This is a genomic window from Paenibacillus sp. JT22N7 (assembly GCF_059383875.1).
Genome location: NZ_JBXENY010000001.1, coordinates 576,028 through 633,698, shown reverse-complemented (window position 1 = coordinate 633,698; position 57,671 = coordinate 576,028). Strand labels below are relative to the sequence as shown.

Below are 57,671 nucleotides of genomic sequence, written 5' to 3'. Positions count from 1 at the left end.
AGCCGTCCATATGCTTCTGTATACGGTATGAGCAATATTCGACCTTTGCCTCGCCCTGTTCATCGGTATAGTCTCTGGCCATACGCACCAAAGCCAATCGCGGGGAATCCTTGTAAAGTTCTCCCTCTTGCCGAAATGAGAAATATATATCGCCGATCCATAGCCCGCTGCGCTCTTCATCATAATAATCGTTATAGGGCTCAACAAGCGGGAGAGTCAATATCTCGCGTATATGCTGCGGATCAATGAGATGACGGGCATATTCATAGGTCGATACAGCTTGCAGCAAATAAACCCAATTTTGCTGGCATAGCTGCTGGATCGCGGCCGGTGAATCATCATCGATAACCGTCCAATCTACAATCTCGTCCGTTACTTTGCGATATTTGCCCGATAACTGCCATTGCATAGGGTGTGAATGAGCTGCAGAGCCTGATTGCGCAGCAACTGGTTCTATTTTCAGCAAAGCCCCGTACTCCTCGCCATCCTGAAAATAAACGCTTCGAAAATGTCCCGAATCCGCTTCATTGCCATACGCAGTTGCACGAAAAAACTGATCGCCCAGCCAAAACTCATAGCTTGAGCTAGCAGCTTCAGGCTCTCCGAGGAAGCAAAGAGAATCCGCAGTTACCTGCTGCATATAAAGCGGCCGGAGCTGTGTATCTGCGAATAAAAAAGGAATTTGCGGTTGTTCACGAATCGGCTTGATTCGATCTTCATATAGGATAGGCTTGTCTTCTTCCAAAAGACGCAGCATTTCCTCTCGCCAGACGAACGGCTCTTCATCCTCATCTATAATAATTTCCGGAACAAAAAGCTCGGTCATGTCGAAGCCCTGCCATACACCGAAGTCGTCCCAATCTACTATGTATCGTTCAAAGGCCGATGTCCCCTGAATGCGTACTCTATATTGATCGCTCGTCATCATCAGCTCCGCCTGCATATGGCCCTCAACGATGAGATCGCCGTGATTATAATCACCCCAAAACATTTTTTCCACCTGCAAATCGCCAGCAATATGGATCTCCTGTCCACCAACAACCATATGGCTGGCGCGCATATCGCCAAGAACGATCAGTCCGGTAGCCCCGTCTGTATTTGTATTGCCAATATAGCGATCCACAATCAAATTTCCTTCAACGAGAATGAGCATAGCATTAAGGTCGAGCAGAAGCTCGCTAAGCCGCAAATCCCCTTTATAATACCAAACGTCCTCTGCTTCAAATTCGCCATCCTTTTGTTCATTGCGCAAGTAATACCAGCTCTCGCGAGGCAATTTCAGCTTAATTTCACTAAAGCTAAGCCTCTGAAACACGGCACCGGCTTCCATCATTATTCTCCTCCTTTAAAAATAGTTGAAAAACGCGGTTCTTTTTGCTCTATTTTGCTGCAAGGCCATTTAAAAAGAGCCTTTTCCTGCTATTATTTTTACGTATTTCCCGCGCCATGGTTCTCCTTTTTCCCCCTTTTCCACTCTTTTCAACCTATTATTCGGCACCATCCGCTGCCCATTGTCATAATGGCTTTTTAAAATGGCTTGTTAAAATGCGAAAAGGAGCTCCCGGATTAACCGGAAGCTCCTGTACATGCTGCAATCAAGTATTATAAGAAACTTCGAATCTTATAATTTAACGACGTTAGCCGCTTGTGCACCGCGATTGCCTTCAGTGATGTCGAACTCTACCTCTTGGCCTTCGTCAAGCGATTTGAAGCCTTCGCTTTGGATAGCGGAGAAATGAACGAATACATCCTCGCCGCCTTCGACCGAGATAAAGCCATAGCCTTTCTCTGCGTTAAACCATTTAACTGTTCCTTTCAAATGAACAACCTCCTAAAAAAATAAACCGCTGTTTAATCAGCGTATACCCTATATTATACAGTCTTAAACTGGAAAATGCAATTAAACCCTTATTTTCAAAAATAAATCTGATCCAGGAATAAAAGGAAGTTTCGCTGGCATAAGCTCCGCCTGTCCGCCCCGCTCTGCGACAGCCTTTAGCAGCTCATCCATGTGCGGGTAAGCATTCCAGCTTAGCGACAACAGCGGGTAAATCCGCACCTGTCCGCCCGGCTTGCACAGTCGCATCATTTCCAAAACAGCCTGCTTATGGAAATTGAAATCAAACTGCTCCGCATACAAAAACAAAAAATGGCTGCATAACACAAGCGAGAAGGTTCCTTGTTCAAAAGGAAGCTCTGGCAGCTGCCCAAAACGATAACGGGCTTGCCCGTCAACAGATCGCAAATGGCTTGCAAACAGCTCAAGCGAACGCTCTCGTCCCGCGCGATGATTCGCAGGGTCCTTATAATAGCTCCAGTCGAATGCCTCCTGCAAAGCGATCAGCTTGTTTGTGGAAACTTCAATTTCTTCTGCAGATTGTGCAATCCACGACTCCACATCTCCGGCATAACGCGGATCAACAGCATGGGCTTCATACCCTCGGGCACACGCCTCAGCGGTAAAAGAAGCGCCTCCGGCAGCAATGTCCAGTAGAGGCCCCGCGCCCAAATCATCTTCTTCCAGTCCGAACATGTGTACATACTCATCAAAACCCCGGCAGGTAATAGCAACGCCTACCTGCTCATACTTCAATTGCTTCATCTTCTCAACTCTCCTCGTCTCAGCTATACTCTTCTCGCGATTACGCTCCTATCTCTATAGAAGCTTCGCCTCATAAATGCTTCTTTCCCGCATTATAGCTGATATTATAACACCGTCCCTTATTGCTTTCCACCCCCTAGATAGCTAAAATAGTAAGAATACGGTGTAAGCCGTAACGAAAGGTAAGGTGACCTACAACATGTTCAAGAAATACGAGATATTCAAAACTGACAAGTACAATATGCTGACGGTAGAAGTACAGGGGAAAACCCTCGTCGTACGAGATATTTCCGATCAATGGGGCGAAGAATGCTTTACGTTCGTAAGCCGTCCTGAAATGATGCATTGGGCCGAAAATCGCTTCCGTGCTGACCAGTATGTTGGCCGCGAGGAAGAGCGGGAGAACATCATCCGTGCTTTCAAGGAAGTGTAAGCAGGAAAATTCAACCTTAACAGCGAAAACTAACGAGGCCATGTTGTGCTTGCGGCTACAGGGGGTGTACGTTTCGAGATGGATTTAATGACTAATATCATCTTTATTGTCGCATCCTTTGCACTAGGATGGATAGTCCTTGCAAAACGCGATTCTCTCGCTCCCAATTTGCGCCGCGGGCTGGCACTTGCTTCTATTGTTTTAATTGCATTCTCGTTTTTCCTCATTGTATTCAGCCTGTTTCAGATGGGAAGCTCATAAGCGCTGGCGGCAGCTGACAAGCCATACATCAAGGAGCAGCCGCCAACGCATCAAATACAAGAGCAGCCGCTTGCCACATCTAAGAGTTTAGAAAGTTCTTGTATTTCAACATAACAAGGCAGCCTCCGGTACATACTAGGTACAAATTTATGCCCGGAGGCGAACGCAACTATGAAATGGCTACCCGTCCTTGTCTCTCTAAGCCTGACAGCCGGTATTAGTGGCGCTGAGGGAATGATTCAGCCCGCCTATTCCAAAACTGCACCACATGCTACTTCATCTACCATTATACCAAGGAGGAATTCGATGAATCACGTACCTAAGCGTTCCGAAACGAAAGTAGAAGCCCGTTGGAAGCTCGAAGACCTGTTTGCAGATCAAGCTGCTTGGGATAAGGAGTTTGCCGCTGCCAAAAGCCTGATTGGCAAAATCAGCGCTTTCCAAGGCACATTGGCAGACCCGGCCCAGCTGAAAGCCTGCTTCGAGCAGGAGGATGAATTGTCGCTGCATGTGGAGCGTCTATACGTATATGCCAATATGAAGCATCATGAGGATACGGCAGAGCCGACCTATCAGGCCTTGTCCGACAAATCCAAGAAGCTGAGCGTGGAAACAGGAGAAGCCCTCTCTTTCATTACGCCAGAGGTACTTTCCTTAAGCGACGAGGCGCTGGATCAATTGATCGCAAATCCGGAGCTGGCCACTTTCCGTCATACACTTGAAGAAATGCGCCGCCAGAAAGCCCATGTTCTTTCGAAAAATGAAGAGGCGCTGCTAGCGCAAGTAGGCAATATGAGCTCGGCTCCCGGCACGATTTTCAGCTTGCTTAACAATGCTGATTTGAAGTTCCCGAAAGTGAAGGACGAGAACGGCGAAGAGGTTGAATTGACGCAGGGCCGTTACATCCAGTTCCTTGAGAGCAAAAACCGCGACGTGCGCAAAGAAGCTTTCCAAGCGATGTACGATACATACGGAAAGCTCAAAAACACAATCGGGGCCACGCTGAATGCCAATGTAACGAAAAATATTTTTTACTCCCGTGCCCGCAAGCACGATTCCGTTCTCGCCATGTCGCTCTATGGGGATAACATTCCCGAGACGGTATACACAAACCTGGTTGACACGATTCACAAGCATTTGCCGCTGATGCATCGCTATATGAACCTGCGCAAAAAGCTGCTCGGCGTCGACAAGCTTCATATGTATGATCTGTTCGCTCCGCTTGTAGAGGAATTCGATATGAACATTACGTATGAGGACGCGAAAAAAACAGTCAAAGAAAGCTTGAAGCCGCTCGGCGACGATTATTTGAACGTGCTGCAGCATGGCTTTGACGACGGCTGGATTGACGTGTACGAGAATGAAGGCAAGCGCAGCGGCGCTTACAGCTGGGGAGCGTTCGGCACGCATCCATATGTGCTGCTCAATCACAAGGACAACTTGAACAGCATGTTTACGCTGACGCATGAGATGGGCCACGCTCTGCATTCGTATTATTCTGATACGACCCAGAACTACCGCGATGCGCAATATACGATTTTCCTCGCGGAAGTGGCTTCCACGCTGAACGAAGCGCTGCTGATGGACTACTTGCTTGACAAGTCAACCGATCCGAAGGAAAAAATGTACCTGCTTACTTACTATGCGGATCAATTCCGGACGACGGTGTTCCGTCAAACGATGTTTGCCGAATTCGAGAAAATCATTCACGAAAGAAGCGAGCAAGGCGAATCGCTGACACCGCAGGATTTGAGCAAAATTTACTACGACCTCAATGTGCTGTATTATGGCGACGATATGGCCGTAGATGAAGATATTGCGATGGAATGGGCACGTATTCCCCATTTCTACAACAGCTTCTATGTGTATAAATACGCGACTGGCTTCTCGGCCGCAACGAGCTTCTCCAAGCAAATTTTGGAGGAAGGCGCGCCAGCAGTCGAGCGTTATCTCGGCTTCCTGAAGAGCGGCGGCAGCGACTTCTCAATCAATATTTTGAAAAAAGCTGGCGTCGACATGTCCTCGCCAGAGCCGATTGAGCAAGCGATGAGCGTGTTCGAAAGCCTCATCGGCCAAATGGAAGAGCTAACTAAAAAATAAATTTGCGTCTCCTCTTTGCCTGCCTTGTTTTCTGAGCTAAGGGGATAACCGCTAAAATCAAAAATAACACCTTCTACTCCCGTATCAAGGAGAGAAGGTGTTATTTTATTTTGCAACTAAAGCCACCAGAGGCCCAGTGTTAAGCCAACTACACCTGCAAGCAAGGATGACAGCATATTAACCCGGTCATTGTTCATAAAATCAAACCCGCGTGTCCGCTCGGTCTTTACGCCGCAGTGCGTGCGGCGCTCCGTCTCGCTGCCGCAGCTTGTGCAGCGGTACATCGCCTGCCAGGTGGCGCCGAGCCAAGAGTCGGCAAAGCATCCGGCAAAGCCAGCTATCGCCGCCGCCGCAATAAGCGCTACAGCTGAGGCTAGGCTGAGGCCGCCGCCTGCAAGCCCCGCGTTCCCAGCCTGCAAATCGGCTGCAGACGCTGGATGAAACCATGCCAGCATGATGGCGGCTACGACGCCGATGCAGGCAGCACCAGCGAGCGCCGCGAGTGAACCGAGCCGCGTCACAGCGCCGCTCGTGCCGGGAGCGACGACTTTGCCGCTCGTCACCGAACGCGGTGGACGCTTGCTCAGCGCACCGATCTCCGTCGCCCATGTGTCGGCATTTACGGCCGCCATGACTCCAATATAGGCGAGCAGCCAGCCATCGCCGGATGCTGGAAACAGCGCATGGCCGAAGCACAGCAGCAGGCCTACTCCGCCATTCGCCCACACTTGTCCAGCGTCGCGACGTCCTGTTTTTTCATATCCCGCTTCCGCCTTCGCTTTCGCTCGGGAGTGCTTTTTCCATTTCGACCACAGGGTTGAGGTAACAAAAAACGCAATAAGACAGGCGAACCATACTGGTTCGCCCCATGTCACAAAGCCTGTTCCCATTGCCATTGCCGATAAAGCGCCCGATAGCGAAAGAGAGCGGAAACGATAGGCGACGAACGCAATTAAGCCGCTTCCAACAAGGCCGCCAAGCAGCCTGAGCCACCATTCATCGATCCAGCCTACCATTTTCTCGCTCCTCCCCAGTTCTATCTCTCAGTCCTGCCATTGCCTGCCGCCAGCGATTCGGGAAATTCGTGCAAATCATCAGCTCCCGGTCCAGCTCCGCGATTTTGCGAATAGCCTGTTCCTCGTTTATCGTCCAGGCCATCACCTGAATGCCCGCTCCCTTAAGCAGCTTCACTCGCTCCTTATTCAGCCTCGAATAATCAATCGAAAGCAAGGTCGACCCCGTCTGGCTCAGCTCCAGAGGCAGCGTCTGGCGCCAGCCGTCAATAATCAAGCCGGTACGAATACGTCCTTCCGTCAGCTTGAACAGCTTATTCAGCGCTCCGGCATAGAAAGAGGTCAGCACCACTTCATTTTCCACACCGAATTGGCGTACGCTTGCAAGCACTTGCTCCTCAAGCGCAGGATAACGAATGCCATTCGTCTTGAGCTCAATGTTCACGTTGCAGCGCCCGGCTGTTAATGCCAGCACTTGATCAAGCGTCGGTACTCCCTCATCTTTGAACAAGGGCGAAAACCAGCTGCCCGCATCAAGCGCGCCAAGCTCGGCAGCCGTCCAGTTGCGGACTTCGCCTTTGCCATTCGTTGTACGCCTTAGCTTATAATCATGAATAACGACCGGAATATGATCCTTCGATAGCTGCACATCAATTTCAATCCAAAACACATCAGGCTCTTCCATCGCCAGCTTCACCGCTGCAAGGGTGTTCTCAGGCGCACGCCCTGACCACCCGCGGTGGGCTACGCATACATTTCTTGGCTCTGCCATGCGCTCCTCCTCGCTGCTCTTTATTTAGAGACGAGAGCGCCATCCTCTCGGAGCTTCACGCCAAAGGACAGGCTCGTCAGGCGCGTTAGCAGCGCTGCTGCATTTTCCGAATCCATGAGCACTGGCTGTGCTTTGTCCGAGGACATCGGGTAAAACTTCAGGTCACAGTCCCCTTTTTTCGTACAAATCGCATCCAGCACACCTGTCTCTGCAGTCGCTCCCTTCGGGTAAGCGCTAAAAATAAAGTTCCCTAAACTGTATGCAATCCACTTGCCTTTATACGTCTCAAAACCTTGCAGCACATGCGGATGGCTGCCGATAATTAGATCGGCTCCCGAATCTATGTATTCGCGTGCAAAATCCCGCTGGTATTGCAGCGGCGTATCTTTGCGCTCTTCTCCCCAGTGAACCATCACGACGACCAGATCGGCCTGCTCCTTCGCTTTCTTAATCGCCGCCTTCGCTCTCGTCGTATCGTAGGTTTCTGCTACGCCAGCAACATTTTTGTCTGCTTTCCAAGATACTTCCGGCACGACTCTGCTCAGTCCAATGTACGCTACTTTAATGCCGCGCACCTCTTTAATGACAGGCGCAAACGCATCCGTATCATTTTTGCCGGCTCCCATATGGGAAATTCCTGTCTCATCGAGATGCTTCATCGTATTTAATAAGCCTTCGACGCCTTGATCCAGCGTATGGTTGTTCGCCAGGCTAACAACATCAAAGCCGGCATCCCGAAAAGCAGGAAGCGCATCTGGAGAACCTTTGAACACATACGTCTTGTCTACTGCCGGTACACCGCTATCCGTCACGGGATACTCCAAATTGGCTGCCATAATATCCGGCTCGCTTAAATAAAGCAGCGATTGCTTATATGGATAGTCGTATCCATTGAGCTTCATCATGTCGCCGACCGAAGCCGCCAGCAAAATATCGCCAACAAAGCTCAGCTTCACCGTATCCTCGTCGCCAGCTTGAGTCGATGGCTGCTGCCCGGAACCGTCATCGCCGCCTGTTCCATCGACTGCTTCATGACCTTCCTCCTCAGGCTGCTTGGCTGGCGTTGCCGCTGCCTCGCCTTGGCCGTTAGCCTCATCGGCTGTAGGAGCAGGATCATTCGTTGCTGCCGTTTCTACAGATGGAGAAGGCGAACTGCTGCCTGCGCCCGTTTCCGCGTTTTGCGGCTCCTGATCACCAGCGGTACCCGCGGAGGCGGCATCTGCTGCCTGAGGTTTATTTTCACCATTAAATAAGGACCCAGCATCAAACCAATTTTGCGTATTAAGCCATAAGCCAATAACGACTGCAATAAGTCCAAGCATAAATCCGTTGAAAATGATGAGGCGTCTTAATCTTCTTTTTCGCCTGACTTTTTGCTGTTGTCGCGATTCTGATCTAGATCTATTCATGACAGGATGCTCCTTTATGAATAAAGTTTCCTGTCTATTATAGCAAGCTTGTTATAAATATGCGAAATAACTAGAAGGGAAGCTGCTTCATTCACTATGCATCTAGGAAGAGGAAAGCGCAGCTGATGCAATTTCCTTGCCTTGTCTAATACAATCCGGCAAACCTACGCCGTCGAAAGCCGCTCCTGTAATATGAATGCCCGGCACTTGCTGTGCCATTCGCTCACGCAGGCGCTTCGTCTGGTCCAGATGGCCAACCGGATATTGCGGCATAGAGCGCGGCAGCCGTGTAATTTCCGTAAATAAAGGAGCTGCTGTAATATTCATCGTCTTCTTCACATCTTCTCTTACAGCGGCCATAAGCTGGTCATCCGGCAAAAAAGGCGTTATCTGATCGCCTGCCCGGCCTACATAACAGCGAAGCAGCACTTTGTCTCCCGGACTCGTATGCAGCCATTTCGTCGAGGTCCAAGTGCATGCTGTAATCCGCAAGCCTTCCGAACGCGGAATAACGAACCCCGAACCTTTGAAGGTTACACCAAGGCTCGCTTTGTCAAAAGCCATGACGACGTTTGCGACCGAAACGTAATCGATCGCCCGCAGCTCCGCGCAATCGACCAGCGGCTCCAGCATCTCCGCTGCCTGAAACGCAGGCGCCGTCATAATTACTTTGTCGGCTGGCAGCCGTTCCCCGTTTGCCAGCTCGATGGTGTAGCGGGACCCCGACTGTTCCCCGTCCGCCGTGCCAGCGAAACCTGCCGCTTCACCACCCGCAGCGCTATCATGAATTCCGATAACCGCCTGGCCCAATTTGCGCTCCATGCTTGGCAAAGCTCGGTCCAGCGCATTTACCAAAGTAGACAGCCCGCCCTTAAAGGTAAGAAACACGCTACTTCTAGCTCCTTCTGGCAGCAGGCTCATATCGGGAGCCTTCGCCAGCTTTTTGTTGCTCCGCATTCCCCGTATCAAGCTGCCATGCTTGCGTTCAGCAGCTGCGAACTGCGGGAATGTCGCTTGAATGCTCAGCTTGTTAAGGTCGCCAGCGTAAATGCCCGCCAGCAGCGGCTCTGCAATGCGCTGCACAACCTGCGTCCCCAGCCGTCGGCCTAGGAAGCCGCCCAGCGATTCGTCGCCAGCTGCAGTCCGAGCTGGCTTGATGAAATCAAGCAGCGCCCGCAGCTTGCCGCCCCAAGAGAGCAAGCCTGTCCGAGCGAATGGCATAATTTCCGTCGGAATGCCGAGCACGAGTCCCTGCGGCATCGCATGAAGCTTATTTTTAAACAAAATATAGGATTGCTTGCCCTTGGGATTCGTTCCCGTCAGCTCGGACTCTATGCCTAGCTCTTTCGCCAGCTCAATAATCGCCAGCTTGCGGCTAAGGAAAGAATCCGGGCCGCGTTCGATGACGAAACCGTCACGTTGCAGCGTATTGATTTTGCCGCCCAATACCTCGGCGCTATCGACAAGCGTAATATGAATCTCTTTACGCTGCCGCTCCGCTTCCCGCTGCAAATAAAAAGCGGAGCTCAGCCCGCTGATCCCCCCGCCAATAATGACAATTCGATCAGCTTCTCCGATTCTCCGCATCTCATTCATCCTTTCTTACCAACCTCTACGTTGCTTCTATTACAGACTCCGCCAGCGTCTCCATATAGAGTGGGTCGCGATTTAACATTTTAATTCGTTCAAGGGTGATGCCCATATTTTTCGCTGTCGTCTTCGCTTCGATATCGAGGTCGAACAGCACCTCAAGATGATCCGACACAAAGCCGATTGGCGCGGCCAATACAGCCTTTACTCCTTGCTCCGCAAGCTCGGCAAGCGTCTCCAATATGTCAGGTCCCAGCCACGGCTCTCTCGTCCGGCCTGCGCTTTGCCAAGTAAACTGCCATCCATCATCCGCAATGCCAGCCTGCTTCGCAACCGCTCTTGACGTCTCCAGCAGCTGCTCCTCGTAAGGATCACCAAGCTCGCGAATTTTCTCCGGCAAGCTGTGCGCGCTGAAGAGCACCTTTACACTCGGCTCTCCGCCCGATGATGCGCTTAACCGCGCAAGCCCATCCGTTACCCGTTCCGTCAACGCCTGCAGCAGCTTCGGATGCAGATGATATTGCTTCACAAACGTCATCTCCACGCCAAGCTCGCTAGCCTTCTCCTGCGCACGCTTGATGTAGCTGCCTACGCTCATCGCCGAATAATGCGGGGCCAATACGATGCCGACTGCCTGCTTAATCCCGTCGCGAGCCATTTCCTCTACGCCATCTTCGATATAAGGACGGGCATGCTTAAGCCCCTGATAACAAGCATAACGGCCTGGGGCGAGCTGCTCCAGCTTATCCGCAAGGCCGGCTACCTGTCCGTTCGTATTTTCACGAAGCGGGAATACGCCGCCGACAATCGCCTCATACCTGCCATACAAATCCGTTAATTGCTCCGGCGTTGGAGGGTGGCCACGGCGAATATGCGTATAATACGCTTCTACATCATCAAGGCTTTCCGGCGTTCCATATGACATAACGAGAACTCCGATTTTGCTGTTTTCAGCTTCCGACATGGCTCGTTTCCTTCCCTTCACGCGCTGCAATGTATTTTTTCGAATATGAATGTATGTAAGCCGTTAGCTCTTGAAGCTTCTCAAGCGATGCCTCAGGAAATAATCCGTGTCCCAAATTAAAAATAAATCCTGGCTCTTCCAGTCCCTGCTCAATAATTTCTGCCGCATACGATTCAAGTACGCTCATTGGAGCAGTCAGCAGGACAGGATCGAGATTGCCCTGAACCGCGAAGCCGTGATTCAAACGGCGGCGTCCTTCGGGAATCGAAACTCTCCAGTCAAGACCGATTACATCAGCTTGCACCTTGTGCAGCTCCGGCAGCAGCTCGCCTGAGCTTACGCCTGGGAAATAAATTTTCGGATGCGGCAAATCCGACAGCTCGCTGAATATCCGCTCGATCGTCGGCAGTACAAACTTGCGGAAATCTGCGGGCGCAAGCGCACCGACCCAGCTATCAAACAATTGGAAAGCCTTCCCGCCATTCTCGATATGCGCACGCAAATAAGCGATAACCATATCGCCCAGCTTGTCCATCAGCTTATGCCATACTTCCGGCTCGCCGTACATCATCGCCTTTGTGCGCAAGTAGTTTTTGGACGGTCTGCCTTCAATCAAATAGCTGGCAATCGTAAACGGCGCTCCTGCAAATGTAATAAGCGGGACATCAAGCTCCCGATCTAAAATACGGATCGTTTCCAGCACATGGCCGAGATCGCCTTCTACATCGATTGGCTTCAGCCGGTCTACATCCGCCGCGCAGCGAATCGGGTTATCAATCACGGGACCCACGTTCGCCACAATATCAAAATCAATACCGATTGAAGCAACCGGATTCATAATATCCGAATATAAAATAGCGGCATCCACGCCGAGCTTGCGCACCGGCATCATCGTCACTTCCGCAGCCAGATCCGGCTGCTTGCAAATTTCGAGCAGCGAATATTTCTCTTTTATTTTTCGATATTCAGGATCGTATCTTCCAGCTTGGCGCATATACCAGACGGGCACCTGATCCAGCTGTTCTTTGCGGCAGGCCCGAATGAAACGGTCATTATAGCTCATGTTCGCCGTTCCTCTTTTCTATATAATTTTCTATTAACTCCATTATGCCCGTTTTTGCAGGGGCTAACAACCGCAAGTCCCTGACTTCCTATGACAATGTTATGACACTCTCTTTAGGCATTCTCTTCATTATAACCTGATTCAAGGCGAATTTCGTGCTTTTCTGAAATATAAGCATTAATAAGTTTCACATTTATAAACAGGCTTATATTTCTCGGACTGAAACGCGCCGCGCTGCCAAAAGACGGCGACAGCCGTTTCACCTTGACAAAATGTTCTTCGTATTTCTGTCTGGCGGGCAGCTTGTGCTATACTAAAAAACATGGAACAGTGGAAAAAAAATCTCATCGTACTCTGGTTCGGACAATTTCTCGTAATGGCTGGAATGACCATGATCATTCCTTTTATGTCGTTTTATTTGCAGTTTGAGCTGGGCTTAACCGATCCGCATCAAATTGCTGTATGGGCTGGTGTTATTTTCGCCGGCAACTTTGTCACCCAATTTATTTTCCAGCCGATTTGGGGAAAATACGCCGATCGCTACGGACGCAAGCTGATGCTGCTCCGCTCTGGCATCGGCATGGCAATTGTCATTGTGCTGATGGGCTTTGCGACGACACCGTGGCATCTGCTGCTGCTGCGCATGCTGAACGGAACGATTTCCGGCTTTAATCCCGCGGCTGTGGCGCTGATTTCTGCCAGCACGCCCAAGGATCGCATGGGCTATGCGATGGGAACGCTCCAATCGGGCGGCATTGCCGGAACGATATTAGGCCCTTTTATCGGCGGGCTGCTGGCTGACGCTGTCGGCTACCGTCCGATTTTTTATTTGACAGGCTCCCTATTGTTCGCTGCGTCCATGCTGGCGTTGTTCGTCGTGAAGGAGACGTTCGACTTGCAGAAGGCAGCAGCTAAAGTGCAAATTTCCGTCATTGAAGGCTTCAAGCGGCTGCGCGGCATTCATGAGCTGACGGCGCTGTATGCGGTCACCTTCCTCATTCAATTCGCGATGATGAGCTCGATGACGCTGCTGCCGCTGCATGTCCAAAGCCTGCATGGCCCGACAGCCAATTTGGCTTTTTGGGCGGGCTTCGTCGGCTCTGCGGCTGGCATCTCCAATCTCATTGCGTCGCCCGTGCTAGGAAAGCTCAGCGATCGCATCGGCTCAGAGCGCATTCTCGGCTATTCGCTGATTGGCGCGGGACTGACCTTTATCCCGCAGGCGCTCGCCGACAGTGTGCCGCAGCTGCTCATTTCCCGGTTTGTGCTGGGCATTTTTCTCGGCGGACTTGTGCCGACGGTCAATTCGCTCATTCGCAAATATACGCCGGACGGCATGGAATCCCGTGCCTACAGCTTTAACAGCAGCACGCTCGGCCTCGGCAATATGGTCGGTCCGATTACAGGCGGCGCGCTATCCGGCTGGATCGGCATCCGGGGGCTGTTCATTATGTCCGCGGTCATGATGCTGCTGAATGCGCTTTGGGTGCATCGCTCGCTGCTGCGGGGCAAATGGCGGGCTTCGCAAAGCTAGATCGTGCAGGCATATGTACCTGCCGACCTTCTACTAAACAAAACTGTAAAGGTTTCACACAGGGAAAAAGGAGACAAAAGCAGCCTTGGCGTAAACGCCAAGGCTGCTTTTTCAGTTCTGCACTCCTGTTATCAGCTACACATTCCGCAGGCAAGGCATTACCTATTCGGCTATCCTGCCTATTCTGCTTATCTTGCAATCCACTCAAGCATCCGTCAGCAGAAATATTTCGTCGCCTACCCGGACATGCCCCGCTTTCTTAACCGAGGCATACAAGCCGAAACGCAAATTAAGCTCCTGGTTGACTTTTTTGAGCAGCGACATATCCCGCTCCAGCGTGTCAGGGTCCAGCGTTATCATGGAGCAGCGCTCGCAATGCCCGTCTACGTGCAGCTCCGCGCTGCCAAGCTGGAGCCGCTTGCCGATCCAGCTGTCTTCATCCGGCGCATCGCTCGCAAGCGCCACAATCATGTTCGCCCGGAACCGCCGCGCATCGAGCGGCTTGCCCCACATCGCCTCAAGCTTGCCCAGCAGCGCATCGGTCACAATGAGCACGCTGCTGGCATCCGCGCCCAGCAAATCCGGCGTTTCCGGCGCATAACGCCGCATGGAAAGGGTCGTGCGGGTGTGCGACTGTATTTCGGCGAGCAGCTGCTCGTTCCAGGCGAGCTCGCGATTGTCAGGCGACGTAACCGTTACTTCGGGAAAACCGGAAGCCGCTGCCGTACCCTTTCCAAAACCATGATCATCTTGGAGCTTCGCCTTGTAGCCAAGCATAGCCGGAATTTGCCGCGCTGTAATAAAGCTGTCCCAGCCTTCCTTCGTTTCATCTATAAAAGCATGGCTGCGGTCGCCATACAGCCCATAAGCTTCCATCCTGCTGGAATCCAGCCGCTCGCCCGCAAACGATTTAATGGGGTAACGGTTCATTTCCTTAAGCGTGCCAACCCGTGTTTTTACTCGTTCGACTGCCGGTTTTTCTGCCAATGCCCACTTCTCCCGTCTCCTGCAAAATAACTGCGCGAAACAGGCGCTGCCCCATAAAGCGGCAACGCCCGTCTACACTTAAACGATTCTATTAGCTATCATAGCACAGGAAGCTCTTTCTTCAAGCGGCTAGGCTTTCGATTAACAACGATTATGCTGGATGCGACAAGTGCGAGACCCACCACCAAATTGATCGTGACATGCTCCTTTAAAAATAACACGCTGAACACGATCGCAATAAGCGGGATCAGAAACATAAACGAGCCGACCTTCGCTGAATCGCCATTGCGGATGAGTTTGAAATAAATAAGCCAGCCGATCGCGATGACAAAAATAGAGATGAACAGCGTATCGAATATGAACGGCATATTCCATACAATATCGGACCAGCTTTCGGTCATCGACCCTGTGCCCAAAATAACGACACCGCCAATGGCCACCTGCATCGCGGTCATCCATAGGGAATCGACTCGCGCCGCCATTTTCTTCGTATATATCGTGCCTCCTGCCCAGCTTATGGCCGAAACAATCGCAAGCAGCAAGCCCCACACGGAAATATGGCCGGAAATGCCTCCCGTCGTTATCGCCGCAACACCGGCGAAGCCCAGCAGAAGGCCGATAATTTTCAGCGGGTACATCGCCTCTCCTAGCCATAGCCATGCAAACACACCGAGCAGCACAGGCTGTAAAAAGACAATCGCCGTGAACAGTCCTGCCGGCATATATTGGAGCCCTATCGTCTGAAAGCTGTAATACATAATGATGTTCAGCATGGAAGCAATAAGATAAATAGGCCAATTCTGCTTAAGCCGCAGCGGTCCCCGCTTCCAAATGGCAAAGCCTACGAGCAAAATGCCGCCAATGAGCGTTCGAATGCCCGCAAATAATAAAGGCGGAGAAAAGTCCAGCGCATATTTGGTAAGCGGCCAATTGATGCCCCATATAAACACGAGAAAAATTAAATACATCGTTGCCGCTGATCGGGAAATACCAGGCACCTTGAACAGCTCCTTGTGTGGTCGTTTTACCGAATGATACAATAGTTTGCAACATAAATAAAATAAATGTTTATCATAGGGGGCATAACACTTTAGTTATGACAAACTCGCAGCTAACGATATTCATTAAAATTGCCGAAACCGGCAGCTTCACGAAGGCGGGACTTGAGCTGAATATGACGCAGCCCGCCGTGAGCCGAGCTATATCTACGCTCGAAACGGAGCTGGGCGTCGTGCTGCTCATACGCGATCGTCGAAATGGCGTCCTGCTAACGGATATTGGCAGACGGCTGCTGACGATGTTTCGGGAAATTTTGAAATCCTATGAGCGGATTGAGCAGGAAATTTCCCGTGAAAAAGGGCTGGAGATCGGTACGATTCGCGTTGGCGCCTTCCCGGTTGCTTCCGCTTATTTCTTGCCCAAAATCATGCGGACCATCGCCGCCAAATATCCTCATCTCGAATTCGAGCTGCATGAAGGCACGATTGACGAGGTGAAGGAATGGCTCCACACGCGCATCATCGATGTGGCTCTCATCATTCCGCCGGATGAAGCGTTTGAAACGATCCCTTTGTATAAGGAGCGGATGTATGCCGTTATGCGGGACGATCATCCTTTGGCCGGCAATAAAGTTATTTCGGTTAAGGACATTAGCGGCAATCCGCTCATTAATTGCAAATCAGGCTATGAGACGCCTATAGTGGAGCTGTTTCAGCGTGCCGAGACGGAGCTGGAAATTAAATTCATCATTAAAAATGTCAATACGCTGCTCAGCATGGTACAGGAAGGACTCGGCATGTCCATTTTGTCAGAGCTAGCGATGCAATCGCTGCCGCCAAATGTAATTAAGCTGGAGCTTTCACCCGAAGGCTACCGGGAAATTCGGCTTGCCGTGCCGTCGCTTGAGGATGCATCGCTTGCGGTCAAGCTGTTTATCGATACGGCGCTTGAGCTGTTCGCCCCAGCGGCACGGCACGTGTAGTTGGCGCTGTCATCTGTTTGAAGGCGATGCTCATTTCGCGGGCACGCCGCAGTAAAAAAGCTTTATTTTTCAAGACGTTTCCGCCATGAAAAATAAAGCTTGCGCGACTTGCTCTTGCTCTTGCTCTTGCACGATTAGCCGCGCTTTAAAGCTTCAGCTCCTTGCGCTTAGCGACCAGCGCGCTGAATTTCAGCTCCAGCGCCGCCTTCTCCTCGGCTGAACGCTGCGGCAGCGACAGCCGCGCCAACGTCTCGGCGAATTCTTGCTCCAGCCTCAGCCGCAGCTCTTCCCGCTCCACGCTCGCTTGCGCTGCTCCTGTTCCTGCAGCTGCCGGGTTGTCGGCAGCTGCGCCGCCATGGTCAGGCGCTTCGTTCTCGCTAAAGCGCCATTCCCCGTCACCGAGCAGTTGCAGGATATGCGTCGCCGCCTCGCTAACCAAGCGCCGATCATGCGATGCAAATATAATCGTGCCGGGGTAAGCTCGAAGCGTCTCTTCCAGCTGCTCGCGAGCGTAAATATCCAAATAATTGGAAGGTTCATCGAGCAGCAGCGTATTATGCCGCCCCAACAGCAGCTTCGCAAGCGCCGCCTTCACCCGTTCGCCGCCACTGAGCAGCGCCACCTGCTTAAACACATCCTCGCCCTTGAACAAGGTTCTTGCCAACACGGTTCGCACATGCGCATCGGGATAGACGGCTGATGCCAGCACGTTTTGCAAAACATTTTTGGATTCATCCAGCAGCGATAAATTTTGGCGAAAATAGCCCATTCGGCAAGACGGTGCGGCTGCAACCCCTTCCGCTTGCTCGTAAATGCTTCGAAGCAGCGTCGTTTTGCCCGCTCCATTGCCGCCTACAAGCGCGATGCGCATGCCTGGCTTTATTTGAACGGACAGCTCACGGAACAGCCAGCGGTCCTCTGATAGCCCGGCCTCCAGCTGCTCCAGCCGCAGCACATGCTTGCTGCGGCAAGGCTCGTGCACCTGCGCATCGAATAAAGGCATTTCCAGCTCTGCCGGCTTCTGCTTCACCTCCAGCCGCTCCAAGCGGCTTTCCAGCGCATCCGCCGCCTTGTTCAGCTTCGCTTGCGAGCTGCGCATGCCTTCAAGCCCAAGATTCGCCTCCTTATAGCTCATTCGCTTCGGCTTGTGGCTGATGCCCTGCGCCGACTGGCGTACTTTGGCTAGCGAATCCAGCAGACGGCTCTTCTCCTTGGCATATTGCTCATATTCAAAAACGGCGCGGGCCCGCTTCGCTTCCTTTTCCCGCTTATAAGCCGAATAATTGCCTTTGAAAATAAGGATTTCTCCATCCTCCAGCTCGATGATCGAGGTGCACACATGGTCCAGCAGCTCGCGGTCATGGGAAACGAAGATGACGGCTCCCGGATACGCGGTGAAGGCATCTTCCAGTTGGCGAATGCCTGCCGCATCCAAATGGCTCGTCGGCTCATCCGCAAACAATATTTCCGCTCCGCTAGCGAACAGCTCAGCTATCGCCGTCCTCGTCTTCTCGCCTCCGCTGCCAAAGCCTTTCGCTTCCCCCGCATCCAGCGCCTGCCAGCGGCTGGCGTTCTCTCCTTCGCTGTGGCGAGAGCGGAGAATAGCTCCCTCTTGCAGCTCATGCTCACCGCTGGGCACACCAGAGAGCTGCTGCTCTGCTTGCTCATCTGCCGCTGCCACGCCCCGATAGCCCGCTGCCTGACGCAGCTCGGCAGCAGAGCCGCTGCGGGTCACTGTGCCTTTATCCGGCTCCAGCCTGCCCGCCAGCACAGCCAGCAGCGTCGATTTGCCCGCTCCATTAACACCGATAATGCCGACGCGATCGCGAGCTCCCAGCTCCCAGACACCATCCAGCCTGCCTAACAATCGATCCTGTACTGCTATTTCTATATGCCTAACCTCTAATTTCCCCATAAAAAAACCTCCCCAGCTCGAATAAGTGTCGATCTGAAGAGGATTATTCGCCAATTATAGCCATTTCCGAAAAAACATGCAGCTATCCCTGTTCAGGTATAGCAGCAAACAAGCGCGTCAAGGTGAAACGGCTGTCGCCGTCCTCTGGCAAAAAAACGCGAGCGAAACGTATGAGGCATGTCCGGAAATGGGCGCAATAATCCTATCTTCAGAAAATGAACTTTTGATCAATCATAAGTTGTCATTTATAAGCTTCTGAACGAATAGGTTATTTTCTCATGATCCTCGGACACCGTTCCCTCTCTCGCGGGGCGCTGATTTTAATTCCCCATCATTATAAAATAATTAGCTTGCAAGCGTCAACCTTCGTTCCACCCCCTGCGTTCCCTCTTGGGAACAACAGCAGGCGGGCGCAGACAGTTGCAGCAGCGCTCAACAGACAGGGCTTTCCAGCCCCCTGCCCCGCTATTTTACAATCGCTATGGCCAGTCCATCATAGCCGGGCAGCACTGTGCTAAGCAGCCGCTCGTCATTTGCAATCCGCTCATTGAACGCCCTCACAGCTTGTATAGCCGGGCCAACTCTGGCCGTATTCATAGTCCTCCCACGCAAAAACACATTGTCGCCTACGATAACGGCTCCTGGCGTCGCTAAAGCGAGCGCATATTCCAAATACACGGGATAACCTTCCTTATCCGCATCGATAAAGAAAAAATCAAACTGCCGACCCTCTGCTTTAAGCTGCTCCATGCTCGCTTTGCCATCGCCGATTTTGAACGTGACGGCCTGTCCATAGCCCGCTGCCTCCACATTGCCGCGCGCGACCTCCGCGTATTCCGCTTTGAGCTCCAGCGACGTCAGCCGCCCGCCTTCTCCCGCTCCCCGCAGCAGGCAAATACCGCTATAGCCGCCAAGTGCCCCAACTTCGAGCATCTGCTTCGCTCCTGACATGGCGACCAGCATCGTCAGCAGCCGGCCGTAGCCATCAGCGACGGAAATGTCCGGCATCCCGTTTGCAGCAAGGGTTTCGCGCACCCGAATCAGGTCCAAATCTTCCTTATATAAGCTGTCTGCATATTGTTCATTTTCGATCGACATTTTTTTACTCATCCTTTCATTTGTCAAAACAAGCTGCGTTTACTATACTTGATTGTATGATTTTGACCGTGAGGATTCAACTGCGCTTTACATACGAAGGAGAGAGTGACACGAATGACAACGAAAATTGAATTGATCGCAACGACGCCGATGGGCCTTGAGGCGATTGTCGCACGCGAGCTCAAGGAGCTTGGCTATACCGACTTGACAGTAGAAAATGGACGCATTACTTTCCCGGCTGAACCGATCGATATTTGCCGCACCAACTTATGGCTGCGCTCGGCAGGACGGATTTTGGTCAAGATGGGCGAATTTCAGGCGACCACCTTCGAGGAGCTGTTCGAAGGCACGAAGGCGCTAAACTGGCCTGACTGGATTCCCGGAGATGGCGAATTTCCGGTGGACGGACGTTCCCACAAGTCGCAGCTGTCCAGCGTTCCTGCCTGCCAGAGTGTCGTGAAGAAGGCAGTCGTAGAAAAAATGAAAGAGCGCTACGCAACCGAGTGGTTTCCGGAAAATGAAGGCCGCTACGTCATCGAAGTTACGCTGCTTAATGATCGCGCGCAGCTGACACTTGATACGACAGGAGCTGGCCTGCATAAGCGCGGCTATCGCAATGTAGCGACGGAAGCGCCGCTGCGCGAGACGATGGCAGCTGCGCTGCTGCAAATTAGCCGCTGGCAGCCGGAGCGTCCGCTCTACGACCCGTTCTGCGGGTCGGGCACCATTCTGATTGAGGCCGCGATGCTGGCGTGGAACGTCGCTCCAGGGCTGCGCCGCTCCTTCAACAGCGAGGGCTGGCCGCTAGTGCCGGACCAGCTGTGGGAAACGGCGCGTGAAGAAGCCTTTGATGCGGTGAAGGACGATGTGGCGCTGCAAATTGCCGGTTCGGATATTGACCCCGGCGCCATCGAAATCGCGACAGCCAATATTAAAAAAGCCGGCTTCGGCAAAGACATTAAGCTGAGCGTCATGCCAGCCGCGAAAATTAAGCCCGAGGGCGAATACGGCGTCATCGTGACCAATCCGCCATACGGGGAGCGACTCGGCGATGATCGCGAGGCGGAAGCGGCGCTGCGCCAGTTCGGCATGTCGGCGCTCCATTTGCCGACCTGGTCATTTTTCGCTTTTACGCCTGTTGCTGCTATCGAGCATTATATGGGCCGCCCTGCCGACAAGAAACGCAAGCTGTTCAACGGGCGGATTGAATGCAACTATTACCAGTTTTTCGGACCAGGCGGCCTATATGCAAACCGCAAATCCCAATCATCAGAAAAATAATAAATAGAGAAATAGAATCGCTTTTTGGGAGAGGAAAGGGACACTAAGAGAGGGACTTTCAATTCATGCATCAAAAAAGATACAAAGCTCTAACCAACAGCTTGCAAGCAGCAGCCCGCTGGGGACGGCGTCCCTATGGCGCGGAACTGCTGCTTTTTTTCGGAGTGCTGCTGCTCAAGCTGTATGCCTTTGATTTATTTATAGCTGTGCCCAATATGAAAATGAATGTCTATGATGTCAAAATCGCCATCGGCACCCTTGCGCTTTGCAGCTTCTGGACGCTGCTGCTGCCGCTGCGGGGCAGATTCTTTGCGTTATTCGCAATGAATGCCCTGTTCTCGGCTATTTTGTATGCCGATTTAATTTATTATCGCTACTTCGAGGATTTGATTTCCGTACCCGTCCTGCTGCAGGCCGGGCAGGTGGAGGCGCTTGGAGGCAGCATTGCTACGCTGCTGGAAGTGAAAGATTTTGTATTGCTGGCCGATATCCCGCTGCTGCTTGGTTATGCCGGTCTGCTGGCATGGAAGCGGCGCGCTGCCATGTCTGTTGCCCTGCCAGCTGCCACAAACGCTGAGGCCGCTTTACCCCAGCGCAGCAAGCAGTCGCATTGGCGAGCAAAAGCACCGCGTTTATTGTTAAGCTTCGTCCTGCTGACCATCGGATTAATGGTGACCTTTGGCGGCATTAACGATGCCAAGCGCACATGGGCAAAAGGATTATTCGAAAGCAATTGGTGGAATTTATCACTTTATAATGTGACAGGCGCACTAGGCTTTCACGGCTATGATCTGTATCGTTATGCGGCGCTGCATTGGCTGAATGCAGAAGCTGTCTCTGCCGAGACGACTTCACAGGTGCTCGCCTGGACGGAGCAATCCGGGCAATCGCGCGCCAAGCTGGAGCGGGACTTAAGCTTTGGCGCGTATAAAGGCAGCAATATTATTTTGGTACAGGCAGAAGCTTTCCAGAACTTTATGATTGGCAAGTCGTTCAACGGCCAGGAAATAACGCCGAACATCAATAAGCTGGTCAAGAGCAGCGCCTATTTCAGCTCCTTTTATCACCAGACCGCGCAGGGCCGAACGTCGGACGCGGATTTTGCCAGCAATTGCTCGCTTCAGCCGCTCGCCAGCGGCTCGGTATTTATTCAATATGCCGGGAATGAATTTCAATGCTTGCCGCAGATGCTGCATAATAACGGCTACTACACTAGCGTTTTTCATGCCTACGAAGGAAGCTTCTGGAACCGCAATACCATGTACGCGAATATGAAATACGATGCTTTTGTGAGCAAAAAACAATACGAGCTGGACGAGCCGATCGGCTGGTCGCTTGGAGATAAATCCTTTTTTCGCCAATCGCTTGACCAAATTGCCGAGCAGCCGCAGCCGTTTCATTCCTTTCTGATCACGCTGTCCAGCCATCACCCCTATCAAATTCCTGCAGCTGAACAGACACTTTCGCTCGGCGAGCTTGAGGGCACGATAATGGGCGATTATTTGCAAGCGATCCATTACGTGGATGAAGCGCTTGGCGAGCTTATTGAACGGCTTCAGCAGGAAGGGCTTTGGGATCATACGATATTTGCCATGTATGGCGATCATGATAATTCGATCAGCGATTGGAGCTTGTTTGAAGCGTTTCTGGGCAAACCGTTAAATGAGCTGGAGCGGGAACAAATCGTTAAGCAGGTGCCGTTGCTCGTCCATTTGCCAGACGATCGTTATGCAGGAGCCTACACCGCTCCGAGCGGACAGCTTGATGTCGCGCCAACGCTGCTGCATTTGCTTGGAATATCGTCAAGCAAGCTTGCGATGATTGGAACGCCGCTTATTACGGAAAGCATGCGTCAGCCGCAGCAAAACAGCAAGCTTGTTGTGCTGCGCAATGGCGCATTTACGAATGGCGACGTTTATTATATCCCTTCCGCTGATGGGCTTGCCGAGCATGGCACATGCTGGAACGTTGCGGAACAATCACCTGGCGAACTGGCTCCATGCCTTAACCTGAGGGCAGACGCGCAAACTGAGCTGTCCATGTCGGACCTTCTGGTCATCCATAATTTAATCCCCGCGCTTTATGATAAAAGCATGGTTCGAGTCGGCAGCACCCAAATAGCCGCTCGAAAATAAAGCAAATGCCCCATGACAGGCCGCAATACAAGCGGCGATGCCATGGGGCATTTTTATGGGGCTGGCCTTTAAGCAGCAAGCCCCCGGTTTATTTTTTACCCTGCGGTCAGGATTTCTCGTGGGTTTGCAGCCAGAGCAAAATATCGTCAATGGTCCTGACCGGCACGACAAGCAGCTCAGGCGCTGCGCTCTTCGCCTCCTGCTCAAGCTCTGCCGGTATGAAGAACACATCCGCATCGGTCCGGCTCACCGCATAGGCCTTCTGCGGCACACCGCCAACGAGGCCCACCGAGCCATCCGGCTCTATCGTGCCGGTGCCAGCGACTTGCAGCCCATGTGTCACTCCGCCTGGCGTAAGCTGATCCAGAAGCGCCAGCGTGAGCATGGCGCCATGGGACGGCCCGCCGATATGGGCAATATACGAATAATAGCTGACAGGCCTTGGGGCATCCAGCTTCAGTTCATTTTGCACCGAAATGCCGAATACGGCGCGCACAGGCAATTGATCGGTCGCAGCAGCTGCTGCTGTCTTCACCTCAAGCGTTAATTTTTCTGCTAACGTCCCTCTTTGAACACCGACTTGAACCGTTTCTCCCGGTACAACAAAGGCTGGATCTGCCATAAAGGAGGTCAGTTCCGTCACACTCGCCACCCCCTTGCCGTTCAAGCTGACGATTAAATCGCCAGGAACGAGTGTGCCCTGAGCAATGGCATCCTTCGTCATCCCGATAATGCGGACCCCCGTCGTTGTTACGCCATTTCCTATGCCCGCCTTGCCCTCGGCAATCGCAGCGGCCACACTGTTCGCATCTGTTTTCATCGTCGAAACGAGTGTATAGGACTCTGACAAGGAAGGCTCGTTCTCAGGCTTGCGCTCAAACGTATATTCCGGCAGCACCAGACTGTACAGCCAGTCCGCAGGCACTGCAGGCCGATCAAACACCAGCACGCCGCTAATGCTGCCTCCAGCGGCTCCTCCTTCGACATGGGCATAGCGGTTCATGTTCATCGTAAGGCCCGGATAAGTGACAATATAATTTGTCGGGTACACCAGTACAAAAGCAGCGGCTAGCCCAGAGCCCAGCATCCAAATAAAGGTTTTAGGCCAGCGCCCTCCCCGCTTCTCCATACTGCGGCGCGCAAGCAGCTCGCTCCAAACCATTTCAATGCATACAATCAGCAGCATGCCCCCGATGAGCGGCAGCGACAGTATTAACCTTTGCGGAAAAATAGCAATGCATCCGATAGCGGACACACCGAGCAGAGCGATGCCATATTGAACGACTGCAAGCAGCCGCTCGAAACGAATCGTGGCAACGCGAGCAAAACCGCCGCTACGATTCACCCGCTCCACAATGCCTCGGCAGCCGCCAACCAGCCAGAGCAATGGAATGAAAGCGAGCGCATAGAGCAGCCAGTTAATCATATCAATCCAAAGCATGCCAGAAGCGGCCAGCTTAAGCGGAGCAGGGAGCCAGATTAGCTCGGCAGCTGCAATGTACAGCAAGGCCAAAATCAATCCAGCGATATAATAGCGGAAACGACGCATGCTCACTCAACCTCCTCAAATATTAAAGCATAAGCGGGCACTGCCTTCAAAGAATGGCAATGCCCGCTCACGCTTCAATTGGCAAAAAAAGACCCAACAGATGTTGAGTCTCTTCCCTGCTGCCGTATGTTGACTATCCTTTAATGTAACGTTTGGCCTTCTCAATGGCTTCATCTTCAGTAGCGCCTTTTATATAACGTCCATTAATAAAAATAAATGGCGACCTTGCGCAAGGCCCGCAATAGGATTTGCAGCCAACCCGAATTTCCGCATCGGGCGCTAGCTTTTGCAGCTTCGGCACTAGCGTCTTAACCTGATAAAACCTGCATTTATCACATACCATTATATCATTTGCCATTATTGTTAGTCCTACTTCCGTATTGTCTTCGGTCTCACGGCCTGTTAGTGGTCGCCGTGATTGCCTTGGGAAGGGTTCGTAATGGCAAAGCCTTCTTCCGGCACATAGAAGTAGTCAATGCGAATGCCGTCAAGAAATTTGTTGTCCTTCTCCAAAATAACATCGATATCTTTATCTGTGGAAACGACAACATCCTTATCCGTTGGATCATCGATGCCCATGCCATAGTGCGCATGGTCGCCGTGGGAATGCGTCACATATACGCGAAGTTTCTTGCCTTCATTCTCAGGCTTGTCCAGCTCAAGCTTCAATATTTTTGCCGCATTGCGCGAAATTTTGACTGTCATCATCACTTAAACACTCCTTCATTTGTCTAACCAGCAATTAGAAAAAAAATTTTAACTTATCCTATTATACTTGTTCTCGGTTCTGCGGGCAAACCATTCTGCAACAATCATTGTCACGGCTATATCATCAAACGGCAAATAGGGCAATGCGTCAGGCAAAACCCAATACAGCAGCACCGGGACAAGGAACAACAGCTTGTCTTTCCAGGAAACCTCCTTGGAGCGAAGCAGTTGAAAAATTCGGCTGAACGTGCGCTGCCAATGCCGGAGCGATAAAAATTTCCGCATGTCATTCGCCGCCTTTCATTGTTATTTTTCGCCTTCATTATAGCATAATCATCCCTGCTGCAAAGCTGGACTAAAGGCGGGCACTCCTCTTCCTCCATCCTGTTCAACCAGCAATAGCCGCAGAAAATCGAAGCTGCGCTTCATTTCCTGCGGCTATTCGCGCTCTGCTTTGCGCATAGCGTTTAAATTAGAAAATGGCTAAAGCTCCCGTTCCCGGTGAAGCGACAACGCCTCCACAAGAAGCGGCTTCACCGCCTCATAGATGGCGGGCAGCTGCTGAGGCGGCAGCGGATTTTCTCCCCGTCCCGCTTCAATCGTAAAGCCTGGCCTTCTAAATCGCTGGATAAACCAATCTTTATAGCCAGCATCGCTGCCTGTCAGCTTCACTGGCTTATAACCGCTGACGAGGGCTAGCCGCTCCGCCAGCTGCTCGGATTCCTTTGGCTCATAGCCGCGATAGTTCCAATATATTTCCTCTCCCTGCGTGTGCAGGGCGACGGTCAAGTCAAAACGCTGTGCTGTCGTTAAATTCGCCATCGCCATCGCTTCTGGCTCACTTAACGGATACGGTCCCGGATAATCGCGCGGACCAGGCCCCTGAACTTCGCGCCGCTGGCACTCTTCCTCCCAATGTGCCGGAAACTGGTCATTCAAATCGACGCCGCGCGCATTGGCTTTCCATTCGGCAAAGGACTCCCTGCCTTCATTCCACGCCATGAGCTGGGAATAAAACGGGTGGGTAGGCAGCGCCCCTTGCTGCGCAAGCTCTACGCCATCCGGATTGACCATAGGCACGGCCCACAGCGTCGTCTCCTCATGCAGCCGCAAAGCCAGCTCGCCGCAGATCGAGCGGCCTTCAGCGCATGACGCAGCATAATCCCCTACGAATCGCATAAGCATAGCCGACGTAATCCATTCATTCGCATGGAAGGCTCCATTCATATGAATGCTTCTTGCACCCGTTCCGCAGCGCAGCGCAACAATGGGCTTGCCGAGCACGCTATGCCCAATCGTATGAACGGTGACAAATGGGTACGTTTGCGTCAGCTCGCGGCAGTTCGCGAGCAGCTCCTGATAACCGTATTTATTTTCCCACACTACATTAACCGTATTCCTCACCTCGCTCCAAAATTGCCTCTCCTGAATTATATTCGGCAAAAAAGCCTCCCATGCCACTTGGAGGCCACTGAAAAAGTCCTTTTGAAGCAAGAAAGGTACATTCACTCATGAAAAATGAGGAGAATGTGCCTTTTTTCTTGTATTAATGAAAGGAATACAGGAAAGCAGGTGAGCTAATGATTCAAATGCAGCAAACGCTGGTTGTCAGTCCATATATTGAACTTTACAAACTGGTTATACCCAAGGATAATATGCAACGGCAAATCAATGAGCTCGTTTACTTTTCTTTTGTATATGAGGAACTGAAAGTAAACTATTGCCTGAACAAGGGTAGAAATGCTATCGACCCGATCCGGATGTTTAAGTACTCGCTGCTTAAAGCCCTTTTTGAATTGTCTGACGGTGATCTTGTCGAGCGATCTACATACGACATGTCGTTTAAGTACTTTCTGGATATGGCCCCAGAAGAGTCGGTGATTGACTCCCGTTCGTTAACCAAGTTCCGCAAGTTGCGGCTAAAGGATATGAATCTGCTGGACCTGCTGATCAACAAAACGGTAGCCATTGCAATCGAGAAAGGTGTAATCCAGAGTAAAGCGATCATCGTCGACGCGACCCATACAAAAGCTCGGTACAATCAGAAGTCCCCACGGGAAATCCTTCAGGATCGTTCCAAAAAGCTAAGAAAAGCCGAATACAAGATCGATGAATCCTTGAAGGCCAACTCCCCAGCAAAGAACACGAACGATGTAGTGGAGGATGAAATCGCTTATTGTCAAAAGCTCATCGATGTGATTGAAGCTGAGGGAGGTATCTGTGCGCTGCCTAAGATAAAAGAACCATTAAATCTGCTTAAAGAAACGGTTGCAGATGACCTTGAGCAGCTTCGAATCTCGGAAGACCAAGATGCAAGGGTCGGCCATAAGAGCGCGGATTCTTCATTTTTTGGTTATAAAACCCATATTGCGATGACCGAAGAACGAATCATTACAGCGGCTATTGTCACAACAGGCGAAAAGAGTGACGGCAAGCAGCTGCAAGCGCTGATCGAAAAAAGTCAGGCCACAGGGATGGAAGTCAGAACGGTCATTGGGGATACGGCTTATTCAGAAAAAGACAACATTGCGTATACCAAAACGAATGATATGGAGCTAGCGGCGAAGCTGAATCCGCAAATTACGCAAGGGGGTCGCAAGAAAGAAGAAGCATTTGAGTTTAACAAAGACGCCGGTATGTACGTTTGCAAAGCTGGTCATCTGGCGATTCGGAAAGCAAGGCAAGGCATAAAGGAGCAAGGAAAAACCAAACCGATCCCTTTTACTTCGATGTCGAGAAGTGCAAGCGATGCCCCTTTCAAGAGGGATGCTATACGGAAGGGGCTAAAATCGGTGACGATTAAATCTAGCGAGCACACGGACCAGATGGCGTTCCAAGAAAGCGAGTATTTCAAAGAAAAGGCAAAGGAACGCTACAAAATAGAAGCGAAAAACAGTGAGTTGAAACACCGACACAGGTATGAGGTAGCCTCATCCTCGGATCTTGTTGGCATGGAATTACAAGGAGCTATGGCGATCTTCGCTGTAAATATGAAGAGAATATTGAAACTGATGAAATGAAAAACCAGCCATAATGGCCTGTCTAGAAAGCGAAAAAACGACCGATATTCCTTAAAACGGGAATTTGGGTCGTCTTTTATTTTGTGCTTGATTGCTCTCCTCTAAAATCACAAGTTTTTCAGTGGCCTCTGCCACTTGCCAGCGGCTTGGAAAGCTTATTCGAAGGATGGCAGAAACGGCTAGAGCCGTTATCCGATCGTTGGCACCTGCCATACGACAGGCGTCAGCTCAATCTGCTCGCCAAGCCATTGCTGGGCAATGGCTTTGAACATTATTGGGTCGCCGCTGGAGAAAAACTGATGAACAGGCAGCACTTCTCCTCGGGAAAGCTGACCCTTATCATGAAGGATCGTACTAATATCACGAGCCGTCTCGTCTGCGGAACTGATCAGCTCTATGCGGGAGCCAACAACTTCAGCGATCGCTTCTGTCAAAAAAGGATAATGCGTACAGCCTAAAATAAGGCAATCCATCGGATATAGGCTTAAGTGTCCGATAGATCGGCGAATCGTCTCATACGTTTCGCTGGAACGAAAATTGCCCCGCTCCACAAGCGGAACAAATAACGGACAAGCCTCGCTTATAACGCGTACGCTTGGCGACAGCTCCTTGAGCGCTTGTTCATAAGCGCCGCTTCTTACTGTTCCCTCTGTACCAATGACTCCAATACAGCCCGTCTGGGTGCGCTTGATGGCCGCTCTTGCCCCAGGATTGATAACACCAATGACAGGTATGTTTACTCTAGAACGTATATCCTCCAGTGCAACCGCTGTAGCGGTGTTGCAAGCTATAATAATCATTTTCGGCCGAAACTGGATTAAATAATCGACAATTTCCCGTGTGAATTGAACGACTTCCTGCGAAGGACGAGGTCCATATGGTGTTCGAGCCGTATCCCCAAAATAAATAATTTTTTCACGCGGCAGTTGGCGCATGACTTCCTTGGCGACGGTAAGCCCGCCCACGCCTGAATCAAGTATGGCAATCGGTTGCTGCACAAACACACCGCTTTCTTAAACGTATTGTAGTCGCTCATGAGGAGAATAAGACATCAATAGCATATGTTTTCAGCTATCAAAACGTACCTACATCTTATCTCAATTATGGACAGCCTACAAGAATTACGCTTAAGAAGCGGCGCAATACGCACCCTGGAAAATATGGACAGCAGCTGACAAGGTGAAACGGTTGTCGCCGTCCTTTGGCGGTGCGGCGCGTTTCATTCCGAGAAATATAGAGAATGGTTATCGTTACGAAATCCTTTCCTATATTTCAAGGTGAAACGGTTGTCGCCGTCCTTTGGCGGCTAATTACCGTTTCGCGTTGAAATATAAGCCCATTATAAGTGTGAAGCTTATATATGCTTATATTTGTGTAAAAGGAAAGAGCCTGCTCCCTATTAAGGCAGGCTCCATGCATGGTTGCTGCTCTATTCCTTATATAACACAGCTTTACAACGCGGTCGTCGACGCACTATTTTTCAATCGCTTCCGCTGCTACCGTTTCAGCTGTTCCCTCAGATGCCAGCTCCTCCGAAAGGCTTGCTGCTTCCACTAAGTCTTCTAGTTGCCCCAATTCGCCAGCAGCCTCCGTCGTTAATTGAGGCCCGCCTTTTCTCCATGTACGCGCGCTGCTAATGAGAGCCTCTGCTCCATCCTTGGCATAATCCGCGATGTGTACCGCTTTATCGCCCAGCTGTCTTGCCGCCCTAGTCGTTTTCTCGCCGCACTGCTCTACTGCTCTAACCGTTTTTTCACTCAAATCTTGAACGCCGCCTGCAATATCCTCACGCAGCTCCTTGCCTGCTTTTGGAGCGAGCAGCAGCGCTGTAACGGTTCCTGCAACCGTACCTGCCAATGCCCCCAACAAAAATCCTTTCGTTTGCTTCTGCTTTGCCATACGATTCGCTCCCTTCATTATTGCGGCGCATTCCGCCATTTCCGCGCCGTTATTGCTTTCAGCTATTATGCTTGCGCTTAGTTTGCCAAAGCTGCCACGCCAGCATACCTAGCTCTGCCCATTCCATCGCTTCTTTTGCCTTATTTCTCGTGTCAGCCTTCGCTATATGCTGGGCAGCGGATTCGGACAATAGCGAGGAGACCCGGCTTACGGTTTCTGTCGTTTGCTCGATCGTCTCGCCAATTTGCCCTGCCGCTGAGAACAAGGATTGGACATTTTGCAGCTGCTGGTGCACCAGCAGGAGGGATTGCTTAGCCGGCTCCATTAAAGCGACTGTCTCAGCCGCTGTATGCTGCAGCTGTCCCCGCAGCTCGTCGGCGCTTGTGCGCAAGCTTTCGAGCTGAATCAGCCCTTTGCGCAAGCCAAGCAATACGCCCACCACTAACCCAATAAATGCTAATGTAGCTGCAATCGCGCATCCCGCTATAAGGTTCATCGCCCGTTCACCTCCCGTTGTAAACCAGAGCAGGGCATCTGCCCATTTCGTAATGCCATTATAAGCAGCATGGGCTTGTCTTGACACAACGGCATGCAAAAAAACCGATGGCTAGAGCAAGGTCATATGACCTGCCTGTTCATCGGTTTCTTCCTTAAACGTATATAGACCCTATATAAAACCTATACGGCACTTATTTTGTACGTGCACTTGGTCCCGCCTTTAGCGAGGCATTCGGTCCGCTCTACCTCTGCATGAAGCAGCGACTGAAATAACGTCAGCTCACAGCTGCAAGCCTGCTGGTATTGATTCGCTACCTGAGCGATTGGGCAGTTATACTCATTTAATACAAAATGCCCCTCGCCTGCCGGCTCGACCTCAACCATATAACCTCCGGCATTTTGAATAGCTGCAAGCTCCAGCACCTTCTGCTCCAGTGCTTTGCCCGCCATGCGCGGAGCATAACGCTCCAACAGCTTCTGCTTGCGGCCTTCAAACATGCGGGTAATAAGGCCTGCTGTAGCTGCCTCGTCTGCCAGCTCACCGAGTAAATCAAGCGCCAGCGTATGGTAGTTTTTTGGAAAACGGTCATCCGCGTGTGAGGTAAGTTCGTATCGATGCAGCGGTCTTCCCATTGCCTGCTTGACCATCACAATTTGTATAGCTTGTTCCTCTTCAAGTGCGTACATATGTCGCCTCACGGCCATTTCAGTCAGCGCAAGCTCGCTTGCAAGCTGCGCGGCATTCATAGAGCCATTCATCTTGAGCAAATGCAAAATGCGCTGGCGCGTAGAGCCTGGAGACGTTCTCTTATCCGGCGCAGGACCGGCGCTTCGTTGATTTTGCTGCTTCATCCTATCGCCACCTTCGAACGCTTGTTACAGGTATTGTAACATATTCTAAAAGTATGGTGTGTACGATTCGGTTTAAACTTTTCCCTCAAAATCAACCAGCTCGCGCTCCAGATAAAGCTCCACTTCCTGTTTGAAACGCAGCAATTGCGGAGCTAGCTGACTGGTTAGCGGATGCAGCTCGCCGCGCTGCCATTCATAATATTGCTGAACGAGCGGCCTGCGCAGCTGTACCAATTGCTTGAACGTCGGCAGCAGCTCTGCGGAAAACACGCCTTCCGCTCCAGTCACTTCCACAATATCCTCATAACTGCTCGCATCACGCATCATAAATCCGTCAATAAGATAGCTGCCGACATCGGTAACGGTTTCAACTGCAAGATGCAGCGCCCGCTCCTGTGCCAGTCCTTGCAGCATGCTGCCATTCCACTCGGCTGCAATGAAGGTCAGTGCCTCAGAAATATCAGGAATTGCATTAAGCCTCACCGCAATTTGTTCGCGATTCACGTAATACATACCGTTTCGCCACCTTTATCGTTACTTCTTCTTTTTGGCCTTGCGCTTCAGCACAGCGACCATAATAATGCTGCTGGCAATAATGACGAACAAATACGTCATTATTTGATATAAGTCTTCTCCCATTGCCATTAACGTCCTCTCTTAAGGCTGGCGTGTCTTGGAGACAGCGACGAAATAAAGTACCGCTAATTTTCTCGCAGCGCCTTAGCTTTCAAAATCGATGCTTACAGATGCTTCGCGAACCTGGGTCATATGCTCAATTACTTTCTGGTGTACCGGATGAACCTGATAAGCCGCCAATGCATCAAGCGATTCGAAAGTTGTAATCAGGCCAATATCATAAGAACGTTCGGAATGCAGGACGTCCAGGCCAACCGTAATCGATTTTAATTCGTCAATTTTACCTTCCATATTGCGAAGCACCTGTGCGGTCGTTTCCACGCTCTCGGCGCTGTTATCCTTTAGTTTAAACAAAACAATATGCGTAATCATTATCGTATTACTCCCTTCGACTAGTGGAATTGCTTAAACCCTTTTGTCACATAATAACCCAAGCAGCCGCAATCCGGCAACGTTAATCCGATAAGAGAGGACTGATTTAACATGCGTTATAAATTTACAGCCATCGCCGCCCTGATTGGACTGGCTTTATGCCTGTACAATTCAACCGGCTACGACCCGCATAATATGGTGTTCTTTATGTTCAGCGTCCCAGCCTGGTTCGTTGACTTGTTTATCGATGTTCATGAGGTAAGTGTGATGCTTATGTATGTACTTACTGTTGCTACATGGGCGCTGCTCGGATTGATTGCCGACGTCATCGTGTACCGAACCTCGTCCAGAACGCGTTATCGCGCCTAGCATCAACGGCCGAAAACCGTCCTCTGGCGGCAAAGCTACCGTTTCGAGGGTGAAATATAAGCCGATTACAAGGGGGAAACTTATACATGCTTATATTTTTAAAAAGAGGAGCCAGTCGGCTCCTCTTCTTGTTTATAAAACCTATGTGCAGAAAGCGCCCCAAAGCACCTTCTCTTTTTAATGAAAAATTCGTTTATTAAGCCGCTTCTACAATTAGCTTCGTCTTCATCTCCATATGACCCGTACCGCATGGAACGGAGCAATGCATCACATATTCGCCTGGCTTGTCGAACTCAATATTCGTTTCCAGCTTTTCGCCTTCAAGATCAACATTCAGCTCATCAATTTTCAAACCGTGAATACCGCTTTTGTTTTTCAGACGAAGAATGACTTTGTCTCCAACCTTCACTTTATATTCTGTTTGATCAAAAGTGAAATCGGCGTTGGCTTGTACGTTTACCAAAACCGTACCTTCAGGCAGTGAAGCAGATTCATCCACTGGCTTTGCCGGCAAGCCTGCTGTTAGCAAATAAACACCTAGCAGTGATGCCGCTGTCATTAATACAAACATAATCCACTTATGCATTACAACGTACTCCCCTTTACTATCTAATGTTTACTTCTTATATTACATAAGATCGTCCTATGTACTCAAGCTTAAACTGATTAAGGGGAAAACTTTTTTGGTGATTATGACAAAATGATGAACTTTTCTCAATTGCCGCTAAAAGCAGCTAGGGTGTTGCTTGACATTTCATTTGTAAAGCAGTTCTTATTATTATCGACAATACGTTCGAAGCAACTGCTCCGATTCCGAACGAATATATCCCCATAACAGAATGAAACGGTGGCGGTACCCTCGACAAATATACTGCGCCTCCAGCCCATCCTCACTTCGCTTCTCTTCAACCATTTCAATGCCCTTGCTTCTCAGCTGTTTACGAAGAGCAGTAAGCTCCAGCAACACACGGTCCTGCAAGCCAAGCAGCATCGTCTCATAAAGCTTTGGAAGCTTGGCTTCGCTTGAATGAAGCACACGTATATCATGATCCAGAATCCGTACAATGATGCCAAGCAGCACATAACGCCTTGCCAGCACAAGCTCCTCCTCTCTCTGAATCGGTTGACGCCTCATAACTAGCACACGCGCAGTCGGTTTCTCCAATGGCTTCATCGAAATAAACAGCCCCCTTCGCAATAAGAACACTTGTTCCTATTATATACAAAGTGAGCCGGTTTATACAAGTGCTACATTGCCCAACGTTTACTTATTTTTATCCTTTAAAATTTCAATCATTTGACGAATTTTATCCGGAAGCGGCAAACCCAATCTTCCGTAATTTTCAGTAATAGAGATCAGTTCATTGGCAATATAAAAATAAATAGCCGCTCCCATTGTCATATTATTAGCATCCAACAATAGATCTACACGGTGTGCGATGAGTATAACGAGCAGCATAAGCCCTTTGCGAGCAATTCCCCATGCTCCAAATGAACTGTTAAGGCCTCGACCCTCCTTTAAAGATGCAGACACACCAGTCACATAGTCAATAGCCATAACGACGATCAGCAGTGTAAGCGATTCCATCCATACACCAAAAGCAAATGTCACAATAGACCCCAGAAACGCACAAATGGAGCAAAAATATACAAACCCAGGCATCAGGTATCCTCCTCTTCTCAATCCATACAATATCGTATGCTGAGAGATTAGGGATGGTCTGTTCATTCTATTAAATATGCGGATAACTAAGCAAAGCTCTTCCATCCGCCATCCTGATCTAATAGATTTTTCCTTTCATTAGCCAATATTGCTTACCCTCCCTTTCTTAAACACTACCATGATGACGGCTGCCAGCGCCAAAATCAACATATTGGTCAAATCCCAAAAAGGCCAAATCGTAACAAAGCTATTAATATACGGAATGTTGGGACCAATGGTATAAGCCAGCCCAAACATCAGCAAGCCGAATGGAAATATAATTGCACGTTGTTCTCGCAGGCCAAGAAATTGAGATAGGCCGTATACAAAGGCAAACGCATTAATTGACATTTTCACATAGGTCGAAACGATATAGCTGATGACCAATACAGCCTCTACACGTTCTATAAATCGGCCAATGCTAATTCTTTTGGCCATGGCGTACGCGGCATAAATTTGATGCTCCGTCATATAATCGCCCAGCACGAGCAGCGACATAATAACGATCAGAAATAAGGAACAGCTCGCTACTAGGGAGACCAGCATAAAATCTCTTGTCCAGCTGTTTGTCTGCTTCATGAAAGGAAAGAGCATAAAAAAGGTAACCATTTGAAAAAAGGGAAAAGAGGTTGCATACAGTACGCCTTTGCCATAGTCCGCTGCTTTATGATGAAAAACAGGCAGTAGATTGGAGAGTGAAGCTTCTGGAAGCAGCATAACAATGAACATGATGAACATCAGCACCAAACCCACGATAAAAATCTCGGCCGATTTTGCAAAAACAACCAGACCAGCCCTCAAGGTAATAACAACTAGAATAGTAATCATAAGCACGATTACTCGTACCGGCGTTTCCGGCATCATTTGAGTTGTAACAAAGTCACCAACAACTCTCAATTGGGTACCAATGGCATTAAAAAGCAGAAATAAGAAAAACAGGCTGCATAAGCCGCCCAGCCATTTTCCTAGAGCAGCTCGATGAATCTCAATCAATGTAAGCCCCGGAAAAAGGCGGTAGCACTTATCTACAAACCAGACGACGACAAGTCCTGAGAACATGCTTAGCAAAGAGGGAATCCAGGCATCCGAGTCCAGAATGGAAGCAAGCAAGGTCGGAATAAACCAGAACATATCGCCCACGATGAAAAATAGAACGAGTACAGCCATTTGTCTAGCGCTTATGCTTCCCTGCTTCGGCATGCCCTCACCCCCTCGACTTAAAATGCATTAAACCAGTTTTCCAGCGGCTTATAAATGTACACAATAATATTTAGTGGACTAGGCAATCTGATTTGGTTGAAGGCACATATACTCAAAAAAGCACCCCCCGCCAGCATAATCAGATAAACAAAAATTTCTTTTTTCCAGCCTTTTTTCGCGAGCTTCGGCAGCTCGATGACCGCAAGCGTTATGGCCAGAGCCGATATAATCAGAATTCCAGCCACTTAGCCTTCCTCATTTCTTCAAATAGTTTTGAAACGCATCATTTGTCGTGCCGACCTTCGGAATCTGAAGCTCAATGTCATATTCCAGCTTGACCTGGGGAAACAGCTCATCCCAGTCATCCTTCCACTTCTCCCACTGCTTTGGCTTGTATTCATGAAACGTATTACCAAAGCCAAATATATCGGAATTATAGGTTTTCTGAACATGCTCAACAGCTCCCTGAATGACCCCCCTTATCCTCTGCTTTCCGTTTTCTTCAAGCATTTTGATCGTTTCTGGTTTCGTTAAATCGATTTTGCATTCCACATCGGCTACCGATGCCACCTGCTTCATCTTCACCTTAATGACCGGCTTGCCGTCCACGACCTTGGGGATAAGCTTCGTTTTATTGCGCAATACTTCCATGACAATATAACCGCCATCTGGACAGGTCTGATGGCCTACGGTGCTTGTCACGTTATCCATTATATAATTGTAGCCCTTGCTATAATTTTCATTGAGCCAGCCAATAAGCTTGTCAGAATGAAAAACAGCAAGCCCGGTAATTCGGGTACGCGTTCGTGAATCCGCTTGCTGGATATTCGAAATATTTTCCCCTTGCCGGGCTTTGCCTTCCAGCCGAACTCCGGTCAACACAGGGCTAATTCCGTCTGTAACAAGCTGTTCGATCAAACTTTCAATCGTAACCGTTGTCGTGGGTGCCCATGTTTTGGCAGATGTATCCAGCGCATAAAATAAATTTTCCGCCGGAATTTTCTCCAGCGACGTCAAAATTTTCAAAATTTGATTCGCCGGTGCATCATGCGCAATCATTAAATAAAAATCCGTACGGGCTTCAGGATTCCGTGACAGCAGGTCAAGCACATTGGCTATCCCTTCCCTCGCCAGCGATTCCCCAATGATCAGCACCCGGATATGCGCGGAATATATTTTTCGCGAGCTGGTTTCCGTCAGTTTGCGGAACGCTTCAAATACGGTTGGCGCGGTCGCCTCATACATGGCAACCGGCGAGCGCCCTCCCCCGCCCGCCTTTGCCGACAGCTCGCTAGGAATAACAACCTGAACGGAGACCCGGTATTGATTGCCAACCTTGTCAATGGCCGTTCCCAGCTGAATGCCGAGCGTATCCAGCTCCCGCCGATTCCAGCAGCCGCTGACTGCAGAAGCTGCAATTGACCATACCAGCATTAGCAAGAGCAGTTTGCCTGCTCGCCAAGTAAATCTGCTCATGCTTTATCCCCCTAAATTTTCTGTTTGTTCCTCGGTCTTTGCCGAACCAAATTTTTCTCTGCGGTTGCAACAGCGCGCGTTCGCATTTTCGTCCAGGGCAGCCGAAACAGCGTATCCTTCTGATTGCTCCATATGAATGGGGAAAACGACTGCATATAGGGAATGCCGAACGATTGCAGACTATTCAAATGCAGAACGAGCAAAATATAGCCCAGCAAAATGCCGAATAGACCAAAGGAAGCGGCAAGCCCCATTAAGACGAAACGAATCATCCGTACCGATATCGACATGCTCGTAGCCGGAATGACAAAGCTCGATATCGCCGTAATCGATACGATAATGACCATCGCCGCCGAGACGATGCCCGCGTCTACAGCGGCTTGTCCAATAACGAGCGTACCGACGATCGAGACCGCTTGACCAACGGTTTTCGGCATTCGCACGCCAGCTTCCCGCAAAATTTCGAATGTGAGCTCCATCGCAAGCGCTTCAATAAAGGCTGGAAAAGGCACTCCCTCACGCTGAGCCGCCAAATTAATAAGCAGGCTCGTCGGAAGCATTTCTTGATGAAAGGTCGTTATGGCGATATAAAGCGACGGAGCAAGCAGCGTAATCATAAAAGCAATAAACCGCAGAATCCTCAGCAGAGTACTGATGTCCGCCCGTTGATAATAATCTTCCGCTGATTGGAAAAATTGAATAAACAGCGCCGGAACCAGCAGCACAAAGGGCGTACCATCTACCAAAATCGCAACTCGGCCTTCCAGAAGACCGGCTGCAATCGTATCAGGCCGTTCCGTATTGTAGATCGTAGCAAAGGGCGTCAGTGCAGTATCCTGAATCAGCTCCTCAATATAGCCACTCTCCAGAATACCGTCGATATTGATTTCACCAAGCCGCTTTCTCACTTCCTCCACGATCTTCTCATCCGCTACATTGCGCAGATACATAATCGATACGGAGGTTTTTGTAATCTTGCCAATTTCCATGCCTTCTGTCCACAGCTGCGGGTCCTTGATCTTCCGCCGAATGAGCGCTCTATTGGTAGCAATATTTTCAGTAAAAGCTTCCATTGGACCCCTAACGACAACCTGGGAGGTAGGCTCGCTGACATTGCGATCCTTCCAGCCCTCGGCGGCTACACAAATCGCATCTGGACTGTCTGCCAATAACAGAACAGCCCAGCCGGACAGCAGTTGATAAAATAACGGGTCCCATTCGCTGATCGTAACGGTTTCACCGACCGCGAGCACCGCATTTTTCAAATATAACAGCCTATTGCCGCTTTTGCGGCTCGCCGTTTGCTCCTCAGACATAAAATAATCCAATATAACATGATGAATCACAGTGGAATCCGTTAATCCATCCATATAAACAAGCGCCGCTTGCAAGCCATTGTCATTATTCATTTCTTTAATCACGAGATCCTGGCTGTTGCCAAAGCTGGCTCTGATGAACGAGAGATTGCTCATTAATTTCCGATCCAGCCGCTTATCCACAGAAGCGTTCATCTACAAACCACCTCCCCAAGCTGCACATAATTGCATATATTGTCCAAGAGGACTTCCAATTATTCCTTATAATTGGAAATCCCTTCACGCTAGCCCTCTCCTTTCTTGCTCCAGCCCTGTCTCAATCGGGCGGCTATATAACTTAGCAGCAGCAGCCCCGGCGAGTAAGTAAACACCCAGAACAGCCACGCCACATCGAATTGTACAAAAGCAACGATGCCCGGTGCCAAAAAATAAGCATAGCCGACAATAAGAAACCCAAATGGACGCATCATAAAACGATGGTCCTGAAGCTTAAACAGCTGCTGCAGCCCCCGTACAAAAGCATAGCCATATATGATGCATCGAAAATAAGTGGAAATGATATAATCAATCGCCAGCACCGCTTCCAGACGCTGCACAAAGTCGCCGATATTGATTTTCTTAGCCATCACATAGGGCGAATAGACGGTATGTTCAGTAGCGAATACCCCCAGAACGCATATACACAGCACAATAATTACCCAAATGGCTATACCTGCAGCAAGAGCAGCCAGCAAATAATCACGGGCAGCGTGTTCGCTTTCCTCCACGCTATCGAAAATCATCAGGAATGCGAACATTTCGCAAAAAGGAAATGCGATAAAAAAAAGCGCCCCCTTCACGATGCCCGGAAATCCCGTTACCTCGATCGGCAGCAGTTGAGTAAAATCTATTTTTGGGATAAGCAAAATAATGAGCAAAATAAACAAAGCGGAAAAAAGCGGGAAGACCACCTCGCCCAGTCGAGCAATCGTCGTGATCCCACCGCGAATGGCAAGCGTAATCGGCAAAACCAGCAGCAGGCAAATGACTAGCTGCGGCGTCTCCGTCATCATTTGCGTCGTTACAAAATCCGCGATTTCCCGAACCTGAGTAATCGAAGTATTAAACATCATTACGAGAAATACGAGGGATAGAAGTCCACCGGCTATTTTTCCAAATGCTTGATTATTAATATCGATTAGGGTTTTCCCTGGAAACCGTTTGCTGATTCTGAAAATAAACCAAGCAGCTCCAACACCAAATGGCACGCCAATTAACCCCGACATCCAGGCTGATTGTTTTGCAAAAGCAGCTGTCAAGGGAGGCAGATATAGCTGCATATCGCCAATAATGAAAAATATAACGAGGATGGCTAGCTGCCTCACGCTAATCGTTTGTTGTTCGCGCTGCACTTCGTATCACCCGCTTTGCGTTTGAAATATAGCCGTAATCCATTTTGTCCAGCAAGATGTTGAATTATCCATAAATGGATTTTTGCTGTTGCCGGCTATTCGGCCGTCTCCTTCATTGGCAGCTTGCCCCGCAGTTTTGCAAGTCCCCAGCCAAGCAGCAGCAGCCCCGGCGAATACGTCAAAATCCAGAACACCCAGGGTACGGCTAACGTATTAAGAAACACTATTCCTGGCGTCACCATATAAGAATAACCCAACGCCATAAATGCGAAGGGAACCGTTAATATTCGAAAATCTCGAAGCTTGAACAACCGCGATACGCCGAGAACGAAAGCATAACCGTAGATTAAACTGCGAAAATAGGCGGTAATAATGAAGCTGATTGCAAAAATCGCCTCCATCCGCTGAACGAAGTTGCCGATGTTGATTTTTTTCGACATAATGTACGGGGAATAGAAAGAATGTTGGGTAATGTAAGTACCAAGTACTAGCAAGCACAGCAAAACCATAACCCAAATCGCTAGTCCGCCTATCAAAACCCCCAGCATATAGTCACGGGCACGGTGTTTGCTTTGAACAACATTCGGAAAAATCATCAAAAAAGCGAATAGCTCGCAAAAAGGAAAACCTACAAAAAATAATGAGCCCTTCATAATGCCGGAAGCGCCCGCACCCCAGATAGGCAAAAGTTCAGTAGGCTTCAAACTCGGCAGGAGCAACAGCAGGAGCAGTACAAACACCAATACAAATAAGGGAAATATCGTTTCGCCCGCTCGACCGACCGCTCGAATGCCCCCATGTATCGCGATCGCTAATGGAAAAATCATCAGAAGGCAGATCATGATATTTGGCGTCTCAATCAATATTTGTGTGGTGACAAAATCACCGATCTCCCTGATTTGGGTAATCGAGGTGTTGAACATCATCGCCAAAAAAAGCAGCGAAACAAGGCTTCCGGCTAGTTTGCCAAAAGCCTGATTATTCATTTCGATGAGCGTCATATCCGGAAAATGTTTGCTGAGGCTGTATATAAACCAAGCCATGCCAAGTCCGATGGGCAGGCCTATTAACCCGGACAGCCAGGCGGCTTCTTCTGCGAATTCGGCCGTAAGAGAGGGTAAAAACAACTGCATATCGCCCATGATAAAATAAATAACGAGGATAGCTAGCTGCCTTGCGCTTATCGATGGCTGTCCCTGCTGCATGTTGCTTCACCCGCTTTGCGCTTAAAATGTCGGCTTGCTGCCGTTATCCATTTTGTCCACAAGGATGAATAATTATCCAGCATTCGCGGGGAAAGGCAAGATCAGCTCGGCAGGCTAGCTATACATTTCGCGGTAAGCTTTCGGGGAGACGTTTTCCGCTTTGCGAAATACGCGAATGAAGTAGCTGGATTGCGAAAATCCCGTTCGGCTGGCGATTTCGCTGACAGGCAGCCTGGTCGCAACTAGCAGGCTTTTGGCGGCGGCAATACGGCAGGCGGTCAAATATTGCTGCGGCGTACGCCCCATTACCTGCCGAAATAGCCGCAAAAAATAATACGGGCTGTAGCCGCACAGCGCTGCCATCTCCGGCAGCGTCCACGCTTGTCCACTCGTGCCGCGTATAAGATCTGCCGCTTCGCGAATCGCATTTTTGGTGATGAGCGGCAGCGCATCGTGCTCCAGGCGCTCCGAATTATGGGCAAGCTCCGCCAGCAGCTCATATAGAAGCGCTGACATCCGCGGTTCATGCCGCGTCTCGAAGCTGCCGCACAACATGTACATCTCCTCTGTCAGCTCCACAAAACGCGCAAGCGAAGCTTGCGAAACGGCAAACAGCCACACGCTGGAAGCATCCGCTGCCCGCAGCAGCAAAAGCTCCATCGGCACCATAAAATGAATCCAGCGCACATCCCATGGCTGCTCGGGATCGGTTCCATAATGCTGGTAAGCTCCCCGAGGATATAAGAAGCCCTCCCCCGCCTTTAGGCTGACGCGCTGCCCCTCCTTCATGACATAGCCGCTTCCAGAGCAGACAATATGCAAATTATAGGCAGTTATGGCCCCTGCGGCCCGCCGCTCGTTATGCTGGGGAAAATCATTATATCGGCCGACTGAATCCGGATAACAGACATAATGCCCGGCAGCCGGCTCGGGCAATTGATAGTAGGTACGCATCGATTAGCTCCTTTTCGCCAAAGAGCGCAATATTTTCATATCGATCACAATATAATAGTATATACGCACTGAAATACTGATTCTACAATAATAAAATAACCGATAGATAGCAATTTATTATTATTTCTATGGAGGTATAACTTTAATGACACACGTAAACCCAATAAATGAGTTTGCCCTTGGCGTCTGCTATTACCCTGAGCAATGGCCTGAGGAGCTATGGGATGATGATCTTCGCCGGATGAAGGAAATGGGGCTCTCGATCATTCGGGTAGCCGAATTTGCCTGGTCGGTGTTCGAGCCCGAGGAAGGCGTATTCCAATTTGACCTGTTTGACAAAGTCATTGACCTGGCTCATAAGCATGGGCTGAAGGTCATTATCGGCACCCCTACAGCAACGCCGCCTGCATGGCTGACGTTCAAGTATCCCGAGGTGCTCAACGTAACCTTTGATGGGGTCACGCTTCAGCATGGTCTGCGCCGCCACACCAACTATAACAGTCCCAAATATCGGGAGCTGAGCGCTCGCATTGCTCGCCAAATGGCGGAGCATTACTGTGATCATCCGGCCGTCGTTGGCTGGCAAATCGACAATGAATTCAATTGTGAAATTTCCGAATTTTATTCGGAAGCGGATCATCTGGCTTTTCGAGAGTGGCTGCAGCGCAAATACGTTACGCTCGACAAGCTGAATGAAGCTTGGGGCGCTGTCTTTTGGAATCAGACGTATTCCGCTTGGGAGCAAGTCTTTCTTCCGCGTCCGACAGCGGCGCCAAGACAGCCGAATCCGCATCAGGCGCTGGATGAGAAGCGGTTTATTTCCGACAGCACTATTTCTTACGCCGAGGTGCAGGCCAAGGTGCTGCGCGAGGCAGCGCCCAAGCAGTGGGTAACGACGAATGGCTTGTTCGGCCATCTCGACAGCCACCGGATGACGGACGAGCTGCTGGACTTTTTCAGCTACGACTCCTACCCGCAATTTTCCACCATTAACTATGACAAAAATGAAGATAACCCGCTGCTCGATCGCGGCTGGAGCCTGACGCTGTCTACAACTCGCTCCATTTCGCCGAATTTCTGCATTATGGAGCAGCAGGCTGGACCAGGCGGCTGGGTGAACCGCATGGATATGCCTTCGCCGAAGCCGGGTCAAATGCGCCTGTGGACGTACCAATCCATTGCTCATGGCGCAGATATGGTCGTTTATTTCCGCTGGAGAACGGCAGCCTTTGGCAATGAAATCTATTGGCATGGACTGAACGACTACCATAATGGCCCGAACCGCCGTCTTCGTGAAGCAGCGCAAATCGGCGCTGAGCTCGCCAAGGCCGGGCCGCACATTGTCGGTTCGCGCAACCGGGCAGAGGTTGCCCTCGTACGCGATTATGACAATGAGTGGGATGGCGAATATGATATTTGGCACGGGCCTTTTTCCTGGAAAAGCAGCAAGGAATGGTTCAAAGCGCTGCAGCGCCAGCATATTCCAAATGATGTCCTTTACATGCGAAGCGGTACAACGCTTGCTGACCTGCAGCGCTACCGCGTGCTCGTCTATCCGCATCCGGCCATTATGCGGGATGAAACAGCTGCTTTGCTGGAGCAATATGTGGCTAGCGGCGGCACCATTATATTCGGCTGCCGCACCGGCTACAAGGATGAGCGCGGCCACTGCTACATGCGCCCATTCCCTGGCGCCGCCGCACGCCTTGTCGGCATTTCCGTCGAGGAGTTTACGCAAATTAAAGGTACGCGCAAGCCGTCAACGATCGAATGGAAGCAAGGAGGCGGTGAAGCAACTACCGCGGATCTGTTCAATGATGTACTCGCAATCGAAAGCGATACCGTCGAGATCATTGGCGAATATGCCTCCGATTATTATGCAGGCAAGCCCGCCGTTACCCGCAATGTCGTTGGAGCTGGCTTTGCTTGGTATTACGGCGCTGTATTCAATGAGGCGGCGGCACGCAACGTGATCGGCATGCTCGGCTTGTCATCGCCAGTTGCCAATTGGCTCACACTGCCGGAGCAGGTGGAGCTGACTATTCGCGAGGGCGAGGCTGGGCCGCTCTACTTCCTCCTCAACTATGCGGAGGAAGCTGCCGAGCTCAATCTCAGCGAGCCGCGCACCGACCTTATAAGCGGGGATACGCTTCAAGGCTCAGTCATGCTGGAACCTTACGGCGTGCTTATTTTGACCTAAATGATTCAAAGCAGCTTTCAAAATATATAACCTAAATAAAACAGCACCCCGTTTCCGCCTCATCAGCTGAGGAAGATGCGGGGTGCTGTTATTTTAGTCTGGCTAAAGGCCGCAGCTATCTAGCAAGTTTCGATCGTATGACACTATTGCGCTTCCGCTTCCAGCACCAGTTCAAACTCCGCATCGCGGTCACAGACCAGCTTGCCATCCTTCACCTCAAGCTTGGCAACTTGAATGGAGCTGCGCCGCGTGAGATACCCCGGCACCTGACCAGGCACCTCCCAATCGCCGCGTCTATCGGGATGGGTGAAATAGAATATATACGCCTGCTCGCCTTGGACAACGACATCGGCATGCAAGCCAATGGTCCCGTCATCCTCACGCTGGCCTGGCTCATTCAAGATCAAGTTGTTGCGCTCCCAGCGTTCCAAATCATCCGAACGGAAGACGCCTTGTCCCCGCCATTCATCGACAATCATCCAATATGAGCCTTGCAGCCGAAATACATTCGGCCCCTCATGGCCCCGCTCCGTAATGACAGGACCAACCACTTTCCAGTTATACAAATCGCTGCTGTCTGCGGCATAGGTGAACGAGCCCAGCGCCTCATCCTTATACCACATGCGGAAGCGTCCATCCGGAAGCTCATAAATGCAGGCATCAATGACCCGATCCGAGCTAAGCCGTACATTAGAAACAAACGTCCAGTCGAGCAAATTAGCACTTGTATAATGAAAAATCTCCCGCTTATGGCCCGCCCAATCATCGGGCACGCCTTGAATATAGCTGACGTACATATGGTAAAGCCCATTATGCCAAATGATTTCCGGGGCCCAAAATGTATTTCGTCCCCATTCAATATCCAGCCCCGTCAGCGTTCCCCGGTAATTCCAGCTGCGGCCGCCATCTGCGGACGAGGCAACGCCTAAATCTGTGCCATGCACCCATGCAAAACCCGGACCTTCCACCGTAGCACGGCGATTCGTATAAATGATCCACCATTCCTGCTGCTCGCGATTATAAATAACGACCGGATCTGCCGCTCCGTCAAAGATTGGATCTCTGAATAATGGCGCCTTCATCTACTCATTCCTCCTGGCAAGCTCTGTTTGCATTCAAGCGTAAACGGCTGTCGTCAATGGCTTGCAACAGAGCGCCACCTGACATCATTTGGGTTCGGACAGCTTTTTTCTTTATATTTGGCGGAGATTTGCACAATACATCCGCAAACGATGCATGTCGTCCCGCTCATCAGCTTCGGACAGCTGCCGCATTCCCGAAGGCGCGCTGCATACACCTCATCGTCCACGCAGCGTTCGGACGACTGAAACATCGGCGCAGCCAAAATCCGCTGGATCTGCGCTTCTGTGACGGTATAGCTGTCATCACAGCCTTTGCAGCTTCTTGCGCTCCTGTCCATGCCCGTCTTCATGCCGTCCGCCTCCATTGCGTTCTATTCATCCCTTTATTATTGCTCGATCAGCTCAAGCACCGTAACCGACATCGCTGGAAGCTTAGCCGATACCTTTTCTCCATCCCATGTAAAGCTTGTAAAAGCGGCAGGTTCTACTGCATTTGGCTGCTCAAACGTATTATGCGAGTCAATGGCCGCGCCTGCTAGCACTGTGCCCTTGATCGTTTTCTGGCCTTGTCCCAAGCCGCGCAGCGCAATGGATACGTCTGCTTCGGCACTATGATCCAGATTACATAAGCTGATATGGATTTTGCCATCTGCCGCTTTGGAAGCCGATACTGAAATTTGCGGCAGCTTCTCGTCGCCATGCTCGTAACGGGCGCTAGTCGTATGCGTATCCAGAAGCTCAGCATCCTGATGCACCTTAAACATATCAAAAATATGATAGGTTGGCGTCAGCAGCATTTTTTCCCCTTCTGTCAAAATAACCGATTGCAGCACATTGACGATTTGGGCAATGTTCGCCATTTGCACACGGTCGCAATGATCGTGGAAAATATGCAGCGTAAGGCCAGCTACGAGCGCATCGCGAATCGAGTTTTGCTGGTACAGGAAGCCTGGGTTCGTGCCCGGTTCTGTATTGAACCATGTGCCCCACTCATCGACGATCAAGCCAACGCGCTTCTCAGGATCATATTGATCCATAATCGCCGAATGCTTCGTAATAAGCTCTTCCATCCACAGCGCTTTTCTCAGCGTAATCGCCCATTCATCCTCAGGGAAGCCGGTAGCTGCTCCCTTGTCCTGCCATTCCTTCGGAACGGTGTAATAGTGCAGGCTGATGCCGTCCATTTTGTTAGCTGCTTCGCGCATCAGCACTTCCATCCACTTGTAATCGTCGACGTTCGGGCCGCAGGCAATGCGGTAAATTTCATTGTCGCCATAATTGCGAACGTAAGTCTGGTAGCGGCGGTACAGATCCGCATAATATTCTGGACGCATATTGCCGCCACAGCCCCAGTTCTCATTGCCGACGCCAAAATATTTCAGCTTCCACGGCTTCTCGCGGCCGTTTTTCTCACGCAGCTCCGCCATTGGCGATACGCCGTCGAAGGTTATGTATTCAACCCACTCGGACATTTCCTGTACTGTGCCGCTGCCTACATTGCCGGAAATATAAGGCTCGCAGCCGAGCTGTTCGCAAAGCAGCAAAAACTCATGTGTGCCAAAATGGTTATTTTCGACTACGCCGCCCCAATGGGTATTGATCATGCGCTTGCGCTCTTCGCTTGGGCCAATGCCGTCCTTCCAGTGATATTCATCGGCAAAACAGCCGCCCGGCCAGCGCAGCACCGGAATATTCAATTTTTTGAGCGCTTCCACAACATCGTTGCGAATGCCTTTCGTATTTGGAATGACCGAATCCTCGCCAACCCAGAAGCCTTCATAAATACAGCGTCCCAAATGCTCGGAGAAATGTCCATATATGTTGCGGTTAATCGTACCTTTAGCAATGTCTGCGTTAATTGTAATTTGATTGCTCATCGTTATTGCCTCCCACATGGATTAATAAAAATATAAATCATTTATTGATAACATTAATTTAACTTCATAATAAACAATCCAACCGCATTTATCAACCCTCTTTTGAAAAATAAATCGGGTAGACGTAAACGCTTACGTAATTGCTCGCTACAAACTGGTGAATGGGCGTTTCCCTACTATTCGCACGAAAGCGTGGCAGCAAAAAAAAGCTCCCCCATCCTCGCTCGGATGGAGAAGCTTTCTGGTTAAAGCCTTATACAACTTCGCTAATTGTCCGTTTGCCTGTGAACTGGCTGTTATACAGATCGGCATAAAAACCGCCCTGCTCCAGCAGCGCTTCGTGTCTTCCCTGCTCAATAATAGAGCCATTGTTCATGACCAAAATCAGATCAGCGCCGCGAATCGTCGACAAGCGGTGGGCAATGACGAAGCTGGTTCGATTTTTCATCAGCTCGCCCATCGCTCGTTGGATAATAATTTCTGTACGCGTATCAACGCTGCTCGTCGCTTCATCAAGGATCAGAATCGATGGATCAGCTAAAATGGCCCGGGCAATGGTCAGCAGCTGCTTCTGCCCTTGGGAAATGTTTGATGCTTCCTCGTTCAATATCGTGTCATAGCCATCTGGCAGCGTCCGAATGAAATGATCCGCATGCGCTGCTCTAGCCGCTTGATAAACCTCTTCCTCCGTAGCATCCTCCCGCCCATAAGCGATATTGTCGCGAATGCTGCCATTGAACAGCCATGTATCCTGCAGCACCATGCCGAACATTCGGCGCAAGCTTCTGCGCTGGAGCGCTGTAATGTCCTCGCCGTCAATCGTAATACGACCGCCATTCAGCTCATAGAAGCGCATTAGCAAATTAATCATCGTCGTCTTGCCCGCTCCGGTCGGACCGACTATGGCGACGGTCTGGCCAGGCAACACATCAATATTCATCCCGCTAATTAGCGGCTCATCGGCTTTATAGCCAAAATCTACCTGCTCGAAGCGAACGGCGCCAGACGGCTTGCTGATCGCTTTGGCATTTTTCGCCTCGATCACCTCATCCTCTTCATCAAGCAGCTCGAATACCCGCTCTGCGGAGGCGATTGTAGATTGAATAATATTCGCAATGTTGGCCAGCTGCGTAATCGGCATCGTGAACTGTCTTGTATATTGGATAAATGCCAAAATATCGCCGATTTTAATCGCATTTCTCGTGACGAGCAAGCCGCCGATGACGCATACGAGCACATAGCCGATATTGCTAATGAAGCTCATAATCGGCATAATGATGCCGGACACAAATTGTGCGCGCCAGCCAGAATCATACAGCTTCTCGTTCATTTCATTAAATTCATCCAGCGATTTGCGCTCATGTCCGAATGCTTTGACAATTTTATGCCCCGTGTACATTTCCTCGACATGTCCGTTCAAGCGTCCAAGCTCAGCCTGCTGGCCGGCAAAATATTTTTGCGAACGCTTGGCAATCGCCTTCGTTGCAAGTAAGCTCGCAGGAATCGTCAAGAAAACGATCAGCGTCAAAAGCGGGCTGATGGTCAGCATCATAACGATGACGCCGACGAGGGTAATGAATGACGTTATGAGCTGCGTCAAGCTTTGCTGAAGCGTATTGCTAATATTGTCCACATCATTGACGACCCGGCTCAGCACCTCGCCGTTAGAGCGCGAATCGAAAAACTTCAGCGGCAGGCGTGCAAATTTATTATTTACATCCTTGCGCAAATCATAGACGGTTTTCTGGGCGACGCCAGCCATTAAATACTGCTGAATGAAGCCAAATGCGGCGCTGATCAAATACAGCACAACAAGCGTCAGCAGAATCGTGTTAATCGCATCAAAATCAATACGGGCACCCGGAACGCCTTGGGCTATTCCCATTACTCCCTCGTAAAGCTTCGTTGTAGCTTGCCCCATCATTTTCGGGCTGACGATGCTGAATACGGTACTTAAAATCGCGGTCAGCAGCACAAGCGCAAGCTTCGTGCGATGCGGCTTCAAGTAGGCAGCCAGCCGTTTCAAGGTGCCCTTGAAATCCTTCGCCTTCTGAGGGGGCATCATCATGCCCATTCCTGGAGGACCCATGCCGATTCCTTTCGGCCTTTGCGGGGAATTCTGCTTCTGCTCACTCATGCAATTTCCTCCTCCGAAAGCTGTGAATATACGATTTCCCGGTACACATCACAAGACTCCATCAGCTCCTGATGCGTCCCGATTCCGGCTAGCTCGCCTTCATCGAGCACAATGATGCGGTCAGCATCGAGCACTGTACTCACCCGCTGGGCAACGAGCAATACCGTCGAATGTACCGTTTCCTCACGCAAGGCGGCACGCAGCTTCGCATCCGTCTTAAAGTCGAGCGCCGAGAAGCTGTCGTCGAACACATAGATTTCTGGCTGGCGAACGAGCGCACGAGCAATGGATAGGCGCTGCTTCTGCCCGCCGGAAAGATTGTTTCCTCCCTGCGATACGCTGGCGCCAAATCCTTCCTTCATCGTGCCGATAAACTCGGCCGCCTGCGCCACCTCTGCCGCATGCTCCATTTCCTCATCGGTTGCATTTTCTTTGCCGTAGCGGATATTATCCGCGATCGTGCCGGTGAACAATACGGCCTTCTGCGGCACAAAGCCGATTTTTTCGCGCAGCGTTTCCTGGGATAGCTCACGAATATCCACATCATCAATGATGATGCTGCCACCCGCCGTATCATAAAAGCGCGGAATCAAATTAACGAGCGTCGACTTCCCAGAGCCTGTTCCTCCAATAATAGCTGTCACCTCGCCAGGTGCCGCCTTGAACGAAATATTCGATAAAGCAGGCTGCTCGGCTCCCGGATAGCTGAACGTCACATCGCGAAACTCGATATAGCCTTTGCGCGTGCCTGTGTTCTTGACGTTGGCGCTGTCCGCAATATCCGGCACCATGTCCAGCACTTCATTAATACGCACCGCCGATGCCGAAGCACGCGGAATCATAACGAGCATCATCGATAACATTAGAAGCGAGAACATAATTTGCATCGCATATTGGATAAAAGCCATTAGTGAGCCGACTTCCATATCGCCATTCTCGATACGCAGCCCGCCAATTGCGATAATCGCCACTGTCGATAAATTCATGACCAGCATCATAAGCGGCATCATTACCGCCATAATTTTGTTGACTTTAATCGCCGTTTCGGTCAGATCGCTGTTGGCAGCGTCAAATTTCTTGTTTTCATAATTTGTCCGATCGAATGAGCGGATTACCCGAATGCCGGTCAGTCCTTCGCGCAGCACCAAGTTGAGCTTATCCATACGAACCTGCATCATTTTAAACAGTGGAATACCTTTGCGGACGACGAGCAATATCGCTCCAGCGAGAACAGGCAATGCGACAACCAGCACAAGCGACAGCTTCGCATCTTTCGAAATGGCCATAATAATGCCCCCGATGCACATCATCGGCGCCATTACCATCATGCGCATCATCATCATCAACACTTGCTGCACCTGTGTAATATCATTCGTCGTACGCGTAATGAGCGAGGCCGTGCCGATTTTGTCAAACTCCTGCAGCGAGAAGTTTTGCACATGTCCAAACACCTTCTCCCGCACGAGGCGCCCGAAGCTCGCTGAAGCTTTTGCCGAAAAATAGCTGGCGCCGATAGAGCTAATGCCGCCGACCGCCGCTATGAGCAGCATAAAGGAGCCAATTTTCCATATAAGCGGGGTATCTCCTTTAGATACGCCATCATCGACGATGTCCGCCATCAGCGTGGGGAGATATAGATCCGACAGCGACTGAATAAATACTAGCACAAGCACCGCGGCTATCAGCCAGCGAAACGGCTTTAAAAAGCGAAATAACCTTAACATTGCTGTTCATCCCCCGTTTGTTCAGACTCATTCAGCTCATCAAAATACTCAAATGCTTTGGATAAAATACGAACCAGTTCATGCGAATCCCGCTCTCCCAAGTATTGCGCCAGTCCTGCCATTCGATTCATAAAATCGGCAATGACCTTCTCCGCGATGCGTTCCCCTTCCTCTGTCAGCGAGATGCGTACAGCCCGCCGATCATCGGGATCAGCGTTTCTCTGCACGAGTCCATTCGTCTCCATCCCGTTGACCAGTTGGGTGATCGTGGGAGAGGTTACCCGGAGCAAGCGGCTGATGACCGAGATTTTCATCCCTGGCTTATCCTGCGCCTTCATAGAACCGCGCTTGATGCACATCAGCACCTGCATTTCGCTAAACTTGCCGTCCGGATTCGGCTTCTGCCGCCAATTGAGCCGATGAAAGCTGCGAAACACACGAATTAATTCATTTGTAATTTTCTCGCTGTGTTCCGTTGCATTGCTTTCTTTGCTTGTGTCGTCCGTCTTGTCTTTGCTGCTCTTATTGCTTGTGTCGTTTTCGTTATGTTCCAAAGGGAGCCCTCCTTTCATTTATATTTCTTTGCCCTTTCATGTAGGCTACCAATTATTTTCCCATTAATTATTTTCCTTATGATTATCTTATAACTAAAATAATAGGCAACCTAATTATAAAGCGCTCATTAAATGGCTGTCAATAACCCATTTTCAAGCTTCTAGAGTTTGTAGGCAAAACAGAGTTTGCCTCCAGCTTGCTTAGCGTTTATTCGCGGCCAATCTCATCAGACAATTCAAGATTTGAGAACCTTACCGTTCGTTCGATTGTTGCTGATATCGCTCGGCTTGGGTGCCTACTCCTTGTTTGGAGGACTGAGATTCCGCTATTCTAGCTTTTAATGCGATATTCAGGCGTAAGCGGACAGGAGATCCGCTATCGCCCTTCATATCGCTTCAAAATGGGTGTGGAGAGCGCATTAGCTGCTTCTGAGTCCGCTGCCTGTCTCATAACCGGTATTTCTATTGAAATAGCGGCTCCTGTGTCCACCAAGTCAATTGTTTTTTTATAAATGAAATCCAAAACGGAGAGTATGAAGCGGTTTTGGGTTTTGGGTTTTGGGTTTTGGCTTTTGGCTTTTGGCTTTTGGCTTTTGGCTTTTGGCTTTTGGGTTTGGACTTTGGGTTTTGCCTTTTGGCTTTTACGTTTTTGCTCTTCGTGTTTTCTTATCTTTGCCATTCGGGTTTAGGGTTTGAAATTTTAAGTGGGGGGTGGGGAAGCGGAGCGTTCGCTTTTAGCGTTGGATTTCTACCTATAGGGTGGAAATAACTGCATAGAAATCCAAGGCTAATGGCGATCGAGCCCCAACCCCATCACGCAGCGCAGCGCCCCATACACCCCCCATTTACGTTTCAAACATAAATGAATAAATTCTCATTAACTTCTCATAAACACCAAACAACATGATTTCCCCTTCCTTTGCGCTCTCATCATGAGAAAAGGCTCATTTTTCGGTGTGGTATAGTGTTTTTAGCCAAAACGAATCGTACAACGAAAGGAATCACACCATAATGATTAAGAGAAACTTTTTTCGCTCCGTCATCAAATTGAGCTTATGCGCAAGTATTGGTTTGACAGCCTTCACCTTCGCTTCCGGCAACCAGGCACATGCCGCAACTGAAACTTCCCTACAATTAATCGACTCCGGCAAGGAGTTTATCGGAACCCCCTATAAATATGGAGCCCCAGCAGGCATTACATACGCTTTTGACTGCTCTTCCTTTACCCAATACATATTCGATGCCATGGGCGTTTCGCTGCCACGCAGCAGCTCCTCCCAAGCATCCATTGGAGCCAAAGTGACTAAGGAAAACCTTAGTGTAGGCGATCTTGTTTTCTTTAATACGAGCGGCAGAGGCATTAGCCATGTAGCTATCTATGCGGGAAATAACAAAATTTTGCACAGCGCCACGAGCACGGGCGTGACGATCAGCAGCCTTGGCGAGTCATACTGGCATAAGCGCTACGTGACAGCACGACGCGTATTGAAATCCTAGGCCCAACCTTTCAACACGTTACAACGCAGCTATAGCATTCTACAATTGAACTCCTATATAAGCAAAAACGTCCTGAACGCTAATTCGTTCAGGACGTTTTTGCTTATCCTTGTATTTCTAATGCTCCTCCAAATAAAAAAAGGCCGCCCCTTCTCCAGCATCAGGCTGATTCAGAGGGCGGCCATGCGTCATTCACACTTATTTGCTAAGCGTTTCTGTCAATACAGGAACGATTTGCGATTTGCGGGATACTACGCCCTTCAGAACGGCTTTGTTGTCAGCCAGCGTTACATTGTAGGCTTTCTCAACTGCGCCTGCTGCGCTGCCGATAGCAAGCGCTACGGAATCACTGTTCAAAATGTCAGTTACGACGAATAGGAACAGGTCCAAGCCTTTTTCCGAAATAATAGCGTTAATCGCTGTTTCCAGATCCGCTTGGCGAACCAGTACATCGTTTGTGTCAACCGCATTAACTTGCGCGATTTCTACTTTGCTGCTGCCCATTTGGAATTCTTTCGCATCCAGCGAAAGCAGCTGAGCGATCGATTTGTCGCGCACGTCTGCTCCTGCTTTCAGCATTTCCAGACCGTATGCATCTGTATCAACCCCAGCGATAGCAGCAAGCTCCTTAGCAGCCGCTACATCTTGCTCGGTGCAAGTTGGCGATTTGAACAGCAAGGAGTCGGAAATGATTGCGGACAGCATTAGACCTGCGATTTGCGGCTCGATAGCTACGCCGTTTTCTTTGTACAATTTATTCAAAATCGTAGCTGTGCAGCCTACAGGCTCAGCGCGATAGTATAGCGGGTGGCTTGTCTCAAAATTCGCAATACGGTGGTGGTCGATAACTTCCAGCACGCGAACTTGGTCGATATCTGCTGCGCTTTGCTGACGCTCATTGTGGTCAACAAGAATAACGGTCTCTACTTCATTGGCTACCGTTTCTACAAGACGCGGCGCCTCAGCCTTGAAATGAGTCAGCGCGTATTGCGTTTCTCCGCTAATTTCACCCAAACGAACCGCTTCAACCTCAAAGCCCAGCTTAGCCTTCAAATCAGCATATGCGATCGCAGAACAGATTGTATCCGTATCCGGATTTTTATGCCCGAAAATAAATGTTTTTGCCATTTTACTGTCTCCTTAGTTCTTGTATTTGGGATTGCGGCAGTCCGCATTTCCCAATAAGTTTTTCACACATTTGATTATATAATATAATGAAGTATATACCTATGCCCTTACAGAGATTTTTGCAAACAATCCTCAAATAAGCTTGCTTAAAGACAGAAGCGAATGGTATAAGGGGTATAGAACATTTGGCTGCCGAGTTACAACATCAACTAGACAGAACAGGAGACCTACAAAAGATGAGTTATAAAATTGCTTTTTTTGATATTGATGGCACATTATTAGATGAAGAAAAACAAATTCCCCAAGATACGATTGATGCGATTCGTGAAATTCAGGAGCAGGGCGTCGAGGCTGTCATTGCAACGGGACGCGCGCCTTATTTTTTCAAGGATATTGCAGAGAAGCTTGCGATTAACTCCTTCGTCAGCCTGAACGGCGCTTACGTCGTGTACAATGGCGTTCCCGTATACCACAATCCCATTCCTCGCACAGATGTCAAGGCGCTTGTTGAGCATGCCGGACTTCATAACCATTCCCTCGTCTTTGAAGGCCATGACGCATTTTTCTCCAACGCTGAAGCGCATCCGCAGGTGTTCGATTCCGTGACATCACTGCGCGTGGCGCAGCCGGGCTTCGATCCAAGCTATTGGGAAAAAGCGGACATTTATCAAATTTTTCTTCACTGCGAGCCGCAGGATGAGCATCTGTATACAGACGTCATCCCAGGCTTGCGCTATATTCGCTGGCATCCGTTCGCGATGGACGTGCTTACGAATGATGGCTCCAAGGCGCTTGGCATTGCCGCGCTGCTGGAGCATTTGGGACTGACGACGCAGGAAGCACTTGCCTTCGGTGACGGACTAAATGACAAGGAAATGCTCGAAACTGTCGGACTAGGCATCGCCATGGGCAACTCCCATCCGGAGCTGCTGCCCTTCGCTGATTACGTAACGACTCATGTGAGTGAAAATGGCATTCGGGGTGGCTTGCGTCACGCCGGCTTGTTGAAGTAATATCGCCAATCTAGACATTTCATTAAAAAATAAAGAGGTACAGCTAACGGTTCGAAGCGTTAGCTGTACCTCTTTTAATATATTTGGAATTAGCTGCCGTTTACGTTCAGCCAATCACTTTCCTAATGTTAGACATGCTCACGCAGGTCAGCCTGACAAAACGTACTGGCCTTTTTTCCGCTTATTGCTCTTCTGCTACGGTGCTTTGAAACAAAAATTGAATGAGCCACCACAAGGACAGCAGTACAATAACTGCCGATGAGGTTAAAGAAATCCATTTGAAAAACAAATACAAAAAAGGGTTGCTGGAACGTGTTCTTCTGTGATCCCCACCACTAAGGTTCATAATAAATTTCGCCTCCTGTATGCGTTTTATGAAGCTCTAATCCATGCCGTATTGCCATGCTTTCTTCCTCCTTCTAATCATTAAGGCCTCTTTGTTCAAGAGGCCTTATCACTACTCTAACATATATATGACATTAGAACCACAGTTCACCATCAATTAGTCAATAATACGTCATATTTGACATTGAGTTTCAAATTGACATTAAACTTGACAAAAGTTAGTTCATAAAATATAGTTAGTTACAATTAGTAATCAACTTATCACAGGAGGAATTGCACATGACCTACAGCATAAATGCTGATACTGTACTTGGGACAGTAAAGCTGTACATTAGCGATTTGAAACGTTCGCTGCCATTTTATCAAGAGGTTGTTGGCTTGCAGGTGCTTGAGCAGCGAGACAACGTTGCCCGCCTTACGGCTGACGGCGTCCATACACTTCTTGAGCTGGAAGAGATTCCAAATGCCATCGTCTCCGAACGCAGAACGACGACTGGCCTTTACCACTATGCCCTGCTGCTGCCTAATCGTGAAGCGCTCGGCGCAGCACTAGCCCGGCTAATCGCCTCCGGCATTCATATCGGTCAAGCCGATCACCTCGTCAGTGAAGCGCTGTATATCACGGACCCTGACAATAATGGCATTGAAATTTATGCAGACAGACCACGCTCAGAGTGGAAAAAAGAAGACAATGGCGATTACGTTATGGCTAGCAACCCCGTCGATTGGGACGGACTTCTTGCCGCTGCCGATCCGGCTGCCGCTACGCTACTGCCGCCCAGCACAATCATCGGGCATATTCATCTGCATATTAATGGCATTCCGGCTGCCCGCGCCTTTTACAATGGGCTGCTCGGCTTTGATATCGTAGGCGACTACACCGATTTCAAAGCGTTGTTCGTCTCAGCCGGAGGCTACCACCATCATATCGGGCTTAACATTTGGGCCGGCATTGGCGCCCCTGCACCAGCCGCCAATACTACTGGGCTGGACTACTTCACCATCGTCTATCCAAATCAAGCGGAAAGGGATACAGCTATAAGCAGGCTGCGTGAGGCGGGAGCAGCACTTGACGAGTCAGACGGCATTATTTTTGCAACCGATCCTTCCAGCATTCGGATTAAGCTTGCAGTGGCGGAATAATAGGCCAGCAAGCAGCAGCTATAGCAAAAGCCACGCAAAACCACTGGCATGTGGTATTGCGTGGCTTTTATGCTTTTTCAACTGGAGCAGTTGGCTCCATTTCAATATAAGAGCCATACTTATTCGCTGTCGCTCAAAAGTGCAGCTTCCGGCGTTACCTCATAAATCGTTATATTGCTGCCGCCTCCGCCAAAGCCGCGGAAGCTGTTGTCACTATTTCGATTCGTGAAAAATCCGTTACTACTTCCGCCAATTCCAGCGCTAGAATTACTGCTGTTGAAGCCACCACTATTATTGCTAGCTGTATCGCTGTTATTCACCGCATTCCCGCCTCCAGCTGTCGTCTGCCATTCGCTGGATTCAACCTGCTTGCCATGGGAAGTAATCCACTGCGTCAGCTCATTATTATTGCTGCCCCCGCGCCCGCCTTGCGAAACGAGAAAATATTTCAATTCCCCTGCGGCCACGAGCGCCTTCAGCCGGTCTACAGACAGAACGGGATCGGAGCCGGAATAACCGCCGAGTATAATGACATTTTCACCGGAATCGATAATATACGGCGCTGCGGTCGAATAGCTGTTCGTCGCAAACAGGTACCTCTCGCCTGTATTGTGCGCCTTCAAAAAAGCAAGCGCTGCTTCATTGAGCGGCTCATCGCGGGAAGAGGCATTCGTCTGATCAGGCCC

Annotated in this window: 57 protein-coding genes (2 of these 57 only partly in view); 13 read left to right on the top strand and 44 right to left on the bottom strand. The window is 50.1% G+C overall.

Going from position 1 to position 57,671, the window contains the following annotated elements:
* The 3 genes from AC50Y5_RS02770 to AC50Y5_RS02760 all read right to left on the bottom strand — a co-directional run.
* Positions 1–1,333, bottom strand: partial view of a hypothetical protein gene (locus AC50Y5_RS02770; RefSeq protein WP_494858303.1) — the 5' portion only. It extends 221 nt beyond the left edge of the window; only the first 1,333 of its 1,554 coding nucleotides appear in the window; it begins with the start codon at positions 1,331–1,333; its stop codon lies beyond the left edge, outside the window.
* A gap of 288 nt (positions 1,334–1,621) precedes the next feature.
* Complete coding sequence (locus AC50Y5_RS02765; RefSeq protein WP_046229980.1) at positions 1,622–1,819, bottom strand: cold shock domain-containing protein; 198 nt, start codon at positions 1,817–1,819, stop codon at positions 1,622–1,624.
* Positions 1,820–1,900: 81 nt separating this feature from the next.
* On the bottom strand, positions 1,901–2,602 hold the full coding sequence (locus AC50Y5_RS02760) for a class I SAM-dependent methyltransferase (RefSeq protein WP_494858301.1): 702 nt from the start codon (positions 2,600–2,602) through the stop codon (positions 1,901–1,903).
* A gap of 199 nt (positions 2,603–2,801) precedes the next feature.
* Between AC50Y5_RS02760 and AC50Y5_RS02755 the strand changes: the two genes are divergently transcribed.
* The 3 genes from AC50Y5_RS02755 to pepF all read left to right on the top strand — a co-directional run bounded on the left by AC50Y5_RS02755 (position 2,802) and on the right by pepF (position 5,396).
* Complete coding sequence (locus AC50Y5_RS02755) at positions 2,802–3,035, top strand: hypothetical protein (protein ID WP_046229982.1); 234 nt, start codon at positions 2,802–2,804, stop codon at positions 3,033–3,035.
* A 78-nt stretch (positions 3,036–3,113) separates the two neighbouring features.
* Positions 3,114–3,296: a hypothetical protein gene (locus AC50Y5_RS02750; protein ID WP_046229983.1), complete on the top strand. Its 183-nt coding sequence runs from the start codon at positions 3,114–3,116 to the stop codon at positions 3,294–3,296.
* A gap of 306 nt (positions 3,297–3,602) precedes the next feature.
* On the top strand, positions 3,603–5,396 hold the full coding sequence (gene pepF / locus AC50Y5_RS02745; protein ID WP_056029529.1) for an oligoendopeptidase F: 1,794 nt from the start codon (positions 3,603–3,605) through the stop codon (positions 5,394–5,396).
* Between the two features lie 116 nt (positions 5,397–5,512).
* Here pepF and AC50Y5_RS02740 read toward each other — a convergent pair whose 3' ends face one another.
* From AC50Y5_RS02740 to hemE, 6 genes are all read right to left on the bottom strand, one after another.
* Entirely contained in the window at positions 5,513–6,412 is a 900-nt protein-coding gene (locus tag AC50Y5_RS02740; protein WP_494858298.1) for a DUF92 domain-containing protein, read from the bottom strand.
* Positions 6,393–7,181, bottom strand: coding sequence for a glycerophosphodiester phosphodiesterase (locus tag AC50Y5_RS02735; protein WP_494858296.1), 789 nt, complete (start codon positions 7,179–7,181; stop codon positions 6,393–6,395). Before AC50Y5_RS02735 ends, AC50Y5_RS02740 begins: the two co-directional genes overlap by 20 nt.
* A gap of 20 nt (positions 7,182–7,201) precedes the next feature.
* Positions 7,202–8,590 (bottom strand): CapA family protein, encoded by a 1,389-nt coding sequence (locus AC50Y5_RS02730; RefSeq protein WP_494858294.1) that lies wholly within the window; start codon positions 8,588–8,590, stop codon positions 7,202–7,204.
* 102 nt (positions 8,591–8,692) lie between these two features.
* Positions 8,693–10,177: a protoporphyrinogen oxidase gene (gene hemG / locus AC50Y5_RS02725; protein ID WP_494858292.1), complete on the bottom strand. Its 1,485-nt coding sequence runs from the start codon at positions 10,175–10,177 to the stop codon at positions 8,693–8,695.
* Between the two features lie 25 nt (positions 10,178–10,202).
* Entirely contained in the window at positions 10,203–11,144 is a 942-nt protein-coding gene (hemH, locus tag AC50Y5_RS02720) for a ferrochelatase (protein ID WP_494858290.1), read from the bottom strand.
* Positions 11,131–12,207, bottom strand: a complete 1,077-nt coding sequence (hemE, locus tag AC50Y5_RS02715) for a uroporphyrinogen decarboxylase (RefSeq protein WP_494858288.1) — start codon at positions 12,205–12,207, stop codon at positions 11,131–11,133. The genes hemH and hemE overlap by 14 nt, the downstream gene beginning before the upstream one ends.
* A gap of 322 nt (positions 12,208–12,529) precedes the next feature.
* Here hemE and AC50Y5_RS02710 point away from each other — a divergent pair, with 322 nt between their 5' ends.
* Entirely contained in the window at positions 12,530–13,741 is a 1,212-nt protein-coding gene (locus AC50Y5_RS02710; protein WP_494858286.1) for an MFS transporter, read from the top strand.
* Positions 13,742–13,945: 204 nt separating this feature from the next.
* On the opposite strand, the gene AC50Y5_RS02705 is transcribed toward AC50Y5_RS02710, so the two are convergent.
* On the bottom strand, positions 13,946–14,728 hold the full coding sequence (locus AC50Y5_RS02705) for an MOSC domain-containing protein (protein WP_494858284.1): 783 nt from the start codon (positions 14,726–14,728) through the stop codon (positions 13,946–13,948).
* Between the two features lie 98 nt (positions 14,729–14,826).
* Positions 14,827–15,726, bottom strand: a complete 900-nt coding sequence (locus AC50Y5_RS02700) for a DMT family transporter (protein WP_442952492.1) — start codon at positions 15,724–15,726, stop codon at positions 14,827–14,829.
* 98 nt (positions 15,727–15,824) lie between these two features.
* Here AC50Y5_RS02700 and AC50Y5_RS02695 point away from each other — a divergent pair, with 98 nt between their 5' ends.
* On the top strand, positions 15,825–16,709 hold the full coding sequence (locus tag AC50Y5_RS02695; protein WP_494858280.1) for a LysR family transcriptional regulator: 885 nt from the start codon (positions 15,825–15,827) through the stop codon (positions 16,707–16,709).
* 145 nt (positions 16,710–16,854) lie between these two features.
* On the opposite strand, the gene abc-f is transcribed toward AC50Y5_RS02695, so the two are convergent.
* Together abc-f and AC50Y5_RS02685 are read right to left on the bottom strand one after the other, a co-directional pair.
* The gene (gene abc-f, locus AC50Y5_RS02690; protein ID WP_494858277.1) at positions 16,855–18,624 is read right to left on the bottom strand and encodes a ribosomal protection-like ABC-F family protein; all 1,770 of its coding nucleotides are present in this window, start codon (positions 18,622–18,624) and stop codon (positions 16,855–16,857) included.
* 465 nt (positions 18,625–19,089) lie between these two features.
* Positions 19,090–19,722, bottom strand: coding sequence for an O-methyltransferase (locus AC50Y5_RS02685; RefSeq protein ID WP_494858273.1), 633 nt, complete (start codon positions 19,720–19,722; stop codon positions 19,090–19,092).
* Between the two features lie 114 nt (positions 19,723–19,836).
* Between AC50Y5_RS02685 and AC50Y5_RS02680 the strand changes: the two genes are divergently transcribed.
* Positions 19,837–21,003, top strand: a complete 1,167-nt coding sequence (locus tag AC50Y5_RS02680; RefSeq protein ID WP_056029566.1) for a THUMP domain-containing class I SAM-dependent RNA methyltransferase — start codon at positions 19,837–19,839, stop codon at positions 21,001–21,003.
* A gap of 65 nt (positions 21,004–21,068) precedes the next feature.
* Positions 21,069–23,138: an LTA synthase family protein gene (locus AC50Y5_RS02675; RefSeq protein ID WP_494858271.1), complete on the top strand. Its 2,070-nt coding sequence runs from the start codon at positions 21,069–21,071 to the stop codon at positions 23,136–23,138.
* 106 nt (positions 23,139–23,244) lie between these two features.
* Here the strand turns inward: AC50Y5_RS02675 and AC50Y5_RS02670 are convergent, their stop codons facing one another.
* From AC50Y5_RS02670 to AC50Y5_RS02650, 5 genes are all read right to left on the bottom strand, one after another.
* Entirely contained in the window at positions 23,245–24,687 is a 1,443-nt protein-coding gene (locus AC50Y5_RS02670) for a S16 family serine protease (RefSeq protein WP_494858269.1), read from the bottom strand.
* 133 nt (positions 24,688–24,820) lie between these two features.
* A complete protein-coding gene (locus AC50Y5_RS02665) occupies positions 24,821–25,045 on the bottom strand; it encodes a YuzB family protein (protein ID WP_056029575.1) in 225 nt (74 codons plus the stop codon).
* A 44-nt stretch (positions 25,046–25,089) separates the two neighbouring features.
* A complete protein-coding gene (locus tag AC50Y5_RS02660; protein ID WP_056032761.1) occupies positions 25,090–25,392 on the bottom strand; it encodes a hypothetical protein in 303 nt (100 codons plus the stop codon).
* A gap of 51 nt (positions 25,393–25,443) precedes the next feature.
* Positions 25,444–25,680, bottom strand: coding sequence for a hypothetical protein (locus AC50Y5_RS02655; protein ID WP_056029577.1), 237 nt, complete (start codon positions 25,678–25,680; stop codon positions 25,444–25,446).
* A gap of 198 nt (positions 25,681–25,878) precedes the next feature.
* Positions 25,879–26,838, bottom strand: a complete 960-nt coding sequence (locus AC50Y5_RS02650; RefSeq protein WP_235533031.1) for a M14 family metallopeptidase — start codon at positions 26,836–26,838, stop codon at positions 25,879–25,881.
* A 137-nt stretch (positions 26,839–26,975) separates the two neighbouring features.
* Between AC50Y5_RS02650 and AC50Y5_RS02645 the strand changes: the two genes are divergently transcribed.
* Positions 26,976–28,415, top strand: a complete 1,440-nt coding sequence (locus tag AC50Y5_RS02645) for an IS1182 family transposase (protein WP_494858267.1) — start codon at positions 26,976–26,978, stop codon at positions 28,413–28,415.
* Positions 28,416–28,603: 188 nt separating this feature from the next.
* Here the strand turns inward: AC50Y5_RS02645 and racE are convergent, their stop codons facing one another.
* The 6 genes from racE to AC50Y5_RS02615 all read right to left on the bottom strand — a co-directional run bounded on the left by racE (position 28,604) and on the right by AC50Y5_RS02615 (position 32,672).
* Positions 28,604–29,413: a glutamate racemase gene (gene racE / locus AC50Y5_RS02640; RefSeq protein ID WP_056029580.1), complete on the bottom strand. Its 810-nt coding sequence runs from the start codon at positions 29,411–29,413 to the stop codon at positions 28,604–28,606.
* A 475-nt stretch (positions 29,414–29,888) separates the two neighbouring features.
* Complete coding sequence (locus AC50Y5_RS02635) at positions 29,889–30,314, bottom strand: YtxH domain-containing protein (RefSeq protein ID WP_056029582.1); 426 nt, start codon at positions 30,312–30,314, stop codon at positions 29,889–29,891.
* A 58-nt stretch (positions 30,315–30,372) separates the two neighbouring features.
* Positions 30,373–30,897 carry a hypothetical protein gene (locus tag AC50Y5_RS02630; protein WP_494858264.1) on the bottom strand — a complete coding sequence of 175 codons (525 nt, stop codon included), beginning with the start codon at positions 30,895–30,897 and terminating at the stop codon, positions 30,373–30,375.
* A gap of 95 nt (positions 30,898–30,992) precedes the next feature.
* Complete coding sequence (locus tag AC50Y5_RS02625; protein WP_099519643.1) at positions 30,993–31,664, bottom strand: helix-turn-helix transcriptional regulator; 672 nt, start codon at positions 31,662–31,664, stop codon at positions 30,993–30,995.
* Positions 31,665–31,736: 72 nt separating this feature from the next.
* Complete coding sequence (locus AC50Y5_RS02620; protein ID WP_494858262.1) at positions 31,737–32,177, bottom strand: DUF86 domain-containing protein; 441 nt, start codon at positions 32,175–32,177, stop codon at positions 31,737–31,739.
* A gap of 207 nt (positions 32,178–32,384) precedes the next feature.
* Positions 32,385–32,672 carry a Dabb family protein gene (locus AC50Y5_RS02615; protein ID WP_056029594.1) on the bottom strand — a complete coding sequence of 96 codons (288 nt, stop codon included), beginning with the start codon at positions 32,670–32,672 and terminating at the stop codon, positions 32,385–32,387.
* A 111-nt stretch (positions 32,673–32,783) separates the two neighbouring features.
* Here AC50Y5_RS02615 and AC50Y5_RS02610 point away from each other — a divergent pair, with 111 nt between their 5' ends.
* Complete coding sequence (locus tag AC50Y5_RS02610) at positions 32,784–33,041, top strand: hypothetical protein (RefSeq protein WP_056029597.1); 258 nt, start codon at positions 32,784–32,786, stop codon at positions 33,039–33,041.
* A 196-nt stretch (positions 33,042–33,237) separates the two neighbouring features.
* Here the strand turns inward: AC50Y5_RS02610 and AC50Y5_RS02605 are convergent, their stop codons facing one another.
* The 10 genes from AC50Y5_RS02605 to AC50Y5_RS02560 all read right to left on the bottom strand — a co-directional run bounded on the left by AC50Y5_RS02605 (position 33,238) and on the right by AC50Y5_RS02560 (position 42,285).
* Positions 33,238–33,627 carry a cupredoxin domain-containing protein gene (locus tag AC50Y5_RS02605; protein ID WP_056029600.1) on the bottom strand — a complete coding sequence of 130 codons (390 nt, stop codon included), beginning with the start codon at positions 33,625–33,627 and terminating at the stop codon, positions 33,238–33,240.
* A gap of 192 nt (positions 33,628–33,819) precedes the next feature.
* A complete protein-coding gene (locus AC50Y5_RS02600; RefSeq protein ID WP_235533032.1) occupies positions 33,820–34,215 on the bottom strand; it encodes a YhjD family protein in 396 nt (131 codons plus the stop codon).
* A 90-nt stretch (positions 34,216–34,305) separates the two neighbouring features.
* Positions 34,306–34,704 (bottom strand): phage holin family protein, encoded by a 399-nt coding sequence (locus tag AC50Y5_RS02595; RefSeq protein WP_056029603.1) that lies wholly within the window; start codon positions 34,702–34,704, stop codon positions 34,306–34,308.
* A gap of 138 nt (positions 34,705–34,842) precedes the next feature.
* A complete protein-coding gene (locus tag AC50Y5_RS02590) occupies positions 34,843–35,943 on the bottom strand; it encodes a GerAB/ArcD/ProY family transporter (RefSeq protein WP_056029606.1) in 1,101 nt (366 codons plus the stop codon).
* A 17-nt stretch (positions 35,944–35,960) separates the two neighbouring features.
* Positions 35,961–36,188 (bottom strand): hypothetical protein, encoded by a 228-nt coding sequence (locus AC50Y5_RS02585; RefSeq protein WP_046230012.1) that lies wholly within the window; start codon positions 36,186–36,188, stop codon positions 35,961–35,963.
* Positions 36,189–36,198: 10 nt separating this feature from the next.
* Positions 36,199–37,419 carry a Ger(x)C family spore germination protein gene (locus AC50Y5_RS02580; protein WP_056029611.1) on the bottom strand — a complete coding sequence of 407 codons (1,221 nt, stop codon included), beginning with the start codon at positions 37,417–37,419 and terminating at the stop codon, positions 36,199–36,201.
* Between the two features lie 11 nt (positions 37,420–37,430).
* The gene (locus AC50Y5_RS02575; protein WP_046230013.1) at positions 37,431–38,930 is read right to left on the bottom strand and encodes a spore germination protein; all 1,500 of its coding nucleotides are present in this window, start codon (positions 38,928–38,930) and stop codon (positions 37,431–37,433) included.
* Between the two features lie 89 nt (positions 38,931–39,019).
* On the bottom strand, positions 39,020–40,126 hold the full coding sequence (locus AC50Y5_RS02570) for a GerAB/ArcD/ProY family transporter (protein ID WP_056029613.1): 1,107 nt from the start codon (positions 40,124–40,126) through the stop codon (positions 39,020–39,022).
* A gap of 95 nt (positions 40,127–40,221) precedes the next feature.
* Positions 40,222–41,331, bottom strand: coding sequence for a GerAB/ArcD/ProY family transporter (locus AC50Y5_RS02565; protein WP_494858257.1), 1,110 nt, complete (start codon positions 41,329–41,331; stop codon positions 40,222–40,224).
* A 114-nt stretch (positions 41,332–41,445) separates the two neighbouring features.
* Entirely contained in the window at positions 41,446–42,285 is an 840-nt protein-coding gene (locus AC50Y5_RS02560; RefSeq protein ID WP_494858255.1) for an AraC family transcriptional regulator, read from the bottom strand.
* A gap of 145 nt (positions 42,286–42,430) precedes the next feature.
* On the opposite strand from AC50Y5_RS02560, the gene AC50Y5_RS02555 reads away from it, so the two are divergent.
* A complete protein-coding gene (locus AC50Y5_RS02555) occupies positions 42,431–44,485 on the top strand; it encodes a beta-galactosidase (protein ID WP_494858253.1) in 2,055 nt (684 codons plus the stop codon).
* Positions 44,486–44,628: 143 nt separating this feature from the next.
* Here the strand turns inward: AC50Y5_RS02555 and AC50Y5_RS02550 are convergent, their stop codons facing one another.
* From AC50Y5_RS02550 to AC50Y5_RS02520, 7 genes are all read right to left on the bottom strand, one after another.
* Positions 44,629–45,567: a glycoside hydrolase family protein gene (locus tag AC50Y5_RS02550; RefSeq protein ID WP_056029625.1), complete on the bottom strand. Its 939-nt coding sequence runs from the start codon at positions 45,565–45,567 to the stop codon at positions 44,629–44,631.
* 53 nt (positions 45,568–45,620) lie between these two features.
* A complete protein-coding gene (locus AC50Y5_RS02545; RefSeq protein ID WP_231594156.1) occupies positions 45,621–45,917 on the bottom strand; it encodes a hypothetical protein in 297 nt (98 codons plus the stop codon).
* 36 nt (positions 45,918–45,953) lie between these two features.
* Entirely contained in the window at positions 45,954–47,444 is a 1,491-nt protein-coding gene (locus AC50Y5_RS02540; RefSeq protein ID WP_494858250.1) for an alpha-N-arabinofuranosidase, read from the bottom strand.
* Positions 47,445–47,697: 253 nt separating this feature from the next.
* The gene (locus tag AC50Y5_RS02535; RefSeq protein ID WP_494858248.1) at positions 47,698–49,581 is read right to left on the bottom strand and encodes an ABC transporter ATP-binding protein; all 1,884 of its coding nucleotides are present in this window, start codon (positions 49,579–49,581) and stop codon (positions 47,698–47,700) included.
* Positions 49,578–51,305, bottom strand: a complete 1,728-nt coding sequence (locus AC50Y5_RS02530) for an ABC transporter ATP-binding protein (RefSeq protein WP_494858246.1) — start codon at positions 51,303–51,305, stop codon at positions 49,578–49,580. The genes AC50Y5_RS02535 and AC50Y5_RS02530 overlap by 4 nt, the downstream gene beginning before the upstream one ends.
* Entirely contained in the window at positions 51,299–51,859 is a 561-nt protein-coding gene (locus tag AC50Y5_RS02525; RefSeq protein ID WP_235533033.1) for a MarR family winged helix-turn-helix transcriptional regulator, read from the bottom strand. Before AC50Y5_RS02525 ends, AC50Y5_RS02530 begins: the two co-directional genes overlap by 7 nt.
* A gap of 376 nt (positions 51,860–52,235) precedes the next feature.
* Positions 52,236–52,538: a hypothetical protein gene (locus AC50Y5_RS02520; protein WP_494858244.1), complete on the bottom strand. Its 303-nt coding sequence runs from the start codon at positions 52,536–52,538 to the stop codon at positions 52,236–52,238.
* 332 nt (positions 52,539–52,870) lie between these two features.
* Here AC50Y5_RS02520 and AC50Y5_RS02515 point away from each other — a divergent pair, with 332 nt between their 5' ends.
* Positions 52,871–53,356, top strand: coding sequence for a C40 family peptidase (locus AC50Y5_RS02515; RefSeq protein WP_056029637.1), 486 nt, complete (start codon positions 52,871–52,873; stop codon positions 53,354–53,356).
* Positions 53,357–53,554: 198 nt separating this feature from the next.
* Here the strand turns inward: AC50Y5_RS02515 and AC50Y5_RS02510 are convergent, their stop codons facing one another.
* Entirely contained in the window at positions 53,555–54,484 is a 930-nt protein-coding gene (locus tag AC50Y5_RS02510; RefSeq protein WP_494858242.1) for a manganese-dependent inorganic pyrophosphatase, read from the bottom strand.
* Positions 54,485–54,720: 236 nt separating this feature from the next.
* Between AC50Y5_RS02510 and AC50Y5_RS02505 the strand changes: the two genes are divergently transcribed.
* The gene (locus AC50Y5_RS02505; RefSeq protein WP_494858240.1) at positions 54,721–55,497 is read left to right on the top strand and encodes a Cof-type HAD-IIB family hydrolase; all 777 of its coding nucleotides are present in this window, start codon (positions 54,721–54,723) and stop codon (positions 55,495–55,497) included.
* A gap of 181 nt (positions 55,498–55,678) precedes the next feature.
* Here AC50Y5_RS02505 and AC50Y5_RS02500 read toward each other — a convergent pair whose 3' ends face one another.
* A complete protein-coding gene (locus AC50Y5_RS02500; RefSeq protein ID WP_155972754.1) occupies positions 55,679–55,843 on the bottom strand; it encodes a hypothetical protein in 165 nt (54 codons plus the stop codon).
* A 278-nt stretch (positions 55,844–56,121) separates the two neighbouring features.
* Here AC50Y5_RS02500 and AC50Y5_RS02495 point away from each other — a divergent pair, with 278 nt between their 5' ends.
* Complete coding sequence (locus AC50Y5_RS02495) at positions 56,122–56,985, top strand: VOC family protein (protein WP_494858238.1); 864 nt, start codon at positions 56,122–56,124, stop codon at positions 56,983–56,985.
* Positions 56,986–57,104: 119 nt separating this feature from the next.
* Here the strand turns inward: AC50Y5_RS02495 and AC50Y5_RS02490 are convergent, their stop codons facing one another.
* Positions 57,105–57,671 carry the 3' portion of a glycosyltransferase family 39 protein gene (locus AC50Y5_RS02490; protein WP_494858236.1) on the bottom strand. Its footprint extends 1,908 nt past the window's final position, so the window shows 567 of its 2,475 coding nt (coding positions 1,909–2,475); the start codon falls outside the window, past its right edge; its stop codon occupies positions 57,105–57,107.

Coding starts and splice junctions, on each gene's coding strand:
- AC50Y5_RS02685 (WP_494858273.1), bottom strand. CDS start 19,722: ATGTCGATCGAAAATGAACAATATGCAGACAGCTTATATAAGGAAGAT.
- AC50Y5_RS02670 (WP_494858269.1), bottom strand. CDS start 24,687: ATGCGTCGTTTCCGCTATTATATCGCTGGATTGATTTTGGCCTTGCTG.
- AC50Y5_RS02495 (WP_494858238.1), top strand. CDS start 56,122: ATGACCTACAGCATAAATGCTGATACTGTACTTGGGACAGTAAAGCTG.
- pepF (WP_056029529.1), top strand. CDS start 3,603: ATGAATCACGTACCTAAGCGTTCCGAAACGAAAGTAGAAGCCCGTTGG.
- hemG (WP_494858292.1), bottom strand. CDS start 10,177: ATGCGGAGAATCGGAGAAGCTGATCGAATTGTCATTATTGGCGGGGGG.
- AC50Y5_RS02625 (WP_099519643.1), bottom strand. CDS start 31,664: ATGAAGCAGCAAAATCAACGAAGCGCCGGTCCTGCGCCGGATAAGAGA.
- hemE (WP_494858288.1), bottom strand. CDS start 12,207: ATGAGCTATAATGACCGTTTCATTCGGGCCTGCCGCAAAGAACAGCTG.
- AC50Y5_RS02500 (WP_155972754.1), bottom strand. CDS start 55,843: ATGAACCTTAGTGGTGGGGATCACAGAAGAACACGTTCCAGCAACCCT.
- AC50Y5_RS02580 (WP_056029611.1), bottom strand. CDS start 37,419: ATGAGCAGATTTACTTGGCGAGCAGGCAAACTGCTCTTGCTAATGCTG.
- AC50Y5_RS02530 (WP_494858246.1), bottom strand. CDS start 51,305: ATGTTAAGGTTATTTCGCTTTTTAAAGCCGTTTCGCTGGCTGATAGCC.
- AC50Y5_RS02740 (WP_494858298.1), bottom strand. CDS start 6,412: ATGGTAGGCTGGATCGATGAATGGTGGCTCAGGCTGCTTGGCGGCCTT.
- AC50Y5_RS02545 (WP_231594156.1), bottom strand. CDS start 45,917: ATGAAGACGGGCATGGACAGGAGCGCAAGAAGCTGCAAAGGCTGTGAT.
- AC50Y5_RS02735 (WP_494858296.1), bottom strand. CDS start 7,181: ATGGCAGAGCCAAGAAATGTATGCGTAGCCCACCGCGGGTGGTCAGGG.
- AC50Y5_RS02750 (WP_046229983.1), top strand. CDS start 3,114: ATGGATTTAATGACTAATATCATCTTTATTGTCGCATCCTTTGCACTA.
- AC50Y5_RS02610 (WP_056029597.1), top strand. CDS start 32,784: ATGCGTTATAAATTTACAGCCATCGCCGCCCTGATTGGACTGGCTTTA.
- AC50Y5_RS02535 (WP_494858248.1), bottom strand. CDS start 49,581: ATGAGTGAGCAGAAGCAGAATTCCCCGCAAAGGCCGAAAGGAATCGGC.
- AC50Y5_RS02635 (WP_056029582.1), bottom strand. CDS start 30,314: ATGGCAAAGCAGAAGCAAACGAAAGGATTTTTGTTGGGGGCATTGGCA.
- hemH (WP_494858290.1), bottom strand. CDS start 11,144: ATGTCGGAAGCTGAAAACAGCAAAATCGGAGTTCTCGTTATGTCATAT.
- AC50Y5_RS02710 (WP_494858286.1), top strand. CDS start 12,530: ATGGAACAGTGGAAAAAAAATCTCATCGTACTCTGGTTCGGACAATTT.
- AC50Y5_RS02645 (WP_494858267.1), top strand. CDS start 26,976: ATGATTCAAATGCAGCAAACGCTGGTTGTCAGTCCATATATTGAACTT.
- AC50Y5_RS02520 (WP_494858244.1), bottom strand. CDS start 52,538: ATGGCAAAGATAAGAAAACACGAAGAGCAAAAACGTAAAAGCCAAAAG.
- AC50Y5_RS02565 (WP_494858257.1), bottom strand. CDS start 41,331: ATGCAGCAGGGACAGCCATCGATAAGCGCAAGGCAGCTAGCTATCCTC.
- AC50Y5_RS02695 (WP_494858280.1), top strand. CDS start 15,825: ATGACAAACTCGCAGCTAACGATATTCATTAAAATTGCCGAAACCGGC.
- AC50Y5_RS02510 (WP_494858242.1), bottom strand. CDS start 54,484: ATGGCAAAAACATTTATTTTCGGGCATAAAAATCCGGATACGGATACA.
- AC50Y5_RS02680 (WP_056029566.1), top strand. CDS start 19,837: ATGACAACGAAAATTGAATTGATCGCAACGACGCCGATGGGCCTTGAG.
- AC50Y5_RS02515 (WP_056029637.1), top strand. CDS start 52,871: ATGATTAAGAGAAACTTTTTTCGCTCCGTCATCAAATTGAGCTTATGC.
- AC50Y5_RS02760 (WP_494858301.1), bottom strand. CDS start 2,602: ATGAAGCAATTGAAGTATGAGCAGGTAGGCGTTGCTATTACCTGCCGG.
- AC50Y5_RS02730 (WP_494858294.1), bottom strand. CDS start 8,590: ATGAATAGATCTAGATCAGAATCGCGACAACAGCAAAAAGTCAGGCGA.
- AC50Y5_RS02620 (WP_494858262.1), bottom strand. CDS start 32,177: ATGTATTACGTGAATCGCGAACAAATTGCGGTGAGGCTTAATGCAATT.
- AC50Y5_RS02615 (WP_056029594.1), bottom strand. CDS start 32,672: ATGATTACGCATATTGTTTTGTTTAAACTAAAGGATAACAGCGCCGAG.
- AC50Y5_RS02550 (WP_056029625.1), bottom strand. CDS start 45,567: ATGAAGGCGCCATTATTCAGAGATCCAATCTTTGACGGAGCGGCAGAT.
- AC50Y5_RS02595 (WP_056029603.1), bottom strand. CDS start 34,704: ATGCCTGGGTTTGTATATTTTTGCTCCATTTGTGCGTTTCTGGGGTCT.
- AC50Y5_RS02755 (WP_046229982.1), top strand. CDS start 2,802: ATGTTCAAGAAATACGAGATATTCAAAACTGACAAGTACAATATGCTG.
- AC50Y5_RS02660 (WP_056032761.1), bottom strand. CDS start 25,392: ATGACAGTCAAAATTTCGCGCAATGCGGCAAAAATATTGAAGCTTGAG.
- AC50Y5_RS02540 (WP_494858250.1), bottom strand. CDS start 47,444: ATGAGCAATCAAATTACAATTAACGCAGACATTGCTAAAGGTACGATT.
- AC50Y5_RS02555 (WP_494858253.1), top strand. CDS start 42,431: ATGACACACGTAAACCCAATAAATGAGTTTGCCCTTGGCGTCTGCTAT.
- AC50Y5_RS02590 (WP_056029606.1), bottom strand. CDS start 35,943: ATGCCGAAGCAGGGAAGCATAAGCGCTAGACAAATGGCTGTACTCGTT.
- AC50Y5_RS02605 (WP_056029600.1), bottom strand. CDS start 33,627: ATGCATAAGTGGATTATGTTTGTATTAATGACAGCGGCATCACTGCTA.
- AC50Y5_RS02665 (WP_056029575.1), bottom strand. CDS start 25,045: ATGGCAAATGATATAATGGTATGTGATAAATGCAGGTTTTATCAGGTT.
- AC50Y5_RS02560 (WP_494858255.1), bottom strand. CDS start 42,285: ATGCGTACCTACTATCAATTGCCCGAGCCGGCTGCCGGGCATTATGTC.
- AC50Y5_RS02505 (WP_494858240.1), top strand. CDS start 54,721: ATGAGTTATAAAATTGCTTTTTTTGATATTGATGGCACATTATTAGAT.
- AC50Y5_RS02575 (WP_046230013.1), bottom strand. CDS start 38,930: ATGAACGCTTCTGTGGATAAGCGGCTGGATCGGAAATTAATGAGCAAT.
- AC50Y5_RS02600 (WP_235533032.1), bottom strand. CDS start 34,215: ATGAAGCCATTGGAGAAACCGACTGCGCGTGTGCTAGTTATGAGGCGT.
- abc-f (WP_494858277.1), bottom strand. CDS start 18,624: ATGGGGAAATTAGAGGTTAGGCATATAGAAATAGCAGTACAGGATCGA.
- AC50Y5_RS02655 (WP_056029577.1), bottom strand. CDS start 25,680: ATGCGGAAATTTTTATCGCTCCGGCATTGGCAGCGCACGTTCAGCCGA.
- AC50Y5_RS02675 (WP_494858271.1), top strand. CDS start 21,069: ATGCATCAAAAAAGATACAAAGCTCTAACCAACAGCTTGCAAGCAGCA.